This window comes from Brevundimonas sp. NPDC092305, from assembly GCF_044755415.1.
In the GTDB taxonomy this organism is placed as follows: domain Bacteria; phylum Pseudomonadota; class Alphaproteobacteria; order Caulobacterales; family Caulobacteraceae; genus Brevundimonas.
Genome location: NZ_JBIVQY010000001.1, coordinates 1,956,976 through 2,011,631, shown reverse-complemented (window position 1 = coordinate 2,011,631; position 54,656 = coordinate 1,956,976). Strand labels below are relative to the sequence as shown.

Genomic DNA, 54,656 nt, shown 5'->3' with positions numbered 1-54,656 from the left:
CGACAGACGGTCGTAGCGCGCGTCGAGATCGCGACGTTCCCACTGGCTCAGACCGCCGCGCTGGTAGCTGTACTCAAGGCGGACGAGGCTGTTCAGTTCGCCCTTCAGGCGGGTCGCCTCACGCATGCTCAGGGCCCGGCTGCGGACGCCCTGGTCGATGCGGCGATCCAAGTTGTATTTGCGCTGGTTGATTGACTGCCAGCCACCGTAGTTCTGCTGATAGGCCGGGCCGCGGTCGTGGCGATCATAGGATTGGGCTGCGGCCGGGACCGCGACGGCAGCCGCGGCCAGGGCGAGGGCGGGAAGAGCGAAGCGCTTCATCATGAGGGTCTCTCCTTGGCGTTGACGCTGCCGGGATCGGCGGCGTTGATGTGGAGAATGGCGCCCCGGGCCTGAGCCCCAACTGAACGGCCTGTGTCAGATACCGTTCATCAGCATGAAATCGTATCCACGTCCTCAAGGGGGTACGCGTAAGGAAGATGTGACGACGGGGCGGTCAAAACGGTGAAACATGTCTAGACTGCTCGTTCAGCCGTCGTTCAGAGCCGCCCGACTAGAAATCCGCCCATGACCCGGATGACCACATATCTGCTCGCCGCCCTGATCGCGGCCGCACCGCTGTCCGCGGCGGCGCAGGATCGTGGCGACCGCGATCGCCCGCGTTTCGAAAGTCAGGAACGCGCTCGCCCGGACGACCGGTCGAACCGCCCCCGCCAGGACAGCGGCCGTGACAACGGCGATCGCCCCCGCATGAGCGAATCCAGCGCCCAGCGGATCGCCCAGTCCCGCGCCGGCGACGCCCGCTTCGTGGGGTCCATGGGCATGCGCGGCGACAGCTACGTTTTTCGTTTCGAACGCGACGGCCGGATTATCGACGTCCCCGTCCGCGCCAACTGACAGGACTTCCCTATGCGCATTCTGCTGGTTGAAGACGACGTCGACCTTTCGCGTCAGCTGAAGACGGCCCTCGGCGACGCCGGCTACGCGGTCGACCACGCGCCGGATGGCGAGGAAGCGTACTTCCTTGGCGACACCGAACCCTACGACGTGATCGTGCTGGATCTCGGCCTGCCCAAGATCGACGGCGTGTCGGTGCTGGAGCGCTGGCGGCGCGAGGGCAAGACGACGCCCGTCCTGATCCTGACGGCGCGCGGCGCCTGGTCGGACAAGGTGTCGGGCTTCGACGCCGGCGCCGACGACTATCTGACCAAGCCCTTTCATACCGAAGAGCTGCTGGCCCGTCTGCGCGCGCTTCTGCGCCGCTCGGCCGGCATCGCTTCGGCGACCCTGTCCTGTGGCGGCCTGCGTCTCGACCCGCGCGCGGCCCGCGCCAGCGTCAATGGCGAGCCCCTGCGGCTGACCTCGCTGGAGTACCGCCTGCTGCACTATCTGATGATGCATCAGGGTCGGGTGATCAGCCGGACCGAGCTGGTCGAACACCTCTACGATCAGGACTTCGATCGCGACTCCAACACCATCGAGGTTTTCGTCGGCCGTCTGCGCAAGAAGATCGGGCCCGACCGGATCGAGACGGTGCGCGGGCTGGGCTATCGCCTGACCCCTCTGGCTGGCGAGGCCGACGGCGGGTGACGGACGCGGCGGGGGGCGAGGGCGCGGCGACGGAGCCGAAGACCTGGGGCCGCTGGTTTGGCCGCCCGGGCCGCAGCCTGACGCGCCGCCTGATCTGGCTGGCCTCCATCTGGATCGTCATCGCGCTTGCCCTCACGGGCTGGGTGCTGACCAGCCAATATCAGGAATCCATCCTGCGCCGGCTGGGCAACTTCCTGAATCAGACGATCGATGAGGTCGTTCTGGCCACCTCGGCCAGCCCGACCGGGATCAGCGTCGCCGAGATCAAGGATTCTCAGGCGCTGCGCCCCCTGTCCGGGAAATACTGGGCCGTGGCCGAGCTGGATGGAAAGGGCGGCGTCCGCACCCTCGTCCGCTCGCCCTCGCTTGCAGGCGAGGATCTGGCCGTTCCCGAAGACTTGTCAGGGCGTCTGCGCGAGGCCTTCGGCCAGACGATCAGCTACAACGCCACGGGTCCCATCGATCGCCCGCTGCGGATCGCCGCCAGTCTGAAGACCTTGCCCGGGCGAGACCGGCCGCTCGTCTTCATGGCGGGCGTGGACCGGACGACCATCGATGTCGACACCCGTCAGTTCTCGACCTTCACCTGGTCAGCCTTGCTGATCCTCGGCCTCGGCCTGATCATCGCCGTCTTCCTGCAGGTGCAGATCGGCCTGCGACCGCTCTACGCCCTCAGGAACGAAATTTCCGACGTCCGCAAGGGCAAGGCCGCCCGCGTTGCGGGCAGCTATCCCGTCGAGATCAGTCCGCTGGCGCAACAGGTGAACCGCCTGCTGGACCACAATCAGGAAACGGTGGAGCGCCAGCGCACCCATGTCGGCAACCTTGCTCACGCCCTGAAGACGCCCCTGTCGGTCATGCTGGCCGAGGCGGGGACGCAGAGCGGTCCGCTGCCCGACCTGGTGCGAAAGCAGACCGAGATCATGAAGGGCCAGGTCGATCACCACCTGCGCCGGGCCCGCGCCGCCGCCCGCGCCCATGTGCTGGGTGAACGCACCCCCATTGCCGAGGTGCTGGACGAGCTGGCGGTGATGCTGGAGCGGGTGTTCGAGACCAAGGGTGTCGAGATCGACTGGCGCGCGCCGGACGAACTGGGCTTCCGCGGCGAGCGGCAGGACCTGCAGGAAATCCTCGGCAACCTGATGGAAAACGCCTGCAAATGGTCGAAGCGCCGCGTGCGCATCTCCGCCGGACCGACCGGACTGGGCCAGATGGTGGTGGTCGTCGAGGATGATGGCCCGGGCTTGCCAGAAGGCCAACGAGAAGCGGCGCTTCAGCGCGGCATGCGCATGGACGAGACCACCCCCGGCTCCGGTCTGGGACTGTCCATCGTGGTCGAGCTGACCCGGGCCTACGGCGGCCGCATCACGCTGGGCGACAGCGACATGGGCGGGCTGAAGGCCATGCTGGAGCTGCCCGCCGCCGAGGCCTGATCCATTCCGTTCGCTGAACAGCGGATGTTAACCCGTAACGTGCAGGGTCCGGACGTGTCCGGTCGCGGCCGGTTGTAAGGGTGGTTTGATGGCCGGGCTTACCGTCGCCCATCGCATGGCGCTCAGCACGCTCCTGGAGCGTGCGCCCGACGCCATGCTGAACAGCCTGTCGATGGCCGTTCAGGGCCTGTCCGGCGACCGCGCCGAAGAACTCAGGATCATGCTGGCCCGCCAGCTTCTGGATCGCCGCCGCCGCGCCCTCGTGCTGGGGCCGCTCATCCCGATGTTCCGTCCCCGCGCCGATGGCGTCCGCGCCGTGACTTGGCCCGCTGGCGTACTGGGCCGACTGTGGGAAGTCGCCGGCGCCCGCGAACCCGAACTTCTGCCCAGTCTGGACGACGCGGACGGGCCTATGGTCGTCCCGGTCTCGGATCGCATCTGCCTGACCGCCGCGACCATCGTCCGCGACACGCCCGAGCTGATCTGGCCCGTGGATGATGCGCCCGAGCGTCGCCTGACCGGCCTGAACGATCTGGCGGTCAGCCTCGATCTTGTCCCCGTGCTGCGCAAGCGCATCTCCAGCCTGCAGGCCTGGGTGAAACGCCCGGATGAGGATCAGCTGGCGGAGCTGCGCCTGCTGCTGCGTGATTGCACCGCGGTTCATCCGGACGGAGCGCGGCGCGCGCTTGACGTCCTGTTCGCCCATCTGGATGACGCCGTGCTGGTGCTGCGCATCATCGCCCTGACCGCCGGCGGCGCGGGGCGCGAGCGGTTTGTACAGAGCTCGGAGATGGCGGGCTTCGTCGACGATCTTCTGGTTCAGGTTCGCGTCCGCGTCGCCCGCATCGTGGCTTTCCGGCCGGGCGAAGGTCAGGTCGACGATCTGATCGATGATCTGAAATGGTGCGCGGCGGCCCTGACCGAGGTGGACGTCACTCTCGACCCGTCGCGCGGCGGTCAGTGGGGTGAGGAATCCCGGGCGTGCCGCAAGGCGTTGGACAGCCGACTCGCCGCCCTTCTGCGTGCAACTAACCAGGCGGTGGCCAAGGGCTTCGCCATGGAGAAGGTGGCCATCACCGGCCAGATGACGCGCCCGCAACCCCTGCTGTCGGCTCCGGCCGACGGCCCCGCGCCGCGTCTTGCCGTCGACCTGCTGAAGATCGTCGGCGCCCTGCGGGGGCCCGCCGCGGTGTTCGGCGTCGAGGCCGACCGGGCGGGCGCGGTCGAGATCCTGACCATCAAGCTGACCGATTGGGCCGATCAGGCGATGTCGGAAGTGAACGACGACGGCGTCGAGGATCTGCCGAACGCCCTGAGGCTGGTTTCCATGGCCGCTGACGGGCTTGAGGCGCTGGGTCGGGGCGGGGCGGCGAGCACCGTGCGTCGCCGGGTCGCGGTCGCCCGCATGCGTCAACCGAAGGCCGAGGTCTCGTCGGAAGCGGCTTGATCGGCTACAGCGGCGCCAATGACGGTGTTCTGGATCATGACGGCGCTGCTGGCGTCCCTCGCGGGCCTGCTGGTGCTGGCCGGCGCGCGCCGCGGCGAGGACGTCACCGAGGCGGCGAATACGGCGGCCGCATCCGCTGAACTTGACGAACTGGATCGTCTCAAGGCGCGCGGCCTGCTTGATGACGCCGGCTGGACGGCGGCGCGGGCCGAAGCGGGGCGTCGCATCCTGTCCGCTGAACGCACCACGACTACGGTCGTCGCCCGGCCGTCGGACCGGTTCTGGGTTCTGGGCGCCCTCGCCCTGAGCGGGGCAGGCGGGCTGGGGCTCTACTATGCGCTCGGTACGCCCGGCCTGCCTGACCAGGCCTACGTCCAGCGCGTGAACGAATGGACCGCCCAGTCGCCCGAGACGCTCGAGGCGCCGCAACTGGCCGCCGTCGTCGCCCGCGCGGTGGCCGAGCGTCCGAACGATCATGAGGCCCTGACCATGCTCGGCGCCGCTCGCTTCCAGGCCGGCGACCCCATCGGCGCCGTTTCCGCCTTCCGCCGCGCCGTGGCGGTCCAGCCGGACGACGCCCAGAGCTGGGCCCGGCTGGGCGAGAGCCTCGTCCGCGCTGACGGCGGACGCATCGGCGGCGACGCCGAGGCCGCCTTCCGCGAGGCGGTGCAGCGTGATCCGCGCCAGCTAGGCGCCCGCTATTTCCTCGGCGAGGCCGCCCTCGTCCGCGGCGACGCGGCCGGCGTGCGCGCCATGTGGGGGCCGCTGATCGCCGCGCTGGATCCTGAGGATCCTCGCCGGGCCGATCTGGTCGCCCGCATGCCGGGAGGGAGCGCATGAGCTGGCTCCCGAAGTCGCCCAAGGCGCGCCGTCGTCTGTGGGTCGTCGCCGCAGTGACGCCGATCCTCGCTCTGGCCGTCGGCCTGTCGCTCTACGCCATGCGCGACAGCGTGACCTTCTTCTTCTCCCCGTCCGAGGCCACAGCCGAGAAGGCTCCCGCTGGTCGGGTTGTCCGTCTGGGCGGTCTGGTCGAGACCGGCAGCGTCCAGCGGGGCGGCGACGGGCAGGTGGCCTTCGTCGTCACCGACAACCTCGCCTCGACCCGCGTCGTCTATCGCGGCGACCTGCCCGACCTGTTCCGCGAAGGGCAGGGGATCGTGGCCCAGGGGGCCTTTCTTCCCGACCGCAGCTTCCGCGCCACCCAGGTTCTGGCCAAGCACGACGAGACCTATATGCCGCGTGAGGTCGCCGACCGCCTGAAAGCCAAGGGCGAGTGGCGGCCCGAGACGGGAAGTAATCCCACGTGATTGTAGAGGTCGGGGCCTTCGCCCTCATTCTATCTCTGGTGCTGGCGGCGGTTCAGACCGTGCTGGCCGTGGCCGGGCGTGTTCGCCGCAGTCCTGTGCTCGCCGGCGCCGCCGACGGCGCGGCCATCGCGTCGGCGCTGACGGTCGCCGTCGCCTTCGCCGCCCTGATCTTTGCCTTCGTCGCCTCGGACTTCTCGGTCGCCAACGTCGCGGCCAACAGCCACACCGACAAGCCGATGCTCTACAAGGTCGCCGGCGCCTGGGGCAGCCACGAAGGCTCGCTGCTGCTCTGGTGTCTGGTCATGACCGGCTTCGGCGCGGCGCTGGCCCGGGCCCGGGATTTGCCGTTCGGACTGAAGACGTGCGCGGTAGCGACGCAAGGTCTGCTCGGCACGCTGTTCCTCGCCTTCGCCGCCTTCACATCGAACCCGTTCACCCGCCTGAACCCCGCGCCATTCCAGGGCGCGTCCTTGAACCCGCTGCTGCAGGACCCCGCGCTCGCCTTCCATCCGCCGCTTCTCTATTTCGGCTACGTCGGCTTCTCGGTCTGTTTCTCGCTGGCCGTCGCCGCCCTGATCGAGGGGCGCGCCAACTCAGCATTCTGGCCGGCATGGGGCCGCTGGGTCCGGCCGTGGGCTCTGGCCAGTTGGGCCTTCCTGACCGTCGGAATCGCGCTGGGCAGTTTCTGGGCCTACTACGAGCTGGGCTGGGGCGGCTGGTGGTTCTGGGACCCCGTCGAGAACGCCAGCTTCATGCCTTGGCTGGCCGGCGCCGCCCTGCTGCATAGCGCGGTGGTGACCGAGCGGCGCGGCGCGCTGGCGGGCTGGACCACCTTCCTCGCCCTGCTGGCCTTCACCTTCTCCATGCTGGGCGCCTTCCTCGTCCGCTCGGGCGTGCTGACCAGCGTCCACGCCTTCGCCGTCGATCCCCAGCGCGGCCTGATGCTGCTGGCCATCCTCGGCGGCACGGCGGGCGCGGCCTTCGCCCTTTTCGCGTGGCGCGCACCGCAACTGAAGGCAGGCGGCATGTTCGCGCCGGTCAGCCGCGAGGGCGCGCTGGTGCTGAACAACCTGTTCCTGACCGCCGCCGCCGCGACAGTGCTGCTGGGCACCCTCTATCCGCTGATCCTCGAGGCGGCGAACGGCGCGACCATTTCGGTGGGCCCGCCCTATTTCAACCTGACCTTCGTCCCGCTGATGCTGATGGCTTGCCTGATCCTGCCGGCCGGCCCGTTCCTCGCGTGGAAGCGCGGCGATCTGGCCGGGGTGACGCAGAGGCTCGGGATCGCGGCCCTGCTGGCGGTCGTGCTGGGTCTGATCGGCTGGGCCGTTTTCGAGCCTCGCAAGGCCTTGTCGGCCGCCGGTCTGGCGATCGGCGCCTGGCTGATCCTTGGAGCTCTGGCCGAAACCGCAGAGCGCACCCGCCTGTTCCGCGCGCCTCTGGCCGAGACCTTGCGCCGCGCTGGCGGTCTGCCGCTTGCCGCGTGGGGCATGACGCTGGCCCACGCGGGGCTCGGAGTCTTCGTGCTCGGCGCCGTGGTCGAGACCGGTTACCGTGTTGAGGCCGCCCGCCCGCTGGCCATCGGCCAGAGCGTGGACGCCGGCCGCTGGACCGTCACCCTGAATGAGGTGCGCGTGGTCGAAGGGCCCAACTACCTGTCCGAACAGGGTCGGCTTCTGGTCGAGCGACGCGGCGGCGGCGACGGGCGCGAGGTCACGGCCGAGCGCCGCTTCTTCCCCGCCGGTGGTCAGACCACGACAGAGGTCGGACTGAACTTCCGCGGACTCGACGACGTCTATGTCGTGCTGGGTGAGCGCGGCCGGACCGACGCGGGCGCGCCGGCGTGGCAGGTGCGCGTCTGGTGGAACCCGTGGGCGCGGCTGATCTTCCTCGGCCCGGCGCTGATGGCGCTTGGCGGCCTGCTGTCTCTGATGGACCGGCGCCTGCGGGTCGGCGTCGGCAAGAGGCGCGCGGCATGAGGCGGCTGCTGCCCCTTGCCTTGGCCCTGACGCTCGCGACATCGGCGTGGGCGCAGGAGCCGGCTCCCGCACCGGACCGCCCTCTTCCGGACGCCGCGCAGGAGGCTCGCGCGAAGGCCTTGTTCGCCGAGGTCCGTTGCGTCGTCTGCCAGCACGAGGCCATCGCCGACAGCCCGGCCGCCGTGGCCGCCGACCTGCGCCAGCTGGTCCGAGACGAGATCGCCGAGGGTCGCACCGACGCCGAGATCCGCGCAGACCTCGTGCGCCGCTATGGCGACTTCGTTCTGTTCAAGCCGCCGGTGCGTGAGGGCACGTGGTTGCTGTGGTTCGGGCCCGGCCTGCTGGCGGTCGCGGCCCTGATCCTGCTGCTGCTGTTCTCCCGTCGTCGGCGTCCGGAAACGGCGGCGCTTTCGGCGGCGGAGGAAACCGAGCTGAACAATATTCTTGCAGCCGGCCGCAACCGCCGCGATCCTGACGCAAACGCGTCAGACGACTGACATTCGACGGGATCAACCCTTCCCGTCCGGACGTTGGCCTTGCTGACCATCGCCCTGTATCCACGGGCGACAACGCCCAACCTGAGGATTTCTGGACGTCCATGATGAAGCGCAAGGAATTCATGCTGGGGGCCATTGCCGGCCTGACCGTCGCGGCCGCCGCGACCGCGGGCGGCGTAATCGACTGGCCCGGCGCACACGCCGAGCCGATCGCCGGCGCCACGGGGCGCCTTGCGCCTACCGCCGGCGCCGCCGGTCTGGCCTTCGCCCCGCCGCAAGGGGCGCCCCTCAGCTTCGCCGACATCTTCCAGCAGGTCGCGCCCGCCGTGGTGCAGATCGACGTCAAGGCCAAGGTCGAGCGTCCGCGCGGCGGCGGCATGATCCAGATCCCCGGCCTGCCCTTCGCCATCCCCAATCCCAATGGCGGCCAGCAAGGGGAAGAGGGCGAGGATGATGAAGGCGCGACCGCGCTCGGCGCCGGCTCCGGCTTCTTCATCTCCGCTGACGGCTTCATCGTCACCAACAACCACGTCGTCGCCGACGCCGTTGAGATCAACGTCGTTCTCGCCGACGGCCGCGAGCTTGAGGCCAAGGTCATCGGGCGCGACGAGGCGACCGATCTGGCCGTCATCAAGGTCGAGGGCTCGGAGTTTCCGTTCGTGACCTTCGAGGAAGCCGCCCAGCCCCGGGTCGGTGATTGGGTCATCGCCGTCGGCAACCCCTTCGGCCTCGGCGGCACCGCCACGGCGGGCATCGTCTCGGCGCTTGGCCGCTCGGCGGCGCAGTTCGATCGCAATGACGCGGGCTATGTCGACTTCCTCCAGATTGACGCCGCCATCAACCGCGGCAACTCGGGCGGCCCGACCTTCGACATCTACGGCCGCGTCATCGGCGTGAATTCGGCGATCATCTCGCCGACCGGCAGCTCGGCCGGCATCGGCTTCGCCATCCCCGCGTCCGTCGCCAAGTCAGTGACCGACCAGCTGATGCAGAGCGGCGCTGTCCAGCGGGGTTATGTCGGCCTCGGTCTGCGCACCTTTGATGCGGATCGCTGGGAAGCGTTGGGTCAGCCTCGCGACTTCAAGGGCGCCTATATCGAGACCGTGACTCCCGGCGGGCCTTCGGATCGCGCGGGCGTCGAGGTCGGCGACATCCTGATCAGCGTCAATGGCGCCCGCATCGCCAACGGGACCGAGGCGACGCGTGCGGTCGGAGCGGCGCGACCCAATGAGGACATCAGGCTTGAGGTGATACGTGACGGCCGTAACCGCACCATCACCGTGCGGTCAGGAACCCGGCCATCTGAAACGGATCTGAGATCGGAGACCGGGGATGGTGTCATGCCGGGCGCTCCGAACGCCGTTACGCCTCAGGGTGAACCTGTCGAAGGCATTACAGCGTCGGCCATCACGCCCGCGATCCGCGAGCGGCAAAGCATCCCTGAATCCGTCAATGGACTTCTGATCACGGATGTCGCGCGTGGTTCCGCCGCCGCCGACGCCGGCTTCGCAGCCGGCATGGTCATTACCCAGGCGAACTCACGACAAATCCGGAGTCTGGATGATCTGCGGGGCGCTATCCGCGATGCGAAGGCGGCCGGCCGGCCGAGTATCCTCCTGTTCGTAGCGCAGGGCGGCCAGCGCGGTTCGCTGGTCCTCCGGTTTGCTGCCGAATGATCGTCTTCAGTCTGACAAAGGCTTAAGCTGACCAGATCGCCGCCGATGCGCTAACATCGGCGGCGATTCCGCATTTGAGGGGCTGACTATGCGAATTCTGGTGGTCGAGGATGACGCCGACGCCGCGACCGCCATGGTCCGGGGACTGAGCGAGGCCGGACATGAGGCCACCCATGCGGTGGACGGCGCCTTCGGGCTGCTGGAGGCGCAGAAGGGCGGCTACGATGTCTATGTCGTGGATCGCATGATGCCGCGTCTGGACGGCATCGGCATGGTCGAGACCCTGCGCAAGGACGGCGACCAGACGCCGGTCCTGTTCCTGTCCGCCATGGGCGAGGTCGAGGACCGGATCACGGGCCTGAAGGCCGGCGGCGACGACTATCTGGTCAAGCCCTACGCCTTCGCCGAGCTGATCGCCCGGGTCGAGGCCCTGTCGCGCCGGCGCGAGACCGGGTCCGTCGCCACCATGCTCAAGGTCGGCGATCTGGAGATGAACCTCATCGCCCGCACCGTGCACCGCGCCGGTCATGAGATCGACCTCCAGCCGCGCGAGTTCCAGCTGCTGGAGTTCCTGATGCGCCACGCCGGCCAGTCGGTCACGCGCACCATGCTGCTGGAAAAGGTCTGGGAATACCATTTCGACCCCCAGACCAACGTCATCGACGTGCACATCAGCCGCCTGCGCGCCAAGATCGACAAGGGTTTCGACAAGGCCATGCTGCAGACCGTGCGGGGTGCGGGATATCGGCTGGAGGCCTGACGCCTCTTGAAGATGCCGTCCCTCCTACGCCGCACGCCCTTTCGGCTGACGCTGCTGTTCCTCGCCCTGTTCGCGGCGGCCGCCAGCGCGATTCTGGCCTATGTCTATTTCGCCTCGGCCAATGAAGCGCGGGTCCGGGCCGAGCAGGACGTGCGCGGAGAGCTGCAGGCTTTGCGCGGCGTCTATGATGCGCGCGGGCTCGACGCCCTGAACATGTCGCTGATCGACCGGACGCTGACGCGTAGCAGCTACCTCTACCTGCTCATGGACCGGAACGGGAACCGGATCACCGGCAGTCTGACCGCCTCGCCGATCGAGAACTACGGCGGCGGCAGTCAATGGGAGACATTCCCAATGACCGACACCTTGCCCGACGGACGGGTGGTCCGTCCGCAGGTGCGCGGCGTCCAGGTTCGTCTGACGGGCGGCGAGATGCTGTTCGTCGGCCAGTCCATGGGCGACACCGAAGCCTATCTGGCGCGTCTGACACAGGCGCTCTGGGGCGCCATGGGGATCGTGCTGTTGCTCGGGCTGGCTGGCGGCTTGCTGGTCAGCCGCAATCTGGAACGCTCGATGGGGCGGCTGAACAGGGTCGTGTCCGCGGTGCAGGACGGCGACCTGAAGGCCCGGGTCCCCGTGCGAAACTCGGGCGATGAGCTGGACGAACTGGGCGGTGGGCTGAACGTCATGCTCGACCGGATGGAAGCCTCCATGGCCTCCATCCGGCACGCCGGCGACGCCATCGCCCACGACCTGCGCTCGCCCCTGACCCGCATGCGGGCCAAGCTTGAGGTCGCCCTGATCGACGCCGAGGCCGGCAAGATCGACGGGACCGAGGCGCTGGAGTTGGCCCTGTCCGAGGCCGACGACCTGCTGAAGACTTTCAACACCGTCCTCGCCATCGCCCGGCTGCAGGCCGCCGCGGGCGCGGGCCGCACGCCGGACCCGGCGCTGTTCGACGCCGCGGAGCTGGCTGGCGACATGGCCGAGCTCTACGAGCCCGCCAGCGAGGACAAGGGGCTGGACTTCTCCGCCGAGATCGAGCGCGGCCTGATGATCGAGGCCAACAGGCCGTTTCTCGCCCAAGCGCTGGCCAACATCATCGACAACGCGATCAAGTACACGCCGCCCGGCGGCGCGGTCATGCTCCGCGCCCGACGCCGTAGTTCGGGCGAGATCGAGTTTTCCGTCACCGACACCGGCCCCGGCGTGCCGGAGGAAGACCGCGACCGCGTCATCCAGCGCTTCGTCCGTCTGGACAACAGCCGCACTGAAGCCGGCTCCGGACTCGGCCTGTCGCTGGTCGGCGCGGTCATGGAAGCTCACGGCGGCCGCATCCAGCTGGACGAGGGCCCGGGGGCGTTCGACGGCTCCGGCCCGGGTTTGCGGGTGGCGCTCGTGCTGCCTGGGGCGCCGTGAGCAGCGTCATCGGCCCTCGGCTGAACGCCAGTGGCCCCGTCGTGGATATCGACGCCGCCGCCCGCGCACATGAGCGACTGGCCGAAGCCGCTGCCGATCAGGGCTGGTCCGACCTGCTCGAAGCCAATTGGCCCGGCCTCGCACCGGTGTTCGCCGCCTCGCCCTATCTGTTCGGTCTTGCCCGTCGCTGGCCGGACATGCTGCGCGACACGCTGGAGGCCGAGCCCCAAGCCCGGCTGGCCGACATACTCGCCCGCACCTTCGGCCTGATCGGCGGCGCTGACGAGATGAAGGCTCCGCTTCGTCGGCTGAAGGGCGAGCTGCACCTGCTGACCGCGTTGGCTGATCTTGGCGGCGTCTGGGATCTGGATCAGGTCACCGGCGCCCTCAGCCGCTTCGCCGACGCTTCGGCCCAGACCGCCCTGTCCGCCGTCGCCGAGGACCAGCGGCGTCGCGGCAAGCTGCTGACGGTCGCCAACGACACGCGCGGTCCCATTCCCGGTCTGTTCGGTCTGGCCATGGGCAAGCATGGCGCGGACGAGTTGAACTACTCTTCCGACATCGACATCAGCCTGTTCTGGGATCCCGAGATCCTGATCCCCGCGTTGGCCGACGACGTCGAACCCCAGCGCTTCCTCGACCGCGTCGCGCAGGCGTTCGCCACCCTGATGCAGGAGCGCACTGGCGACGGCTATGTCTTCCGGGTCGACCTGCGCCTGCGCCCGGATCCGTCCTCGACCCCGTCGGTGGTCGCCGTCCCTTTCGCGCTGAAATACTACGAGAGCGTCGGCCAGAACTGGGAGCGCGCCGCTTTCATCAAGGCCCGCCCGGCGGTGGGGGATCTGACGGCGGGGCGGGACTTTGGCGACGCGCTGAGACCCTTCATCTGGCGGCGCAGCCTCGACTATCCGGCTGTGCTCGACATCCAGTCGATCAAGCGACAGATCCACGTGCACAAGACCGGCGAGGGCATGCAGGCGGCGGGTGCGAACCTGAAGCTGGGCCGGGGCGGCATCCGCGAGATCGAGTTCTTCGCCCAGACCCAGCAACTGATCATGGGCGGCCGCGACCCCGCCCTGCGCGCGCCCCGCACCGTCGATGCGCTGGCCGCCCTGTGCGCCGCCGGACATGTGACGGAGGAGGTCCGCGACGACCTGACCAGCGCCTATGTCGAGCTGCGCGGACTGGAACACCGGGTCCAGATGCTGGACGACGAGCAGACCCACATCTTGCCGATCGATCCTTCCAGACGCGCCGCCGTCGCCGCGCTGGCGGGGGAGGGCGATCTCGCCGCGTTCGACAGCCACGTCGAAGCGCTTCTGGTGGGCGTGAACCGCCGCTATGGCGAGCTGTTCGAGGGCGGCGAGGAACTGTCTTCGCCCTACGGCTCGCTGGTCTTCACCGGCGTGGAGAACGACCCCGAGACGCTGGCGACCCTCGACCGTATGGGCTTCTCCGAGCCGGGACAGATCGCCGACACCATCCGCGCCTGGCATCACGGCCGCATCCCCGCGACCCGCACCGAGAGAGGGCGGGAGCTGTTCACCCGACTGGCGCCGCAACTGCTCACCGCGCTCGCGGAGACCGGCGCCTCTGACGCCGCCTTCCGCCGGTTCGCCGTCTTCTTTTCCGGCCTCAGCGGCGGTGTTCAGGTTCAGGCCCTGTTCCTCGCCCAGCCGCGCCTGTTCGAGCTGATCGTCGGCGTCATGGCCTTTGCCCCGCGTCTGGCCCGCACGCTGGGCCGCTATCCGGCAGCGCTGGACAGCATGCTGGACGCCCGCTTCCAGACCCAGCTTGGCGTCAACACCGGCCTGTTCGACCAGATGGCGCAGGAGGCCGCCGCCGCCGCCGACTTCGAGGCGGCGATGAACGCCGTGCGACGCCTGCACCGCGAGCAGATGTTCCGCATCGGCGTCCAAACCCTCACCGGCCGCATCGACGCCCTTGAAACCGGCCGCGCGCTGACCGCCCTTGCCGATGGCGTCATAGGCGCCCTCGCGCCCGCAGCCCTGTCCGAAACGGTGCGACAGGGCGGGGCGTTGCCGGGCGGTTCGATCGCTGTCGTCGCCCTTGGCAAGGCCGGGTCCGGCGAGATGACGGCCAGCTCCGATCTGGACCTGATGACGGTCTATGACGGCCCTTCCGACGCAGTCTCGGACGACAAGGGCTGGGCGCCCGGGGTCTTCTGGTCCCGCTTCACCCAGCGCCTGATCGCCGCCCTGTCGGCGCACACGGCGGAGGGCGGGCTCTACGAAGTCGACATGCGGCTGCGCCCCGGCGCGGCCAAGGGGCCGGTGTCGCTGAAGCTGTCTGCGGTCGAGGACTATTATGCGACCGAGGCGGACACGTGGGAATTCATGGCCTTGACCCGCGCCCGTGTGGTCTGGAGCAGCGACCCCGCTTTCGCGGCGCAGGTGTCGGCCGCGCTTGAGGGCATCCTGCGTCGCCCACGACCCGGCGTCGACATCGCCGCGGACGCCCGCCGCATGCGCGACCTGATGGCCCGCGAACGGTCGGCGCAGGGCGAGTGGGATCTCAAACTCTCGGCCGGCGGACAGGTAGACGCCGAGTTCGTGGCCCAGACGATCCAGCTCATGGGCGCGGCCTCCGGCGGTCCGCTCACCGTCTCCACCCTCGCGGCTCTGGCGACAGAGCCCGATCTGGCCGAGGCGTGGCGGCTGCAGCAGGCCATGAACCAGAGCCTCTCCGCCGCCTTCGACGAAAAGCCTGACCCGGAACAGGAGCCGGAACGGTTCCGGGCGGCGCTGGCTCGCAGGGTGGGGTTCGACGACTTCGCGGCGCTAAAGGCCGGCCTCAAGGCCGCCCGCATGGCCGCCCGCGCGGCCTTCGAGCGGGTTTTGCCGCCGGTCGCGACGGAGAGCTGATCGATCCGCGTTTGACCTCTCGACAGGGTTGAACGAGGCCGCCTCGACGCGGCGCGGAGATACATCATGAGAACGAACATCATCGGCGGCCTGACCGTCGTCGTCCTGGCCGCCGTCGCCGGCGTCGCCACCGCCCAGCAGCCCGCCCCGGCGCGTGCCGTTGAGCCTGTCGCGCGAGAGGCTTTCGTCGCCCACCGCGTCGACCGCCTGACATCCGCGGACGCCAACGGCGACGGCTCGGTGTCAGCTGACGAACTGCGCGCAGTTCGTCAGGCGCGGCGAGCTGAAAAGACCGGCTCCGCCTTCGATCGTCTGGATACGGACCGCGACGGCATGATCAGCCGAGCCGAGTTCGACGCCCGCGCCACGGCTCGCGCCGAACGCGGCCCCCGCGCCCACCGTGGCGACCACGCCCGCCCGGCCCGCGCGGAACGCGCGGCTCGCGGTCCCGTCGACATCGCCGAGGCACGCGCCAAGGCGACCGAGCAGTTCGACCGGCTCGACACCGATCGCGACGGCGTCCTGAGCGCCGCCGAGCGTCAGGCCGGGCGTGAGGCCATGCGCGAGCATCGCCGCGACCGCATGGAGCGCCGCGCCGCGCGTGCGTCGGAACAGTCGCCTCAAGCCCCCGCTTCGGAGTAAGCAGATGACGGGTGCGGCGGTCCTGCTCGACCGATCGGCCTTCTTCACAGCCGAACGAGGCCGGATGGCGACTTTCGCCGACCCCGACGAAGATCTGGTGCGCCGCGTGGGTCAGGGCGACCCCGCGGCCATCCAGGCTTTGGTCGCGCGCAAGCTGCCGCGCATGCTGGCGCTCGCTTACCGGATGCTGAACGACGCGTCCGAGGCCGAGGATGTTGCGCAGGAGGCGATGCTGCGGGCGTGGAAACAGGCGCCGCGCTGGCAATCCGGCATGGCTCGGTTCGATACCTGGCTGCACCGGGTGGGACTGAACCTCTGCTACGACCGCCTGCGTCGGCGTCGCGAGGTGCCGACTGAGGCCGTGCCCGAACGGCCGGACGAGGGGCCTGCCCCTGATCGCGGCCTGATGGCGGCCGATGTCGGCGTTCGCGTCGACGCGGCGTTGGCCCGGTTGCCCGATCGCCAGCGCGAGGCCATCGTGCTGTGCCACTATCAGGAGCTGACCAACATCGAGGCTGCTAGCCTGATGGAAATCAGTGTGGAAGCCTTGGAGAGCCTGCTGTCGCGGGGTCGCCGGGCGTTGAGGCAGGCGCTGGCCGATATCCGGCCCGGCGCCGAAGGAGCGTGAGTGTGATGACGGCGGAACGGTTCCTCGAACTGGTTCGGGCATGGGGCGCGGACAGGCGTCGCTGGCCCGAGGCCGAGCGGGTCGCGGCCGAAGCCTTTGCGGCGGCCCATCCCGATATCGCTGACCCGGCTCTGGCTGAGGCGGATCAGATCGACGCCCTGCTCTTCGCCTCGGCGACGCCGCGGGTATCGACCGATCTGCGTGACCGTGTGATCGCCGCCGCTGCTGCGTCCGGTCGTACCGGTCGTCGCTGGATGGACCGTCTGACGTTGGCGTTCGGAGCCGGGTGGGCGGCCGCCGCCTGCGCCGGCGTCGTGGCGGGCATCGCCCTGACCAGCCATCTAACCGCCGACGCCCGCGCCGATGCAGTCTTCTATCAGGCCACGCTGACCGGCGTGGATGATGCGGAGGTTCTGGGTTGAGCCCGCGTACGCTCAAGATCGCGCTCGCCGTGTCGGTCGCGCTGAACCTGTTCGCCGTCACCGCCGTGACCACGGCCATGGTCACCCGCGCCCAGGTCGAACGGCGGATCGACGATGATCGCCGCGCGCCCCGCGAGAACTCGGCCTTCGCCATCGTCCGGCAACTGGACCCGCAGGTCCGTCAGCGCGTGCGCGAAAGCCTGCGCGCCTCCGCCCTAGCCGCCCGTCCGGACTTTGAGCAGGCCAAGGCGCATCGGCGCGAGGCCGTCGCGATGGCCGCCTCTTCAACCTATGATGCTGCGCGCGTTACGGCCTTGCTGGAGCAATCCCGCGCCGCCGAACTTCGCGGCCGCGCGCGGCTTGAGGCTGACGCCGCGACCCTGCTCGGCACTCTTGAACCCGCAGACCGCACGGCTTTGTCTCAGATTCTGACGCGTCGTGGGCGTGGCGCCGCCCGCGGGGATGGCGATCAGGCCGGCAAACGGCCCGACAAGAGCTGATCCGTCAGGCCGCCTGCGCTGCCTGCGGCTGTTCCTCGGGCTGTCCCGGACGCCGGATCGGCAGGCTGAAGCTGACGGTCGTGCCCCGACCCGGCTCGCTTTCCAGATGAAGCGCGCCGCCGTGCAGTTCGATCAGCGACTTGGTCAGGGCGAGCCCCAGACCCGTGCCCTGCGTCGTCTTGGAGTGCTGGCCCTCGACCTGTTCGAACGGCCGCGCCAGACGCACCAGATCCTCCGGCGCGATGCCGATACCGGTGTCGGTGACCGCCACGCGAATGCGCTCGTCATCCTCGCGGGACAGGGCGACGACGATGTCGCCGCCTTCAGGCGTGAACTTCACGGCGTTTGAGATCAGGTTGAGCAGGACCTGCTTCAGGCCGCGGTGGTCCGCCTCGATGACCGGCATGTCCGGCGCGTCGACGACGAGGTTGAGCCCTGCCTCCTGAACCTTGCCGCGCATCAGCCGGGTCGCGTCCTCGACAATCTCCTTCAGCGACACCGCTTCATAGTGCAGCGTCAGCTTGCCGGCCTCGATCTTTGCCATGTCGAGGATGTCGTTGATCAGGCTCAGCAGATGCTGGCCTGACTGCAGGATGTCGTTGGCGTAGCCCTTGTATTTGGCGTCCCCCAATGGGCCGAACATCTCGCCGGCCATGATCTCCGAGAAGCCGTTGATGGCGTTCAGGGGGGTGCGCAGCTCGTGGCTCATGTTGGCGAGGAATTCCGACTTCGCCTGATTGGCCGCCTCGGCGCGGGTCATGGCGACCTCGTATTTGCGGGCCAGCAGTGACAGGGCCTCTTCGCGGTCCTCCAGCGCGGCGATCGTTTCGTGGAGGCTGTCGGTCGCCTTCTGGCGCTCGGCTTCCTTCTGCTTGATCGCCGTGATGTCCGCCGCCGTGACGACCGAGCCGCCGTCGGAGGTGAAGCGTTCGACCAGCTGCAGCCAGCGACCGTCGCGCAGCTCGACCTCGCGGGCGCCGGCGCGACCGCCCGTCGCCGGCTTGTCCGACTTGATCGCCAGAGCCGCGATCTGGTTCAGATCCTGCTTGAACGCTCCCTTGCGAACCACGCCCGGTTCGAACCCGAAAGCGTCCTGAAAGGCCTGGTTCGACAGGATCAGTCGCCCATGCTTGTCGAACAGAACAAAGGCGTCCGACACGCTCTCGATGCCGTCGCGCAAACGACTCTCGGCCGCCTGCGCCTTCGACTTGGCGCGTCGCGCCTCCGTGGTGTCCAGCGCGATGCCCAGCACCGAGCTGAACTGCCGCTCCTCGCGCTCGCCGCGCGCCTGACCCCGGGCGTCGATCCAGCGGATGCCGCCGTCGCCGTCCGCGACGGGGAAGTTGACCTCGAAGGTCCCGAACGTCTGCGCCTGTTGCAGGGCGTGCTCGACGGTCGCGTGATATTTCGGGTGGATGCAGGCCATGACGTCGGCGGCCGGCACGACGCCGCTGCGCTCCAGCCCGATCAGGGACGCCATGTATTCCGAGACGGTGACCTCGCCGGCGTCCACGTCCCAGTCCCAAACGCCGCAGCGCGCAGCTTCCACCGCGCCGCGGAATCGACGTTCGGAGGCTTCCCATTCCTTGCTGATGTTGGCCTGGCGACGTTCCGACCAGACGGCCATCCCCATCGCCGCTCCAAACACGGCCAGCAGCACCCAGAAGATCCAGAGCTGCGTTCCCCTGTTTGCGAGCATGGAGCCCTGCCAGAAGAAGAGCACGTAAACGCCGAGCACGAGCACGAGAGCAGGCGCGCCGATGCGCAGCCAGTTGGAAGGGCCCTTGCTCTTGTCGCCGGCGCGCCGCCCTTGCGGTGTGACGCGGCGCTCAGTGCCCCGCAAAGCGCTCTCCCCAGTCGATTCGACGTACGGGGAGGAATCTAGGCTGCGTCGCGGATTCGTGTCGAGGCGCTGAGGGCGTCTATCGACCGATCACGCCGCCTTCGGCTTGGGGTGAGTCCGGGAAGCCTCACCTACCTCACCCGGAACCGCCATGATTTCCGAGATCGACTTGATGATGTCCTTGGCCTCGCGGGCCATCTCACGCATGACCGGAGGGGCGTCGTCAGAGGCCGTATCGACCTCCTTGATGATCCGTTCGGCCAGCGCCAGCAGGCGGGGAGAGCTTGCGATCAGACGGGCCTGAAACTCGATGTGTTCGGGGTCGCGGTCATACTCCGCGCCCGGTACGCGCCAGCCGCCCCAGTCCGCCCGGTCTGTCACGATCACCGGATAGGTGCCGGGATAGGGGTGATGCAGGCTCTCTTCCGGCGTCTGCCACTTGTTTCGCGCGCGCATCAGCCGCCAGTTCCGGCCGGCGGCGAGCATCGCGGGGTTGGACACCGGCGACATCAGCTCGTGGGCCTGAAACTCGCGTCCCAGACCCACGTCGTAGGTCACGCGAACGGGTTCATTGAACCCCTGCGCCCAGACAGGCTGAACGCTCTCGACCTGGGCCCATGCGCCGACGCTTTCAACCCAGACCTTCTGGCCCTTCTGGAACTGTGCGCGCGCCATGAATCCCTCCGGTGGAGGTGGCCATCATGTCCGTCTGGTCTGAAGAACCCGTTTGGCGAGAGGGTTAACCTACCGGCGGTCAGCTGCGCGAAATGCCTTCCAGCGCCTCGCCCGCGTACTTCTCCTTCACCCGGGTGGACAGATCGCCCAGCGAGACGACGCCCACCAGCCGGCTGTTCTTGTCCAGAACCGGCAGGCGGCGGATCTGGCGACTGCTCATGGTGTCGAGCACCGACTGCAGGTCGTCGTCTGCCCACGCGCTTTGAGCGTCGCGGGTCAGGAACTCCGAGATGGAGGACGACGGATCGGCGCCCGCCGCCAGTGCGCGCACCGTCAGGTCGCGGTCGGTGATCGTGCCGACCAGCCGCTCCTCGTCGGCCACCGGCATGAAGCCGAAGCCGCCGTCGCGCATGCGTCGGGCCACGTCCTGAATGCTGTCGCCGGGGCGGGCGATCTGCACATCCTTGCTCATCACGTCGCGAACTCGCATCGGAGCCTCCTTGGAAAACGGGTCGCGGAAAGAACCCCTCTCCACGGCCACGGTTCCGCTGGTGACCCGCCTCCGCTAGAGGATCGCCAGCAACGGAGGACGGCATGACGGCGGCGAACGAGGCGAAGGCGATTCTGGACCGGCTGGGCGTGCCCGTTTCCGTCTGGGCGCAGGGCCTGCCGACCCGTTCGCCCATCGACGACTCTGGCGTCGGCGACGTTGCCGCGACCGGCGAGCTCGATGCGCTGGTCGCCCGGTCGGTCAAAGCCTTCGCGCCTTGGCGTCGCGTACCCGCTCCCCGCCGTGGCGAACTGGTCCGTCTATTCGGCGAGGAACTGCGCGCGGCCAAGGGCGACCTCGCCCGTCTGGTCACACTCGAAGCCGGAAAGATCGTCTCCGAAGGCCTCGGCGAGGTGCAGGAGATGATCGACATCTGCGACTTCGCCGTCGGCCTGTCGCGCCAGCTTTACGGCCTGACTCTCGCCAGCGAGCGCCCCGGCCATCACATGCGCGAGACGTGGCAGCCGCTGGGGCCCGTGCTGGTCATCTCGGCCTTCAACTTCCCTGTCGCTGTCTGGGCGTGGAACGCCTGTCTGGCGCTGGTCTGCGGCGATCCGGTAATCTGGAAACCGTCCGAGAAGACGCCCCTGACCGCGCTGGCGACGCAGGCTGTGTTCGAGCGCGCCCTAGTCCGTTTCGGCGACGCGCCCGACGGCCTGTCGCAGGTCGTCATCGGCGGCCGGGAGGCCGGAGAGGCGCTGGCCGCCGACGCCCGCATTCCTTTGGTCTCCGCCACCGGCTCGACCCGGATGGGCAAGGCCGTGGCCCAAACTGTCGCCGGGCGGCTCGGCCGGTCGCTGCTGGAGCTGGGCGGCAACAACGCCATGATCGTCACGCCCTCGGCGGACCTCGAGATGGCCGTTCGCGCCATCGCCTTCTCCGCCGTCGGCACCGCCGGCCAGCGCTGCACCACCCTGCGCCGCCTGCTGGTTCACGAGAGCATCGCCGACGCCCTGATCGCGCGCCTCAAGGCCGCTTACGAGACCCTGCCCATCGGCGATCCGCGCAAGGAGGGCGTGCTCGTCGGTCCGCTGATCGATGCAAACGCGGTGCGCGGTTTCACGACGGCGCTTGAACAGGCAGTGGAGCAGGGTGGTGAGATCGTCACCGGGGGCGGGGTGGAAAACGCGGCCTACGTCCGCCCCGCCATCGTCCGCATGCCGGCCCAGACCGCGGTGGTCGAGCACGAGACCTTTGCCCCCATCCTCTACGTCCTGACGTGGTCAGACTTCGATCAGGCGGTAGAGCTCCAGAACGCCGTGCCGCAGGGCCTCAGCTCTTGCGTCTTCACCGACAGTGTCCGCGAGGCCGAGCAGTTCCTGTCTGCATGGGGCTCTGACTGCGGCATCGCCAACGTCAACATCGGCCCCTCGGGCGCCGAGATCGGCGGAGCCTTCGGCGGCGAAAAGGACACCGGCGGCGGCCGTGAGTCCGGCTCTGACGCCTGGAAGGCCTACATGCGCCGCCAGACGCAGACGGTGAACTTCAGCCGCGAGCTCCCGCTGGCGCAGGGCGTGAAGTTCGACGTCTAGCGCGCCCGCGTATCCACCCGCGCGACCACGGACAGGCCGGGACGCAGACGGTCCAGACCGTCCTGCCCCGGATCGAGCGCAATCCGCACCGGCACCCGCTGGGCCACCTTGGTGAAGTTGCCGGTGGCGTTGTCCGGGCGGATGACGCTGAACTCCGATCCCGTCGCGGGGGCGATCTGCTCGACCTTGCCGGTCAAAGTCCGCCCGCCCAGCGCGTCGACCGACAGCTCGACCGGCTGGCCGACGCGGATGTCGCGCAGCTGGTTCTCCTTGTAGTTCGCCGTCACCCAGATCCGGTCCGGAACCAGCGCCATCAGCTGCGTGCCGACGGCGACCTGCTGGCCCTGCCGCACGCTGATCTCGCCCAGTCGCCCGTCGCGGGGTGCGATGATCCGTGTGTTCGCCAGATCGATCTCGGCCAGATGCACCAGGGCCTGCGCGTTCTCGACCGCCGCCTCAAGCGAGCCCCGGCCGACCACGGCGGAGGTGACCCCAGTCTCGGCGATGCCGGTCGCGGCCTGCGCCGCCGCCAGCTGCGCCTGTGCGGCCTGCAGCGCCGTGCGGGTCACGTCGACCTGCGCCTGAGCGACCCAGCCGCCTTCGAACAGGGTGCGGGCGCGGGTGTGGTCGGCCTGCGCCTTGGCGACGTTGGCCCGCGCCGCGGCGATCGAGGCGTTGCTCTGGGCCACTGCGCCCCGCGCTGAAGTCTGGGTCTGGGTCGAGTTTGCGAGCGCCGCCTGCGCCGCGTGGAGCTGGGCCTGCGCCTGTTCCAGCTTCTGGCGGTAGATGCGGTCGTCGATGGTGGCCAATACCTGACCGGCCTTCACGGTCTGGAAGTCCTGCACCTCGACCGAGGTCACATAGCCGGTCACCTGGGGCGCAATCACCGTCACCTGCCCGCGCACATAGGCGTTGTCGGTGTGCTGAACGCCCGAGGTGAACGGCGGCAGCCGCCACGCCCACAGGATCAGCACCACTCCGACGACGGCGGCCAGAACCAGCAGGACGCTGAACAGCATGTTCTTCTTCGGCGGCGCGGCGACGGGCGGCGGCGGAGAAGGCGGCGCGGCAGGCGCGGCCGGTTCGGTGACGGCGGCTGCGGGCGGAGGGGCGGCTGTATCGGTCATGGTCTTTATGCGGATCGCAAGGGGAAAGGGCTCAGTCGACGGCGGCGACCGCCGCAGCGGCGTCGGCGTCGGACGCCTGTCGCGCGGCGCGGCGCGCTTCGAAGCGGGGTCTCAGATGGTGGAACGTCACCCACAGACAGCCGATGGCGGCGAAAGCCGAGATCAGCAGGAAGACGTCGTTGTAGGCCAGCACATGGGCCTGCTGGGTGATCTGCTGCTGCAGCAGGACCTGCCCTTCGGCGGCCCTCAGCGTCGGGTCGCCGATGACGCGAGCGTAGGCGCCGGACAGCTGTTGCAGGCGCAGGACGACGTCCGGATCGCCCAAGCTGATCTGTTCGGACAGCTGGCTGGAGTGGAACTTCTCGCGGACGGTCTCCAGCGTGCCGATCAGGGCCGAGCCCAGCAGGCCGCCGACGTTCTGGCCGATGCCGAAGATGACGATGAAGCTGACGAGGTTCTGCGCGCCCTTCTGCAGCACCTGCACGATGCCCTGCATCATGGCCGGGCCGATGAAGAAGGCGGCCGAGAAGGCCAGCATGGCCTGACTGACATACAGCTGCGCCGGGCGGGTCAGGGTCGTCGAGTGGGCGTCGATGAAGGCGCCGACGGCGATGAGGCCCAGTGCGATGGCGATCGGCTTGTTCAGCTTGGCCATGTTCAGGGTGAAGGCGCTGGTCAGGGTGCCCGCCGCCGTGGCGATCAGGATCAGCAGAAACAGGCCGTGCATCTGATCCTGCCCGACGCCCAGCTGGGTCATAAGGCCGACCGCGCCGGCCGTCTGCTCAGACAACACGATGCGCACCCCGACGATGGCCAGCGCCAGCCGGACGATGTCCGGGCCGGATATCCACTTCAGATTTATCAGCGGCGTCTCGCGATTGTACTCGACGATCAGGGCGGCGGTCAGCAGCACGATCGAGCCGATCAGCGCCCAGCCGATCCAAGCCGCCTCGGTCCACCAGACGATCCGGCCCAGTCCCAGCACGGCGCACAGCAGGGCGATGCCCGGCGCGAACAGGGCGAAGGTGACGAAGTCGAGCCTGACGAAGACCTTGAACTTCTCCGAGGGCGGCAGGCGCAGCGCGAACACCGCCGCCAGCGACAGCAGCGACAGGCCCAGTTCGAACACATGGAAGCCGCGCCACTCCGACAGTTCGACAAGGTTGGTGGTGAACAACCGGACCGCAGGAATGGCCATGCTGGAGGCCCCGATCCCGATGATCAGTCCTTTCAGCCGGTGCGCCGGGGGAAAGGCCTGGATCAGATAGAGGATGCCCAATGACGACATCGCCGCCGACGCCATCCCGGCGAAGGCGCGCACGATCAGGGTCGACTGGTAGTCTTCGAAGAACAGGTTGCCGACGCCGATCAGGGCGTAGGCGATCAGGAAAATCTGGGCGAACAGGCGCAGCCCGTACTGCTGCCGGAACTTGATCAGCAGCAGGTTCATGCAGGCGTTCGTCATTACAAACACGGTCGGCAGCCATGCCGCCTCGACGACCGAGGCCCCGAGCGCACCGGCCAGTTGCTGGGTGTTGGCGGTGACCATCGCCGATCCGATCGAACCGGTCGCCGTCACCAGCAGGCCCACCCCGGCGTAGGCCAGTCTGAACGGCGTCGTATGCGCCGGGGTCGCCGCGGAGCCCGGCAGCATCGGCATCTCGTGCGGCTGCAGCGTCTTGACGTATTCAGCCCACGGCAGGTGATAGTTGCGGCGGCTCATGCGCGCGCCCTCACGGAGTCCAGCACAAGCTCCAGCGTCCGGCGCGCGATGGCGTTCCGTTCGCCGGGCGCCGCGTTATGCAAGGCTGCGCCCAGCATGGCCGAGACGATGCGAACATCTGTCGGCTTCAGGTCGGTCCGGACGACTCCCGCGACCTGCGAGACCTTGAGAGCTGGCGTCGCCGCCTTGACCAGCGCCGTACGCAACGGCGTCAGGATTTCGGGGGAGGGGGCGGCGCGCACCACTCCGCCGAACGCCGTGTTGCGCGTCAGCGTCTCCGAAAGGGCCGTAACGAAGTCGAGGAAAGCCTGCGGTTCTGTCGGGCTCGCGAACCGCCGGCCGAGCACGTCCACCTCGTCCAGCAGCACGGCCAGTGCGATCTCGGTGCGGCTGGCGAAGTTCCTGTACAGGGTCGCGCGGCCCACGCCCGCCCGTTCGGCGATGCGGTCCAGCGGTGTGTCGATGCCCTCCTCGGCGAACACCTTGCGCGCGGCCGCCAGCAGAGCCTCGCGGCGTTCGGCGGCGTCCTTTCTGAGCGGCTTTTCCATCGCGCCGTGTAAGTGGACACGCGTGTCCACTTCGTCAATGGCTCCGACCCGAATTCACAGCGCGTCGTTTAATGCGCCTGCCAGATCACCCTTGCCGACCACCTCGACGCCCTCCAGCCCCAGCCAGGCGGCCATGAGCTTCAGCTCCAGGGCCAGCCCCGCTGCGGTGTCATTCGTCGCCTCCGGCTCACGCCACGCCGCCTGCACCAGCAACCGCCCGCCCTGCCGATCCGACTTCAGATCGACCCGCGCCGTGATCGCCTCGTCCTCAAGAAACGGCAGCACATAATAGCCGTGCGCCCGCTTGTGCGCCGGAGTGTAGATCTCCAGCCGCACCCGCACGCCGAACAGCCTCTCGGTCCGGTCCCGCGCCCAGATCAGGTTGTCGAACGGCGACAGCAGCGCCGCGCCGTGCACCTTGCGCGGACGCCGTGCGCCGGGGCTCAGATACGCGGCCTGCCGCCACCCCCGCACCGCGACCTCGATGAGCTCGCCCGCCTCGACAAGCTCCGCCACCCGCGCCTTCGCATCCGCCAGAGGCAGCCGGAAATAGTCCCGCAGGTCCGCCATCGTCGCCACGCCCATCGCCCGCCCGGCGATCCGCACCAGCTCCCGCTGGGCGTCCGGCTCGTCCGGCGTCGGCAGGTCGATGATCCTCGCCGGCAGCGCCCGCTCGGTCAGGTCATAGACGCGCTCGAATCCACGCCGCGTCTTCGTCGTGATCAGCCCGGCCCAGAACAGCCATTCCAGCGCCCGCTTGCCGTCCGACCATGACCACCAGCCCGGCTGCCCGCGCGGGCCCTCGGCGAAGTCCCCGCCGGTGACCGGCCCGCGTCGCTCGATCTCGGCCAGCACGCCGTCGATATAGTCCCGTCGCTCGCGCCCGAACCGCGCCAGACCGGTCCACATCGCCCCGTCGCGTGCCCGCTCCATCCGCCAGCGCAACAGCGGCTGCATCTCCAGCGGCAGCATCGACGCCTCGTGGCCCCAGTATTCGAACAGGCTGCGTCTCTTCCCCCACGCCTCCGCCTCCAGCGCCTCTCGCGGATAGTCCCCCAGTCGTGAGAAGGCCGGCAGATAGTGGGTGCGCGTCACCACATTGACGCTGTCGATCTGCACCACGCCCAGCTTGCGGACGAGGTCGCGGACGTGGCGCGCGCCGGGCGCAGTGGGGCGAGGCCGGCCGAAACCCTGGGCGGAAAGCGCGATGCGTCGGGTGAGGGCGGGGGAGAGCGTTTCGGTCACGGGCTCAACCTAGCCGAAGACAGCAAGCGCGCCACATTCACTCCGTCATCCTCGGGCTTGACCCGAGGATCAGGCGTTGATGCGAACTGGATGTCTGCAACTTGCCCCGATTGAGGGCACATTCCTGAAACACCCAGCACCGGACGGTCTGGCCCTCGGGTCGAGCCCGAGGGTGACGACTGCAACTATCATCCTGTCCTACGGCGCAGCCCTTGCCGGCAGGCCCTGCGCCGCCCGGACCAGCTGCACGAACTCCGCCCGGTCGCCGTACGGATCATCCCCACGCGCACCCTGCGCCTGCTCCAGAACATCATTCCAGCCATAGCTCTCCGACATCCACGGATCCCGCCGCAGCTTCTGCCCGAAGGCCGCGACCGCCAGCGCCCAGCGGGTGCTCTCTGGCGGCTGGGCGGAGACCGGGCCGCCCGCGTCGCGGTTCGACACCACCTGCTGCATCAGCCGCGAGTTCGCCTGTCCCGGCAGCTTGTAGCGCACCTGCACGAAGCCGATCTCGCCGTCCGGATCGCCACCCCCGACCGACAGATTGCGGTTGGCCGGATAGCGCTGCTCGTCCAGCTGGACCGGGCCGCCGACCGGCGTGATCTCGTACAGGGCCGTCACCGACGCGCCCGACCCGACCTCGCCCGCATCGACGCGATCGTTGTTGAAGTCTTCCTCGTTCAACAGGCGGGTCTCGTAACCGATCAGCCGGTACTCGGCGACGCGGGCCGGGTTGAACTCGACCTGTATCTTCACATCGTCCGCGATCGGGAAAGCGCCCTTGTCGAACTGCGCGCCGAACAGGCGCCTCGCCTCGTTCAGGTCGTCGACATAGGCCGCCGTGCCGTTGCCGGCCTGCGCGATCGCCTGCATCCGCGCGTCCTGATAGTTACCGCGCCCGAAGCCGTAGACCGACAGATAGATGCCCGTGCCCCGCTTCTCGGCGACATAGTCCTCCAGCCGCTTGTCGTCCGTGACGCCGACGTTGAAGTCGCCGTCGGTGAACATCAGGATCCGGTTGACCTTGTCCCGCCCGAAGGCGGCCTCGGCCTGCTGATAGGCGTTGACCATGCCCTGCGCCCCGGCCGTGGACCCGCCCGAGTTCAGCGCGGCCACCGCGCAGCGCAGCTTCAGCTTCTGATCGCCCGGCGTCGGGCCGACCGCGGTGCCGACGTCAGAGGCGTAGTAGGTCACGGCCACCCGATCCTCGGGCCGTAGCCGGTCGATGATCAGGTTCATCGCCTTCTGCGCCAGCCCCAGCTTGTCGGGCGACGACATCGAACCCGACACATCGACCATGAATGTCAGGTTCAACGGCTTCCGCTCGCCGGCCGGCAGCTCATAGCCCTGAAGGCCGATGTGCACGATCTGGCGACCCTGCGCCCAAGGCGCGGCGGCCACCGCCGTCGTCACCGCAAAGGGCTCATTGGCCGACGCCGGCCGCGCGTAGCCATAGTCGAAATAATTCACCAGCTCCTCGACCCGCACCGCGTCCTGCGGCGGCGCCCGGCCTTCGTCGACGAACCGGCGAACGTTGGAATAGCTGGCCGTGTCCACATCGATCGAGAAGGTCGAGACCGGCTCCTCCGACACCCGCTTGATCGGGTTCGGCGTGGCGTCCGGGTACCGCTCGGTGTCCGCCTGGCGCGGCCGGGGCATTACTTCGTGCCCGACCACGGCGGGGCGCGATGGGGGAGGCGGCGCGGGAAGGTTGTGCGGCGTGGGAGCCGGAACCCGGAGCTGAAGTTGCGGCGGAGCCATCGGGCGGGGAGGCGGCGGCGGGGGAGGTGGCGGAGGCGGTGGTGCTGGCGGCGGAGGACCGGTCACCCGGCTTCCCGTCACCACCACGTCCTGAACCGCGCCACTGCCGCCCGGCGCCCGGCTGGCGTAGCGGTCGTCCGTCCGCGACTCGGGCAGGTTGATCCCGACCGCGCGGCAGGCGGCCGGCGACACAACTCCGTCGGACGCCTTGTCCCGGTCGCGGTCCTGCACGGGCACGCTGACCGTGCCCGCGGGCGTTCCCAGCGACACGGCCATCAGGGCGGCGACGCAGACATTCATCGGACGACTCATCATCCCGGTTCTCCCCTTCGAGGTTCGTACCGCCATGTCCGGCCCGAGGTCAGGCGGAAATGGGGCGGGCCATCCTGACGAAGCCTGACGATACGGGGTGGCGCGGCGCCGCTTGCGACCCCAATATGGAGCGGGGACTGAGAAGGGCGCGAAATGGCTGAACCATCAACCGGACTGGAACTAGGCCATATCGCCGTTCTGCTGGGCGCCGGCGTGGTGGCTGTGCCCCTGTTCCGCAGGCTGCAGCTGGGCTCCGTGCTCGGCTATCTGGCCGCCGGTCTGGCCATCGGCCCGTTCGGTCTGGCCGTGTTCCGCGAGCCCGAGGTCATCCTGCACGTCGCCGAGTTCGGGGTCGTCATCTTCCTCTTCATCATCGGTCTGGAGATGCGGCCCAGCCGGCTGTGGAGTCTGCGCAAGGACATCTTCGGCCTCGGCGCGGCCCAGGTGCTCGGCGCCGGCCTGCTGCTGACCCTGACCGGAATGGGCGCGGGCCTGTCGATGCCGGTCGCTTTCATCGTGGCCATGGGCTTCGTGCTCAGCTCCACCGCCGTGATCATGCAGATGCTGGACGAGCGCGGAGAACTGCAGGCGCCGCAAGGCCAGCGCGCGGTCTCCATCCTGCTGCTGGAAGACCTCGCCATCGTACCGCTGCTGGCCATCGTCGCCGTCATCGCCTCGGCCACCGGCGTCGCCGCCGAGACCGCACCGCCGTTGTGGCGCACCGTCGGTCTGGCCATCGGCGCCATCGCGGTGGTCTTCCTCGCCGGGCGCTTCCTGATGAACCCGGTCTTCCGCATGCTGGCCCGATACGGCGGGCGCGAGGTCATGACCGCCGCCGCCCTGCTGGTCGTCGTCGGCGCCGCCTGGCTGATGGACGCGGGCGGCCTGTCCATGGCCATGGGCGCCTTCCTCGCCGGCGTTCTGCTGTCCGAGTCGACCTTCCGGCATCAGCTCGAGGCGGACGTGGAGCCCTTCCGCGCGATCTTGCTGGGCCTGTTCTTCCTCAGCGTCGGCATGTCGCTCGACCTCGGCGTCGTTCTCGCGGACTGGCAGATGGTCATCGGCGGCGTGATCGCCTTCATGGCCGTGAAGGCCGTCGCCATCTACGCCGTCGCCCGCGTCTTCAAGGCCAGCGAGCGCGAGGCCATCGAGCGCGCGGTGCTGTTCGCCCAGGGCGGCGAGTTCGCCTTCGTCCTCTACGCCGCCGCCCTGACCGCCGGCGTGTTCGACCCGCGCATCTCGGCCGCCGCCACCGCCATCGTCATCCTGTCCATGGTGCTGACGCCGCTGACCACCCTGATCGCAGGCCGCCTGCTGCCGACGGAGGAGCTCGACCCCGACGCCGCCGACGGCGTCGATCGCGCGAAGAACCTGCGCGAGCGGGTGCTGATCATCGGCTTCGGCCGGTTCGCCCAGGTCGTGTCCCAGCCCCTGCTGGCCCGCGACGTCGACGTGTCGATCATCGACATGGATGTCGAGATGATCCAGGCCGCAGGCAACTTCGGCTTCAAGGTCTACTACGGCGACGGCTCCCGCCTCGACGTGCTGCGCGCGTCGGGCGCCGAAAAGGCCGAGACCATCCTCGTCTGCGTCGACAAGCCCGAGATCGCCGACCGCATCGTAGAACTGGTGAAGGCCGAGTTCCCGCTGACCAAGCTGTTCGTCCGCGCCTACGACCGCGGCCACGCCATCCGTCTGGTGCAGGCCGGCGTCGAGTATCAACTGCGCGAGACCTTCGAGAGCGCGCTGGTCTTCGGCTATCAGGTCCTCATCGATCTGGGCTTCACCCACGAGGAGGCCGAGGAAACGATCACCGACGTCCGGCGCCGGGACGAGCAGCGTCTGGAGATCCAGATGGTCGAGGGCATCACCGCCGGCCGTTCGCTGATGCGCGGCAACATCCGCACCACGAAACCGGAGCCCTACATGAAGCCCCGTCGCGAGGGGCAGGCCCTCAACGAGGAGGCGGCCGAGGCGCTGGAAGAGGATGACGCCCGCGAGCGCACGGACGCCTGACGTGGCCTTGCGCCGCCGTTTCGTGTAGAGCGCCCGCCCGATGGACCGCCGCCTCTCGATCGCGCCGATGATGGACTGGACCGACCGGCACTGCCGGGCGTTCCACCGTGCGCTGACGTCCAGGGCCTTGCTCTACACCGAGATGGTCACCGCTCCGGCCGTTATCCATGGCGACCGCGAGCGCCTGCTGGCCTTCGACGCCATTGAGCATCCGGTGGCCCTGCAGCTCGGAGGCTCCGACCCGACTCAGCTGGCCGAGGCCGCTCGTATCGGCGAGGGCTATGGCTATGACGAGATCAATCTGAACGTCGGCTGCCCCTCCGACCGCGTCCAGTCCGGCCGCTTCGGCGCCTGTCTGATGACGGAGCCGGAGCTCGTCGCCGACTGCATGGCGGCCATCAAGGGCGCCGTCTCCGTGCCCGCCACGGTCAAATGCCGCATCGGCGTCGACGATCAGGACGCCGCCACCTCCCTGTTCGCCACAGTCGACGCCTGCGCCGCCGTGGGCATTGAGGTCTTCATCGTCCATGCCCGCAAGGCCTGGCTGAAGGGCCTCTCGCCGAAGGAGAACCGGGATGTGCCGCCGCTCGATTACGCGCTGGTCCGCCGCCTGAAGCGCGAGCGGCCGCATCTCTCGATCTCCATCAACGGCGGCATCGCCTCGCTGGATGAGGCCGAGGCCCATCTCGACGACGCGGACGGGATACAGCTGGACGGCGTCATGCTGGGTCGCGCCGCCTACCACGAGCCGGCCATTCTCGGTCAGGCCGACCGCCGCCTGTTCGGCGCCCCGACGCCCGACGTCGACGCCTTCGAAGCGATCGAACGCTACCGCCCCTATATGGCCGCCCGTCTGGCCGAGGGCGTGCATCTGCCCGCCATGACGCGCCACATGCTGGGGCTGATGCATGGCCGCTCCGGCGCACGCGCCTTCCGCCGCATCCTGACGGTCGAAAGCATCCGGCCAGACGCCGGTCTGGAGGTCATCGACCGGGCCGTCGACGCCGTGCGCGAGGCCGAGGCCCGCATCGCCGCCTGATGCAATCCGGATACAGATCGGCGTCCTTCGAAACCTTGGCCGTTCCTTAACCCCGCTGTCAGCTTCGGTTCACGCAGGGTTGTGTTACGCTCGACTCATGTCCGAGCAGACCCCCAAACCTGATCTGCGTCTCATCCAGGCCGAGGCCGAGGTTTACGACCTGATGAAGGCCCCGGAGACTACCGCCGAGCGCGTCAAGCGTCTCCAGATGGAGGCGCGCTCGCTCGCCGTAGAACAGGTCGAGGCGCTGGAGAAGGTGCTGATGGACGCCACCGCGATGGCGCGTGAGATTGCGGAAGGCGGCGACGCCTATCCCGTCGGCGCCCGCGAACTGGCTGGCCGTCTGGCCCAGGACCTGCCGGCCAAGGCCGAAACCCTCAAGGCCATCGTCCTCAAGACCCCGCACTGAGGTCCACGGCGGGCTTCGTCGAATCCTTGTCGCCGATCATGAGTCGGCGAGAACCGGCCGCCCTATAGCGTCATCCGATCCCAACTCTTTCGGAAGACATCTCCATGCGTCACCTGATCACCTTGGCAGCGGCAACCGCGACCTTGGCCGTCGCCTCCTGCTCCAACCCGGCGACTGAAACGGCGGACGCCGCCGAGACCGCTGCACCGGCCGCCGATGTCGGCGCCGTGCTGACCGTGGCGGATCTGCCGAAGCTCCGTCCGGGCGTGTGGCGAAACACTGTGACTGACGGGGATGGCGAGGTTGAAGTGATCCGTCAGTGCGTCGGACCTAACGAGCCCTTCGAACTCACGGGCTCATCCGACTGCGTGCCGACACTCCGTCGTACGGCGACCGGCATCAGCGTCAGCGGGCAATGTGCCAAGGACGGCCTGACGACCGAAATCAATGGAACCATCACGGGCGACTATCAGGCTCGTGGATCCATGGACATTCGCCTGAAGGTGGCCCGCAACGGCGAGCCGCTTGCGGACATGCGTATGCGCAACGACAGCGTCTACGAAGGGCCGTGCCCCGCGGGTCATGAACCCGGCCTGATCCAGGACGGCGAGTAACGCTTGGTTCGGCGGCCGTTCGCGGCCGCCGGCCCTTGTCTTCGGAACCTTCGCCAGCCCGCCCGGCTTCCCCTTTCCGAAGGAGACAGCCCCATGGACGACCGCAAGACTTTCGAACCCGCCGCCGAACAGACCGCCGATGATGAGCGGAAGATTCAGGCCGGCATCGACGCGAAGGACGCCGGGTCTGACGGAGAGGCGAAGGAGAAGCCGGTGCAGGCGGGCGCCCGTAAATACCCTGAACCGCCCTTCCCGAAGCAGCACCAGAAGAAGCCCGGCGAGGAGTTCAGGCTCGACCCAGCCCCCATGTACGACGCGCCCTTCTGGAAGGGATCGGGCAAGCTGGAGGGAATGGCGGCGATCATCACCGGCGGCGACTCCGGCATCGGCCGTGCGGTCGCCGTGCTGTTCGCCCGCGAAGGCTGCGACGTCGCCATCTGCCATCTGGACGAGGACAAGGACGCCGGCGACGCCAAGGCCGCGGTCGAGGCCGAGGGCCGCAAAGCCATCGTTCTGAAGGGCGATGTCGCCGATCCCGCCTTCTCCGAAACTGCTGTGAAGGCCACGCTGGAAGCCTTCGGTCGGCTGGATGTGGTCGTGCCAAATGCCGCGTTTCAGGAGCATGTCGAAAAGCTGGAGGACCTCACCTTCGAGCATTTCGACCGGACGCTGAAGACCAATCTCTACGGCTACTTCAACCTCGTGAAGGCCGCAGTTCCACACCTCAAGGCCGGTGCGTCGATCGTCATGACCGGCTCGGTCACGGGCATCATGGGCAACGAGGACCTGCTTGACTACTCGATGACCAAGGGCGGCATCCACGCCTTCGCCCGGTCGCTCGGAACGCATCTAAGCCAGCGCGGCATCCGCGTGAACGTCGTCGCGCCCGGGCCTGTGTGGACGCCGTTGAATCCCGCCGACAAGGACGCGGAGGCGACGTCGAAGTTCGGCGCGGACACCGTGATGAAGCGCCCCGCCCAGCCGGAAGAGATCGCGCCCGCCTACGTCTTCCTCGCCTCACCCCAGATGTCGAGCTACATCACCGGCGAGATCCTGCCGATCATCGGCGGGTACGGCGGCGGCTGATCAGGCGACGACGTCGTCGAACTCCGGGTGCCGCTTCAGCCAGGCCACGGCGTAGCTGCACCTCGGAGCCAGCTTCAGCTTCTCGGCGCGCGCGTGCTCGGCCAGCGCTTGCATGAACCGGCCGGCCGCGCCCGAGCCGCGCAGATTCGGGTCGGCCTCGACGTGCAGGATCACTCGCGTGTCGCCCTGTACGGCATAGTCGGCGAACACGGCCAACGTCTCGCCGCCCGGGCCCGCGAAGCCCTGTTCAAAACGGTTCTCTGAACGAACATCCCGGAGATCAGTCATGGCGCAGAACCTCTACTGTGTCGGTCATCGGACACAACGTCCAACACACGACCCGTCGCGCCGTTCCGTATCTTTCTGAAAAGGCGGATGTTCCCGCCGCGACCGTGTCTACGGCGCCCGGTCGCCCATCAGGGCGATCAGACCCAGCACGCTCTTCACCGTGAACCAGATGTGCAGCAGCAACAGCGCCAGACCGCAGATGATCAGGGTGACGATACCCACAAGCACGATCGCCAGCGGGATGCTGATCGCAATCCCGACCCACAGGGCCACAGTCCACCAGAAGACCGACCAGAACAGCCGGATCTGCTCATCCAGGTGCGCTCTCGCCACGCCGGTCGCCGACCTGCGGCTGGCGTAGGCGACGATCAGGCCGACGATCACCAGCAGGTTCGCGCTGGGGATCGAGAGGATGTACAGCAGCCACGCGATCGCGGCGGGGGCCTTGCCCTCCGAGGCGTGGCCGGCTTCCAGTCGGGGCTGGCGGGGGGCGTCTGTCATAGCGGTCCTCTCGGCGTCAGATCCACCAGCCGCGCGGGTGAGCGATCGCGCGGCCGGCCTTCAGGGCCAAAACGCCCCAAGCCCCCCGAAGGATCAACCACAGCGCCGTCAGGAAGAGGATCGGCACGCCGAGGGCGTAGGGCACGGCCATCAGCACCACGCCGACCACGGCTGCGATGACCCCGGCCATCAGGGTCCGTCTCTGGAAGACGAAGTGCGAACGGGCCAGCGCGTTCGCCGGCTCCGGTCGCTTCCACATGGCCAGCAGCGCGACCACGCCGGCGACGCCGACGGTCGGTACGGTGAACAGGATCAGGGCGTAGATGACGTACAGCCCGACCACGCCCGGGGTTTCTTCCGGCTCGCGCGGCGGCGCATGGCGGGCGGCTTCCCGGGCGGTGAATTCGGCCGAGGGTTCGAAGATGGAGGCTTGCACGGGGTTTGAGCGCGGCGGCGCGGGCGACGGTTCCGCCGCGGCCGCTCGACGCTCGCCCTGCAGGGACCGCTGGCTGGAGAATCCGACCAGATCGTCGGGGTCGTGACCGCTGTCTTTGTCGCCGGGACCGGGCATCGAAACTCCTTGGAGACGCCAGCTATTACCGCTCGGTTGCGTCGGTGCAACCGTCCTCAGGCGTCATGCCGGGCGAGGATGACCTCGCAGCCCGGCGCCGCCGCGCCCTGCAGGGCGCCCGGCTTCTCGATCCGCACCACGGCGCGGCGCACCCGCACGTCTTCCAGACAGGTCGTCGCCAGCCGTTCGGCGAAGGTCTCCACCAGCCCGACATGTCCGCTGCCCGCGATCAGGCGCGCCGCCGTCGCGACGGTCTCGTAGTTCACCGTGTCGGCCAGCTTTTCGACCCCGTGCGGGTCCAGCGTCAGGGTCACGTCGATCACCAGCCGCTGCAGCCTGCCGTGCTCGTGATCATAGACACCGATCCCGGCCTCGATCTCCAGTCCGCGCACGAACACGGTCAGGCCCTCGCGGCGCAGATCGCCGCCCGACGCAGGGAAGGGCAGGGGGGATGCGGTCACGCGGCTACTCCAGAATGTCCGGGGTCTTCCAGGCCAGATGCTGGCCCCCGTCGACGGCGATCATCTGGCCTGTGACCAGTTCCGCGTCCACCAGCCAGCGCACGGCGGCGGCGACGGCTTCGGGGCTTCCGGCCCGCGCCAGCGGCACGCCGGCGGCCTCGGCCTCGAAATCCGCCTGCGTCTGATGGACCGACGGCAGGGTCGGTCCCGGCCCGACGCCGTTCACGCGGATATGCGGCGCCAGAGCCTGCGCGAGCGTCCGCGTCGCCCACCACAGGCCGTTGCGCGACAGGGCATAGGAGAAGAAGCGCGGATCGGGTTTCAGGACCCGCTGGTCCAGCAGGTTGACGATCGCCGACCCCTTGGGCGCCTGCGCCGCGAACGCCTCGGCCAGCACGATGGGCGCGCGAAGATTGGTCTCGATATGCCGGTCCCAGCTTTCGCGCTCCAGCGACCCGACCCGGTCGTCCTCGAACACCGAGGCATTGTTGACCAGCACCGCCAGCGGCCCGACGGCCTCCACGGCGGCGGGGATCAGCGCGCGGACCTGCGTCTCATCCGAAAGATCGGCCTGCACGATCGCCGCGTGCCGTCCCAGCGCGCGCACTTCGTCGGCCACGGCCTCAGCCGCATCCTTTGACTTTCCATAGTGGATGACGATGCCGAAGCCAGCCTTCGCCAGCTCCAGCACGATGGCGCGCCCGATCCGCTTGCCGCCGCCGGTGACCAGCGCGGCGCCGCGACGGGCGACCGGATCAGTCAACCCGGCCGAACTCGATGAAGTTGATGACGCCGAGAACGACGACGAAACCGACGATGATGTAGAGGGCCAGCATTCGGGTGCTCCTTGGACCGGCTGGCAATACGGCCTGAACGGATTCAGTTCAAGGACGCGCGACGGAACAGACAGGCTTCCTCGTGCAATGACCGACAGGGGACGTCGGGAGATCATCATGCGCGACCTGTCTCGCCGGACCGCTGTGCTTGCAGCCCTGACCCTGTCTTTCGCATCGTCAGCCGCCTTCGCCCAAAGCCGGCCCCGGGGTCGGCGGGGGCGCCGTGATGGTGAGGGGGCCGGTCGTTCCGCGTCGCCGCACGAAACGATCCCGACCGGCCCCGATCCCTTGCAGGCCTATGATCTCTATTCGGCCGACGCGACGGACGGCCCGATTCTCGCCTTCGTGCACGGCGGCGGCTGGTCCCGTGGCGACAAGTCCATGGTCCACGATCTGCCGGCCTATGCCGAACGTCACGGCCTCACACTGGCCTCCATCGGCTATCGGCTGGTCCCGGCTGTCACGCCCCGCGAGCAGGCCAGCGATGTGGCCGCCGCTCTCGCCGATCTGATCCGGACCCATCCGGGCCGGCCTGTCTTCGTCATGGGCCATTCCGCCGGCGCTCATCTGGCCGCACTGGTCGGCGTCGATCCGTCGTATCTCGTGGAAGAGGGGGTCCAGCCCGCTGATCTTGGCGGGGTCATGCTGCTGGACGGCGCGGGCTACGATGCGACGGGAGATCGCGGCGATGGCTTCGCCGGCCGCATGCTGGGCCAGATGTACGCACAGGCGTTTGGCGACCAAGCGGCGGCCCTGTCGCCCACCCTGCGTGTTCGGGGTAGACAGACCTACCCGCCCTTCCTGATCTTCCACATCGCCAGCCGAGCTGATTCCCGCGCCCAGAGCGAGGCGCTCGCCGTCGCTCTCCGGAATGCCGGTGGTCAGGCCGAGGTCATATCCGCGCCGAACGACAGCCACCGTGACATCAACCTCGGCTTCGGCGTCGCGGGCGATCCGGAAGGCGAACGGGCGGCGCGGTTTATTTCCGCACCACGCTGACCGGTGCGCGCCCGGCGTTCAGGTGCTAGCCAAGGCATATGAATCCGAACGTCTTCTCTATCGTGCTCATCGTCCTCGCTGGCGGCGCGACCGCCTTGCAGGCGCCGACAAACGCCAGACTGATGACCGCCGTCGGTTCGCCGGTGAACGCGGCATTCGTCTCGTTCGCGGTCGGCACGGCGGCTCTGGGTCTGCTGGCGCTGCTGTTCCAGACCAGGCCGGACATGGCCGCCGCCCGAACCCTGCCGTGGTACGCATGGATCGGAGGCCTCTATGGCGTGGTCTTCGTGATTGCGGCCACATGGGGCGTGCCGCGTCTCGGTGTGGCCCTGACCATCACCCTGATGGTCGCCGGCCAGCTGCTTATCAGCCTGATCCTGGACCACTTCGGCGCGTTCGGCGTTCCCCGCGCCCCGATCAACCTCGGCCGGCTGGCGGGCGTCGCGCTGGTGGTGGGCGGCGTGATCATGGTGCGGCGCTTCTAGTCAGCAGTCGTCGGCAGATGCATCGCGCAAACGCCGCGCCCGGCCTATATCTGGGACAATGTCCGCGCCCGATTCCATAGAGGCCAGCACCGCCTCCGCCCTGAAGGCCGCCGACCTGATCCGCGACGAGGCGCGCCGCGCGCCCGACAAGCCCGGCGTCTATCGCATGTATGGCGAGGACGGCGCCTGCCTGTATGTGGGCAAGGCGCGGTCCATCAAGAAGCGCATACTCCAGTACGCACAGGGCCGGTTCCACACCCAGCGCATCGCCCACATGGTCTCGCTGACCCGGTCGATGGAGCTGGTGGTCACGGCGTCCGAGACCGAGGCGCTGCTGCTCGAATCCAACTTCATCAAGAAGCTGAAGCCACGCTTCAACGTGGTGCTGCGCGACGATAAGTCGTTCGCCGAGCTGATGATCCGCCGCGACCACCGCGCGCCGCAGGTTCGCAAGCATCGCGGGGCGCATACGACAAAGGGCGACTATTTCGGCCCGTTCGCCTCGACCTGGGCGGTCAACCGGACCTTGACCACGCTGCAGAAGGCCTTCCTGCTGCGGTCCTGCTCGGACAGCGTCTACGAAACCCGCACCCGCCCCTGCATGCTGCACCAGATCAAACGCTGCTCTGCGCCCTGCACCGGTCTGATCTCGCTGGAGGACTATGGCGGGCTGGTCGACGAGGCCGAGGCATTCCTGCGCGGCAAGTCGCGCGCTGTCATCAGCCGGCTGTCGAAGGAGATGCAGGCCGCCTCGGACGACATGGATTTCGAGACCGCCGCCCGCGTGCGCGACCGTATCCGGGCCCTGTCCGCCATTTCGATGGAGAACAGCGTCTCCGCCGAGGGCGTGGCCGAGGCCGACGTTTTCGCCCTGCATTCCGACGGCGGACAGGCCTGCGTACAGGTCTTCTTCTATCGCGGCGGCCAGAACTGGGGCGGCCGCGCCTACTTCCCGCGCGTGGACCGCAGCGACACCGACCCCGAAATCCTCGCCGCCTTCCTCGGCCAGTTCTACGAGGACAAGCCGGTGCCCCGGCAGATCCTGACCAACGTCCTGCCGCACGAGAAGGAGCTTCTGGAGGAAGCCTTCTCAATGATGGCGAAACAGAACGATGGCCGCCGCGTGGTGTCGATCGAGCTACCCCGTCGCGGCGACCGGAAGGCTCTCGTCGACCACGCCCTGACCAATGCGCGCGAGGCGCTGGGCCGGCGCATGGCCGAGAGCTCGGCGCAGTCGAAGATCCTCGACGAGGTCTGCGAGGCCTTCGGTCTGGAGAGCCGGCCTGAGCGGATCGAGGTCTACGACAACGCCCACATCCAAGGGACCAACGCCGTCGGCGGCATGATCGTCGCCGGACCCGAAGGCTTTCGCAAGAACCAGTACCGCAAGTTCAACATCCGCGGCGAAGACCTGACCCCCGGCGACGACTACGGCATGATGCGAGAGGTCATGCGTCGCCGCTTCACCCGTCTGGTCAAGGAAGAGGAGGAGGGGGAGGGCGCCGACCGTCCTGACCTTCTGCTGATCGACGGCGGCGCCGGCCAGCTGGCCGAGGTGCAGGCCGTGCTGGCCGATCTGGGGCTGGATGACATCCTGGCCGTCGGCGTGGCCAAGGGCCCTGACCGCGACGCGGGCAAGGAGCATTTCTTCATCCCCGGCAAGCCGCCCTTCATGCTGCCGCTGAAGTCGCCGGCTCTCTATTACATCCAGCGTCTGCGCGACGAGGCCCACCGCTTCGCCAACGGCGCCCACGCCACGCGCCGATCGATGGACATCAAGAGGAATCCGCTGGACGAGATCGAAGGCGTCGGCCCCGGCCGCAAGAAGGCCCTGCTGCACGCCTTCGGCTCCGCCAAGGGCGTCGGGCGGGCCTCGGTCGTCGACCTCGAAAAGGTCGAGGGCATCAACCGCGCCCTGGCCGAACGCATCCACGGCTTCTTCCGCAAAGCCTGATCACGGATTAGAACGCGGCCATGTCCGATCATTCCGCCAACTCCCTGCTGACAGGCTACCGTCGCTTCCGCGAGAACCGCTGGCCCGAGGCGCGGGCTGAATATGAGGCGCTGGCCGCAGGCCAGAAACCGCACACGCTTATCGTCGCGTGCTCCGACAGCCGCGCCGACCCGGCCCTGATCTTCGATGCCGCTCCGGGCGAGCTGTTCGTCGTGCGCAACGTCGCCAATCTGGTGCCGCCTTATCAACCGGACGGCCAGTTACACGGCGTCTCGGCGGCGCTGGAGTTCGGGGTCAAGGTGCTGGAAGTGTCCCGCATCGTCGTCATGGGCCACGCCTACTGCGGCGGGGTGAACGCCATGCTGAACGGCACGCCGGAAAGCTGCGCCGACTTCGTGGCGCCCTGGGTCGCGCAGGCCGCGCCGGTGGTGCGAATGATCTGCGAAAGCTTCCCGGCAGAGGAGACCGGTCGGCTGGCGGAAGAAACGGTGGTCCGTCTGTCGATCGAAAACCTGCGAACCTTCCCGTGGATCGCGGAACGCGAAAGGGCCGGCGTCCTGACGCTCACCGGCCTGCATTTCGGCATCGCCGACGGCATCCTGAGCGCGTTGGAGGGGCCCGGTCGTTTCGAGCCGCTCGGCTGAGCGCTCGCCTCACGCATCGAAGCGTGGCAGATCGGCGTTGAGGTTTCAGGAGCCCCGCATGACCCCCAATCCGCACGCCAATCCGATTCCGAACATCCTGACCGGCCTGCGGCTGTTCGCCGGGGTGATCATGTTCCTGATCCTGGCCGGCGCGGCGCCGCAGGGCATCCCGGTGCTGTCGGAATATCTGTCGCCGGACGACCAGTTCATGCTGGGGCGCAACGCCTTCATCATCTTCGTCATCGCCGCCTCGACCGACTGGGTCGACGGCTTCCTCGCACGGCGCTGGCACGCGACGACGCGCTGGGGCGCCATCCTCGACCCGATCGCCGACAAGGTGCTGGTCACGGGCGCGATCCTCGGCGTTCTGGCCTGGGGTTCCGTGCCGCAGGCCGCGATTCCCTGCGGTCTGATCCTGTTCAGAGAGTTCGCCGTCTCGGCCCTGCGCGAGACCGTGGCGGGCAAGGTCAAGCTGCCGGTCACCCTGCTGGCCAAGTGGAAGACGACGCTGCAGATGGTGGCGCTGGGTGCGCTGCAGCTGGTGCTTTTGTGGGACGGCTTCGGCCTGCCGCTGGAATGGCAGCCGCACTTCCAGACCTTTGCTTATGTCCTGCTCTGGGTGGCGGCCATCATCACCGTCTGGACCGGCTGGCAGTATTTCGCCAAGGCCCGTGACAAGATGAGCCACATCTAGGGCCGGAGGACACAGCCATGAAGAACAAGGAAGCCGCCTTCCTGCCCATCGGCATCGGCGTGGGACTCAGTATGGGCGTCGCCTTGGGCACGGCCATGGACAACCTTGCGCTGGGCCTGTCGCTGGGCGTCGCCATTGGCGCCGGGCTTGGCGTGGCCTTCATGGGCGCGGCCAAGGCGAAGGCGAAGAAGGACGAGGCGGACAAGGGCGGCGGCGAGGGCTGACCCCGCCGCCTCCGGGCCTTACCGGCCGCCCAGTTCCGCGACCAGCCGTTCCATGCCATAGACATCCCGCAGCGCGGTCGTCACCGCGCCTGTTGTGACAATGACCGAGCGATTGACGTTGCGGTCATAGCCATAGGCGTTGCGCTGGGTCAGGACCGTCGAGTCGAAGTTGGCGCCCAGGATCTCGCCCTCGGCGTTGACCACCGGCGAGCCTGACGATCCGCCGATCGTGTCCGACGACAGGGTCATGTTCATCACCGTATCGGCCGGAATACGGTCCTTCGCGGCCAGCAGCTTCGGCGCAACGTCGAACGGCGCCGCGCCGGTCGCGCGGTCCCACAGGCCGTCGAAGGTCGTGAACGGACCCCAGCGCTGGCCGGGCACGTCCGATCCCTCGATCTTGCCGTAGGTCAGGCGCAGCGTCCCGGTCGCGTCCGGATAGACGCTGTCGCCATAGGCGGCGAAGCGGGCCGCGGCGAGCCGTTCCGAGGCCTGATCGGTCGGCGCCTGAACCCGGCTTTCCCAGTCGGCGCGGATCGCCCGGGTCGGCTCCTGAATCGACAGCAGATACCGGATCAACGGATCGTCCGAGGCCTGGACCGCCTGAAGGCCGCCTTCCCACAGGGCGCGGCGCACCGCCGGATCGGCCAGCTTCGTCCCCTCGACCAGACGCGCGGACAGACCTTCCGGCGACTCGCGGCCCAGCAGGGCGCGGACGTCGGGGTTGTCGACGGTCAGCCACTCCCGAGTCTTGGACAGCCACCACTCCAGCCGCACCTGCTCCAGCTCCGGATAGACCGGCCGCTCGGCGAACAGACCGCTCTGGACACCCGCCAGTCGGCTGTCGGCGTATTCGGGCAGACGCTCGGCCGACGCCTTCTCCCGCTCCTGCGCGCCGCGCACGAGGGTGCGGGCCCAGAGAAACAGCTGCGATCCGCCGGCCACCGGCGTGGTGCCCACACCCGTGCCGCCTTCCAGCAGGGCCATGGCCGGATACAGCTCGCGCTGGATCGGCTGCACCGCTTCCAGCGCACCCCACGGGTCCGGTCCATCGCCATTCGCGGCGGCGTAGCGCTGCATGAAGTCCACTTCCGCGGCCGCCTTCATGTCCATGAACTGCGGATCAGTCAGCGCCCGCATCCGGCCCAGCCCGCGCTTGTAGGTGTTCTCCAGCCCGACGATCGGATCCATCGCCTCGAACGCCTGCCGCTCGCCTTCCTCGGAATAGCGGATCAGTCGCCCGCGCAGCTCCGACGCGATCAACTGGTCGAGCGGCAGGACCACGTCCCGCACGGTCATCAGTTGGTCCATGGTCAACAGGCGCTGCGTCGCGCCCGGGCTGCCCGCCACGAACACCGGCGTGCCCTCGACGGGCTTGGCGGGGTTCCACTTGAAGTGCGTCGGCGTCTGCGCCGGCGCGTCATTCTCGTATAGCCGGATGAAGGCCGCATCGATGGCGAAGCGCGGGAAGCTGAAGTTGTCCAGATCACCGCCGAACGTCGCTGCCCGGTCCTCGGGTGCGAAGGCCAGCCGGACGTCCGAGTATTTCTTGTAGGTGTAAAGTTTGAACTGGCCGCCTCGATACAATGTCACCACCTGACACCGCTTGTCGGCTGCACCGCCACAGGCTTCCTGCTCGATCCGGCCCGCCTCGGCGTCGCGTGCCTGTGTGAAGGCCTGACCTTCAAGACCCGCGCCCGCCGCCTGCATGCGTTCGGTCACATCGCTGATGTCGGTCAGCACCTCGGCCGTGCCGCCCGGGCATTTGACCTCTTCCTCACGGGCGCGCGGGGTGAAGCCGGTCTCGGCGTAGTTGACCGCCTGCGTCGAGATGTTGGCCACGCAGGTCGCCACGCAGTGATTGTTGGTCATCACCAGACCCTCGCCCGACACGATGCCCGCCGAGCAGCCGCCGAACTTGACCGAGCTCAGCCGCACCCGGTCCAGCCACGCCTGATCGATGCTGGTGCCCAGAGTCTGGTTGGCCCGCGCGATCGGGAAGTTGTCGAACGTCCACATGCCTTCCTCCGCCTTCGCGGCCGAACCGGCGGCGAGGGTTAGAAGGGCGGCGGCCCAGATGGCGTGACGGGCAGGGGTTAGGTGGCGCATGAGGACTCCAAAAACGTCTCCTTCTCCACTTGGGGGAGAAGGTGGGCCCGAAGGGCTCGGATGAGGGGGCTCTGGCCATATCCAGACCGGAAAAAGGGGGCCGGCGTCAACCAGCCCCCTCATCCGTCTCGCTCCGCGCGCCACCTTCTCCCCCGAGTGGAGAAGGTCAGTGAAGTTACCGAACCCCCAGCTCTCCGAGGATGCGCGGGTTCGGGTAGACGTTGCGCAGCGCTTCCGTGATCGCCGCTGTCGACACCGACACGGTCCGGTTCAGCTCTCCGTCGTAACCGAACGAGCCGCCCAGCGAGTGGATGTTGCCGTCGAACGCCGCGCCGATGACTTCGCCGGCGGCGTTGATCACCGGCGAGCCGGAGTTGCCGCCGATGATGTCGTTGGTGGAGGAGAAGTCATAGACCGTCTCCTTGTTCACCTTCGCCTCGTTGTCGGCGAAAGCCTGCGCCAGGTTGAACGGCTCCGAGCCCGTGGCCCGCTCGTACAGGCCGCCCATGTAGGTGAACGGCGGTACGGTCACACCGCGATAGCTCCAGCCCTGCACAGTCCCGTACGACAGACGCAGCGAGAAGGTGGCGTCCGGATACTGGTTGGTGCCGTACGCGGCGAACCGCGCCTGGGCGACCTTCTCGGCCGCACGGGCGGTTGGCGCGGTCACCTCGGCGGCCCAGCGATCGCCGATGGCCTTCGCCGCGTCATCGTTGGCCGCCACGAAGGCCAGCAGCGGATCGGCCGCAGTCAGTTGCTCCAGCGTCATGCCCGCCGCCTCGCGACGGAAGGCGGCGTCGCCCAGCTTCGTGCCGGTGATCAGGCGATCGGCCAGCGCTTCCGGGCTCTCACGGCCCAGCATCGCCTTCACCTGCGGATTGTCGACGGTCAGATACTCGCGCGTCTTGGACAGCCAGTAGCGCAGGCGGATTTCTTCCATGTCCGCATAGATCGGCGTCTCCTCGCCCATGGTCGCGGCCAGTCGCGCGCGTTGCTCGGGCGTGGCCTCGGTGTTCTTCGCCGCCCGCACCAGCGCCTTGGCCATCTGGTACAGGGTCGAACCGCCGCCCGCGGCCTGATCCAGCTGGCGGAAGGGCAGGTACAGATCGCGCGCGGTCGCCTGCACCCGCTCCAGATCGGCCCACGGATCGCCGATCTGCTGGACCAGCGCCGGATCGGCCGCCACGCGTTGACGCAGCTCGGTCTCCTGATCCCGCTTCACCTGCATGAAGGCCGGATCGGTCAGGGCGCCCTGCTGGCCGTAATAGACCTTGAAGCTGTTCTCCAGACCGAAGACCGGATCGAAGGACACCCGCTTGGCCTCGTCCCCGGTCAGCGAATACTCCAGCAGGCGGCCGCGCAGTTCCGAGTTCTGGATCAGGGTGACCGGCAGCTGCTGGTCGCGCAGCCGCTCCAGCTGGCTGATCGTCAGCAGGCGCTGGGTCGTGCCGGGGTTGCCGGCCACGAAGGTCACGTCGCCCTCGGCCGGAGCGTTGGCGTTCCATTTCAGATGGTTCGGCGTCTCGACCGGCTTGCCGTCCTCATAGGCGCGCAGGAATCCGGCATCGAGGGCGTAGCGCGGGAAGTTGAAGTTGTCGGGATCGCCGCCGAAGAAGGCCGCCTGGTTCTCCGGCGCGAACACCAGCCGCACGTCGTCGTACTTGCGGAACTTGTACAGCGAGAACCGGCCGCCCCGGTAGAAGTCGATGACCTGACAGTTGAACTTCGCGTCGCCCCCGCAGGCCTCCTGCTGGATGCGACCGATCTCGGCCCGTCGGGCGGCGTTGAAGGCGGCGCCTTCCAGTCCCTGACCGGCGCCCAGCACGCGATCGGTGACATCGGTGATTTCCGTCAGCACCTCGGCGGTCTGGCCCGGGCACTTCTTCTCCTCCTCGCGGGTGGCGGGCAGGAAGCCGTTCTTGACGTAGTCGTGCTCCGGCGTGGACAGCTCCTGAGCGCAGCCGACGACGCAGTGCCAGTTGGTCAGGATCAGCCCCTCATCCGAGACGAACGAGGCCGAGCAACCCTGAATCCGCACCGAGGCGTTGCGTACCCGGTCCAGCCACGCCTGATCGATGCGGGTCCCGTATTTCTGGTTCACCGCCTGGATCGGGAAGTTGTCGAAAGTCCACATCCCCTCCTCGGCGCGGGCTTCGGTCGGCGTCGCAGTCAGGGCGATCGCGCCGCCGACGGCGACGAGAGAGGCGGTCGCCGCGAATGCGGCGCGCAGGGAACGGAACGACATCAGGCGGTCTCCATCGATACCAAGGGTCGTTAACTCCTAGACCCGCGGCCCCACGCCCGTCCACGGCTGGATCGTCGCAACTCTCTGTTACCCCGATTTAACTCGACGGGGTCCCGACTGCCGGTCAGATAAACCCCAAGTCAGGGGACCGAACCGCGCATGTCGCTCGCGCTATCCACATTGCTGTACGAATGGCGTCGCTACATGGCGGCCGTCATGGCGCTGGCCCTTTCGGGTCTGCTGGTCATGGCCATGACCGGCGTCTTCATCGGCATCGGAAAGGGCTTCACCGCCCAGATCGAGCGCTCGCGCGCCGATGTCATCGTGATGCAGCCCGGAGCCAAGAGCCTGTTCGGCGGCCCCTCCGGTGTGCCGCGCCGGTTCCAGCCGCTGGTCTACAACCACCCAGATGTCGCCGAGGTCCAGCCGTTCGACATGGCCGGCGGCAGCTTCCAGTCGGTCAAGGACGTCGACCCGACCATGTCGCAGGCCGAGCGGGCCCGTCAGGGCGCGGCCAAGATGAACTTCGTCCAGGCCCAGATCATCGACACCACCCCGGACGCCGTGACCATCCCGGTCGACTATTCGCAGGAACTCGTCGACGCCCTGCGCCAGCCCTATACGGTCGCCATCGACGAGACGAGCCTGCCCAAGCTCGGCGTCAAGCTGGGCGACAAGGCGCTGTACAACGGTCAGACCGTGACGGTGGTCGGCGTTCTGCGCGGCTATCCGAACATGATGCAGCCCTCCATAGTCATGTCGCGCGACACCCTGCGCATGGTGGGGCAGGCCGACACCGGCCCCCGCGTCGGCCCGCTGATGGTCAAGCTGAAGAACCCCGCGCGGGCCGAGGCCGTCGCCGCCCAATTGAACGCCATGGGCGACGGCCAGTGGAAGGCCTGGACCCGCCAGCAGCTCGCCGACGCCAACGCAGGCGCCATGTTCGAGGAAGGCATCCTGCTGATCATCATCGCCGGCTGCGTGGTGCTCGGGACCATCATCGGCGTGGCCATCACCTGGCAGACCCTGCGCGGCGCCATCATGGCCAACATCAAGGAGTTCGCCTCGCTGCGCGCCCTTGGCGTCGGCATGGGCTCGCTCCGTCGTATCGTCATGGAGCTGAGCTTCTGGGTCGGGGTCGTCGGAACCGGCGCCGCCGTTCTGCTGACTTGGCTGCTGTCGCTGCTGGCGGCGGCGGGCGCGGTCATCATCGCCCTGCCTCCGATCCTGATCATCGTCGTCGGCGGCGGTCTTGTGATCATCGCCATGCTGTCGGGCCTGCTCTCGATGGGCATCCTCAAGAACAGCCAACCGGCGGACCTGCTGCGATGAACGCCCACACTCAGCTGCACGGCCGCCACGGCGAGGCCGCCATCGAGGCCACCGGCCTGATCAAACGCTTCAAGTCGGGCAAGTCGTTTGTCGAGGTGCTGAAAGGCGTGAACTTCGACGCCCGCCATGGCGACCTGACCATGGTCATGGGCCCGTCCGGCTCCGGCAAGTCGACCCTGATCGCCGCCCTGTCCGGCCTGCTGAAGCCCGAGCAGGGGCGGGTGGACGCCCTCGACATCGACAATCTGTGGAAGCTGTCCTCGGGTCGCATCGACAAGTTCCGGCTCGACCACTGCGGCTTCATCTTTCAGGGCTTCAACCTGTTCCCGGCGCTCAGCGCCCTGCAGCAGGTGACCACGGTGCTGAAGTTCCAGGGCCTGTCGCCGGATCAGGCGCGCAAGCGCGCCACCCTGGCGCTGGAAGAGGTCGGCCTCGGCCACCGTTTGCACCAGCGGCCCTCGGCGCTTTCGGGCGGCGAGAAGCAGCGCGTCGCCATCGCCCGCGCGCTGGCCAAGGACCCCAAGATCCTGTTCGCCGACGAACCCACTTCGGCGCTGGACGGCGAGAACGGTCAGGTGGTCATCCGCCTGCTGCGCCGCGCCGCCACCGAACACGGCGCCGCCGTCATCTGCGTGACCCACGATCCCCGCCTCGAGGCCTGGGCCGACCGTGTCATCCACATCGAGGATGGCGTCATCACCAGCGACGAGCGCCGCACCCCCAACCCCGACGCCACCCTGGCCTCGCACTGACCGATCCCAAGGACTGACCCAATGCCCGCTTTTCTGAAGAACAAATGGCTCTGGATCGGCCTGGTGCTGATCGTGCTGCTCGTCGTCGGCTTCACGACCATGCAGGGCGCCGCCAAGGCCAGGAAGGCCGAGGAAGAGCGCCAAAACGCCCAGAAGGTCGTGACCCCCTACGCCGCCATCGCCAACGGCAAGGTGGATATCGAGGGCGGCATCATCCAGATCGCGGCCCGCCGCGGCGGCGTGGTGCGTCAGGTGCTGGTGCAGGAAGGCGACCGCGTCGAGGCCGGCCAGATCCTCGCCCGTCAGGAAGACGACGAGCCCCGTCTGGCCCTTCAGACCGCCAATGCCGACCTCGCCTCGGCCCAGTCCCAGCTTCGCGCAATCCAGGTCGACATCAACACCGCCCAGCGCGAGTACGAGCGGCTGGAGAAACTGGTCGCCACCAACTTCGTCGCCGCGGCCCGCATGGATCAGGCCCGCGACGCCATCGAGACCGCCCGCGCCCGCCTTGGCTCGCAGCAGGCTGCCGTCGACACGGCCCGCGCCCGTCGCGATCAGGCCGCCTACAACGTCGAGCTGACCGTGATCCGCGCGCCGCAGTCGGGCCGCATCGTCCGTCGCTACGCCAACCCCGGCGCCGGCGCCTCGACGCTCAACGTCTCCAACATGTTCGACCTCGAGCCCGACGCCCCGCGCATCGCCCGCGCCGAGATCGTCGAGTCCGACATCCCCAACATCATCGTCGGTCAGGCCGTCGAGATCACGCCCGAGGGTGATCCGTCCAAGGTCTATATCGGCTCGGTCCTGCGCCGCGCGGCCGTCTTCGGCGCCCGCAAGCTGGCCTCCGACGATCCCTCGCAGCGGTCGGACGAGCGCGTGGTCGAGGTCGTCGTCTCGGCCGGCGACGCCCCGCTGCTGATCGGCCAGCGCGTGCTGGTCAAGTTCATGAAGCCCGGCGAGACCGCCGGCGCCGCCCGCGCCACAACCCCCGGCGTCCCCGCCGACCGCGCCATGGCCCGACCCGCTCAAGCCAAGGCGGACTGACGACTAGCGGCCTTCGAATCGCGGCGCTCGCTTCTCGAGCGCCGCCGCCGCGCCCTCGGCATGGTCTTCGGTCAAGTGGGCCAGAGCCTGCATGGCGGCGGTCATTTCGAGAATCTGATCGAAGGTCGCGTCACGGCCCTGCCGCAACAGGGCCTTGGTCATGCGCAGGGCGTGGGGCGCCTGACCGGCGATGACGCCCGCGGTCTCCAGCGCCTCGTCCATCAGCCTGTCCGCCGTCACGACCCTGTTGATCAGCCCCCAGTCCAGCGCCGTCGCCGCGTCCAGCGTGCGGCTGGTGAACAACAGCTCGGCGGCCCGCGCATAGCCGACATTGCGCGGCATCAGCCACGCCCCGCCGTCGCCGGGCAGGATGCCCAGCTTCAGGAACGGCACGCCGAAGCTGGCCGCCTCGGACGCAATCCGGATGTCCGACAGTCCGGCGATGTCGCACCCGAGGCCCATGGCCGGCCCGTTCACCGCCGCCACCAGCGGAACCTCCAGCCCATAGAGCGATCGCACGATCCGGTGGACGACACGGCGATAACGGTCGCGGATTTCCGCGCCCGTTCCCTCGAACAGGTCCCGCCGGTCCCGCATGGCCTTCAGATCGCCACCCGCCGAGAAGGCCCGTCCTGCGCCGGTCAGCACCACGCACCTCACGTCCATGTCCGCGTTCACGGCGGCGCAAGCGTTAGTGAAGGCATCGCCATCCTGCAGATCGGGCAGGGCGTTCAGCCGCTCGGGCCGGTTCAGTGTCCAGACCTCTATGGGGCCGAGGCGTTCGATATTGATCAGGTCAGTCATACAGCAAGCCTATCAGGCAAGCCGCATCCGCGCTCAAGCCGAGGGGCGAGACCCGCCGAGCGCTGGCTGGCTCCATCCACGCTCAAGCAGCGAGCCGCCGCGCGGCGAGCGATGGCGCCCTTCAAGAACGACAAAGCCCCGGCCTTTCGACCGGGGCTCTGGCGATGCGCTCGAACCGGCTTAGCGGCGCGGGCGGTCGATCTTGATGGGTACGAAGTTGGACGGGTGGCTGACCACGCGGTCGCCTGCGCCGTTGGTGTTCTTCGTGTTCACCAGCATGCCGCCCCAGAGCGCAAAGCTCATCATGGCGTGCTGGAGGTTCCGGTCTCTATCGTTCATTGTGATGTCTCCTTTCGAGGAACGATGAAAAGAGACACGTCGTGCTCGCAGGGGTTTTCACCCTCTCAGTCGTTTCGCGTCAGGAGTAACATGACAGGTCTGTGACGTTTTTCAAGTTTTTACTCCGCTAGCGGACCATATTTCTCGCTTATGTCATCTAATGTGTCGCCACCGCCACGCTCGATCGCCACGCCCTGCGTCAAGGTTTGCTTGGTCGACGGAGCGTCCAGCCTGTGCCTCGGCTGCTACCGGACCCTGTCCGAAATCGGCGGCTGGAGCGCGCTGACCGATGACCAGCGGGCGGCCATCATGGAAGACCTGCCGGCTCGCAAGAACCGTGTCGACTCCGCCTTCTGGTGACCGCGCCGGTTAATCCGCCGTCCACCACGCCTCTTCACGGCATCCCAAACCTGTTTTGCGACAACACCGCCAAGCCGCAAGAAAGCGGCGTCGATGGCGTGGGTCCGTATGCGTTTCGATTCTTCCTCGATGGGCGTGATGGCCATGGCGGTCGTCTGCGCGCTCGGCGCCGCCTGGGGTGCGGATCGCTTCACCGATTCCGGTCGGGCTGAAGCCGCGGTCCTGCCCGTCGTCGCGGAAACGCCCGTCCGGTCCGCCGCCGCGACCGGTCCGGCCCAGCTTCGCAAATCTCCCGACGGCCACTACTGGGCCGACGCCGTGATCGACGGCCGCGCGGTCCGCGTGATGGTCGACACCGGCGCCAGCGTCGTCGCCCTGACCCGCAACGACGCCCTGCGTCTGGGCCTGAAGCTCCAGCCCGAGGACTTCACCGGAACCGTCGTCACCGCCTCCGGTCACGTTCGAGCCGCCCCGGTCCAATTGTCCACCGTCGCCGTCGGCGGCGCCCGGGTGGACGAGGTCGAGGCCCTCGTGGTCGAGGAAGGCCTTGAGCACAGCCTGTTGGGCATGAGCTACCTAGGCCGCCTTTCGACCTTCACCGCCACGCCCACGGCGCTGACGCTCAGGGTCTAGAGCGCCTGAGCACTTCCAGGCGTAAGAACCAGCCGAGAATGGCCGGCCCCTCGATTAGATAACGGCGGAACATTCGACGCGGCTGGCTGAGCAGGCGATGCAGCCACTCAAGCGATAGTTGCTGGAACAGGCGTGGCGCGCGTTGCTGGCGACCGGTGAGGAAATCCACCGATGCGCCGACACACAGGGCGACGCCATCCTGCCGACCTGCTGCCTTCAGCGCGTGAGCGAACAATTCCTGCTTTGGAAAGGACACACAGGCCAGCAGCACGTTCCACTCCGCCGCCGCAGCCGAACCAACCGCTGCATCCCATCCCCGCGTGCCCGGCGTCAGCATCGGCGCTTCAACGAACCTCAGGCGGCGCTCGGGATACCGTGCCGCCAGATCGTCAAAGGCCTCGCGGTCAGGGCCGAAGACACCGAAGGTCAGATCCGTCTCGGCCTCAAGTAAAGCCGCGGTCAGGTCCGACCCCGGGAGCACCGACAACCGCTTGCCCCGCAGGCGCGCCAGATGCGCCAGAATGCGGCTGTCGCAGATCATCAGGTCCGCGCCGCGATAGACTTCCTCGTCCACCCGCCCGTCCACCAGCTTGATCACATGGTCAACGTTGGGCGTAACGACATATCCGTAGGGTCCGCACGCCATCGCCTTGACACGGCCAAGCAGGGTCGCGCGGTCGCCGTCGGCGAAATCCAGGGTCATGAAGCGCGTCATGACCAAAGCCTATCGCGGCCCGGTCAACGCCCGGTTACGATCCCCCGCATGAAATGTTTTCCCGCCCTTGCCGTCGCCCTGATCCTGGCCACCTCGGCTTCAGCCCAGTCCGTTCGGGAGCATGAAGGCGAGCATCATCTGGTCCTGACCGGCGTTGGCCGGTTCGTGTTCTTCGCCGATACAGTCTCGCTGGAACGCGATGCTGAGGGTGTGAAAATGCGCGCCTTTCAGGTTGCCGAAGATGATTTCGAGGTGGCCGGGCAGGCCTATTGGGGCGGCTGGTCGTGGTGGCGATTCGATTGCACCGCCCACACTGCCGACCGGCTGGACTTCGTCGCGGTGAAGGCCGGCGGCGCCGAGGGGCCGTCGACGCCGGATACTGCTCCGGTCTATGACGCCGCGCCGGGTGGAGACGCCGCCGAGTTGCTGGCCGTGGCCTGCGCTCCGGGCGACGCGACCCGCGCGGTTGCGGACACGCTGGATGAGGCCGTCAGGCTGGGGCGGGCGGCGCTGTCGGAGTCGGATGAGGCGTCCAACCTCGCCATCCTGACCGCCGAAGGCGCACCGGAATGAGCGTCGCCGATCGCGTTCGGGTGCGCGAGATCAAGGTGCTGTCCGACAACTGGTACGTCCTGCGCAAGGCGACGTTTGACTGGCGGCGGAATGATGGGAGCTGGCAGACGCAGGCGCGCGAAGCCTATGACCGGGGCAACGGCGTCGCCCTGTTGCCCTATAATACGGCGGCCCGGACGGTGATCCTGACGCAGCAGTTCCGCTATCCGGCGTTTTCGAACGGTCATAACGACCTGCTGACCGAGGTTCCGGCCGGTCTGCTGGACGACGCCGATCCGGAGGCCCGCATCCGCGCGGAGGTCGAGGAAGAGATCGGCTATCGGCTGGGCGATGTCCGGCTGGTGTTCGACTGCTTCATGAGCCCGGGCTCGGTGACCGAGCGGCTGTCGCTGTTCATCGCCGAGTACGATGCGTCGATGCGGATCGGCGACGGTGGAGGACTGGAAGGCGAGGGCGAGGAGATCGAGGTTCTGGAGATCGGCTTCGATGAAGCCATGGCGCAGATCGCCGACGGTCGCATCCGGGACGCCAAGACGATTATCCTGCTGCAGCACGCGGCGCTGACGGTGTTCGCCTAGAGCTGCGTCTGCCGCAGTCCTTCCCACAGTGCGATGCCGGCGCTGACCGACAGGTTCAGCGAGCGGGTTTCGGGCCGGATGGGAATGAAGACGCGCGCGTCGGCCGCCTCATGCACATGATCGGGGGCGCCGGAGGGTTCGCTGCCGAACAGCAGGGTGTCGTCCGGCTGGAACCGGAACCCGGTCATCGATGTCGCACCCTTCGTCGTCAGCAGGACGAGCCGGCCGGGACCGCGGTCGCGCTGGAAGCCGTCCCAGTCCGCATGACGGGTCAGATGGCCCAAGGGGCCGTAATCCAGCGCCGCGCGCTTCATGGCGCGGTCGTCCAGACGGAAGCCCGTGGGCTCGATCACATGCAATTCCACGCCGAAACATGCGCTCAATCGGATGCAGGCGCCGACGTTCTGAGGAATGGCTGGTTGAAAAAGGGCGAGACGCATTCTAAGGCCCTCATACGCGCGGCCCGGGGGCTTGTCGCGGCCTGAATTGCGACCGTTTCGCAAGAAGCGTCAGCAACTTGCGGACTTCCGCCGCAAAGACGGGCCGGGCGAGCCGAAAGGGATTTCGCTAAGGATTTCGAGCCGGTCGAACCGCGCCCTCTCCGGTGCGGTCGTGGCGTATGAGGAGCATGACGTGGCCGAATCGGTCGTACCGGAAGGCGAGGGCGGCGAAGCCACCCGTCGGGACTTCATCCACATCGCGGCAGCCGCCGGCGCCGCCGGCGCCGGGGTCATGCTTGTCTGGCCGCTGGTGAATTCGATGAACCCCGCCGCCGACACCCTGGCGCTGTCGACCATCGAGTTCGACATGACCAAGGTCCAGCAGGGTCAGCAGGTGGTCATCAAGTGGCAGGGCAAGCCGGTGTTCGTGCGCTATCGCAGCCCGGCCGAGGTTCAGAAGGCTGTCGCTGACGATCACGCGGGCAACCTGAAGGAGCCCCAGACGGACGCCGAGCGCACCAAGCCGGGCCACGAGCCCTATCTGGTCGTACTGGGCAACTGTACGCACCTTGGCTGTATCCCGACCTTCGGGGCGGGCGACTACGGCGGCTGGTTCTGCCCGTGTCACGGTTCGCACTACGACGTCTCGGGCCGCATCCGTAAGGGACCGGCGCCGAAGAACCTTGTCGTGCCCGAATACGAATTCCTGTCCGATACGCGCATCAAGATCGGCTGAGGACGGACGAGAGACCCATGAGCGATCACGAGAGCACCTACGTCCCCAAGACCGGCATCGAGAAGTGGCTGGACAGCCGCCTGCCGATCGTCCGCTTCGGCGCCGACTACATGTCGCTGCCGACCCCGAAGAACCTGAACTACTGGTGGACCTTCGGGGGCATTCTGGCCCTGTGCCTAGTCACCCAGATCGCCACCGGCATCTTTCTGGCGATGAACTATGTGCCCCACACGGCCATGGCCTTCGAGTCGGTCGAGCGCATCATGCGCGACGTGAACGGCGGCGACCTGATCCGCTACGTCCACGCAAATGGCGCCTCGATGTTCTTCATCGCGGTCTATCTACACATGCTGCGGGGGCTGTATTACGGGTCCTACAAGGCGCCGCGCGAGATGATCTGGATCGTCGGCTGCGTGATCTTCTTCCTCATGATCGCCACCGCCTTCCTCGGCTACGTGCTGCCGTGGGGCCAGATGTCCTACTGGGGCGCCGAGGTCATCACCAACCTGATCGGGGCTATTCCGGTCATCGGCGAGCCGATCCTGATCTGGCTGCGCGGCGGCCCGGCGATCGACAACGCGACGCTGAACCGCTTCTTCTCGCTGCACTATCTGCTGCCATTCGTCATCGCCGGCTGCGTGGTGCTGCACCTGTGGGCCCTGCACCACGCCGGC

Annotated in this window: 57 protein-coding genes (2 of these 57 only partly in view); 37 read left to right on the top strand and 20 right to left on the bottom strand. The window is 68.2% G+C overall.

Going from position 1 to position 54,656, the window contains the following annotated elements; all coding sequences use genetic code 11:
- Positions 1 to 324, bottom strand: the 5' portion of a protein-coding gene (locus tag ACIQC9_RS09965) for a hypothetical protein (protein WP_400615069.1). 48 nt of this gene lie to the left of the window's left edge; the window shows 324 of its 372 coding nt (coding positions 1-324); the start codon lies at positions 322 to 324; its stop codon lies off the left edge, out of view.
- Between the two features lie 243 nt (positions 325 to 567).
- On the opposite strand from ACIQC9_RS09965, the gene ACIQC9_RS09960 reads away from it, so the two are divergent.
- From ACIQC9_RS09960 to ACIQC9_RS09885, 16 genes are all read left to right on the top strand, one after another.
- A complete protein-coding gene (locus tag ACIQC9_RS09960; RefSeq protein WP_400615068.1) occupies positions 568 to 897 on the top strand; it encodes a hypothetical protein in 330 nt (109 codons plus the stop codon).
- Between the two features lie 12 nt (positions 898 to 909).
- Positions 910 to 1,590, top strand: coding sequence for a response regulator transcription factor (locus tag ACIQC9_RS09955; protein WP_400615065.1), 681 nt, complete (start codon positions 910 to 912; stop codon positions 1,588 to 1,590).
- Entirely contained in the window at positions 1,587 to 3,023 is a 1,437-nt protein-coding gene (locus ACIQC9_RS09950; RefSeq protein WP_400615063.1) for a sensor histidine kinase, read from the top strand. The genes ACIQC9_RS09955 and ACIQC9_RS09950 overlap by 4 nt, the downstream gene beginning before the upstream one ends.
- An 88-nt stretch (positions 3,024 to 3,111) precedes the next feature.
- Positions 3,112 to 4,470, top strand: a complete 1,359-nt coding sequence (locus ACIQC9_RS09945) for a hypothetical protein (protein ID WP_400615060.1) — start codon at positions 3,112 to 3,114, stop codon at positions 4,468 to 4,470.
- 18 nt (positions 4,471 to 4,488) lie between these two features.
- A complete protein-coding gene (gene ccmI / locus ACIQC9_RS09940) occupies positions 4,489 to 5,310 on the top strand; it encodes a c-type cytochrome biogenesis protein CcmI (RefSeq protein WP_400615058.1) in 822 nt (273 codons plus the stop codon).
- On the top strand, positions 5,307 to 5,777 hold the full coding sequence (gene ccmE / locus ACIQC9_RS09935) for a cytochrome c maturation protein CcmE (protein ID WP_400615055.1): 471 nt from the start codon (positions 5,307 to 5,309) through the stop codon (positions 5,775 to 5,777). The genes ccmI and ccmE overlap by 4 nt, the downstream gene beginning before the upstream one ends.
- The gene (locus tag ACIQC9_RS09930; RefSeq protein ID WP_400615053.1) at positions 5,774 to 7,756 is read left to right on the top strand and encodes a heme lyase CcmF/NrfE family subunit; all 1,983 of its coding nucleotides are present in this window, start codon (positions 5,774 to 5,776) and stop codon (positions 7,754 to 7,756) included. The genes ccmE and ACIQC9_RS09930 overlap by 4 nt, the downstream gene beginning before the upstream one ends.
- Entirely contained in the window at positions 7,753 to 8,253 is a 501-nt protein-coding gene (locus tag ACIQC9_RS09925; protein WP_400615050.1) for a cytochrome c-type biogenesis protein, read from the top strand. The genes ACIQC9_RS09930 and ACIQC9_RS09925 overlap by 4 nt, the downstream gene beginning before the upstream one ends.
- A gap of 104 nt (positions 8,254 to 8,357) precedes the next feature.
- Positions 8,358 to 9,929: a trypsin-like peptidase domain-containing protein gene (locus ACIQC9_RS09920; protein ID WP_400615047.1), complete on the top strand. Its 1,572-nt coding sequence runs from the start codon at positions 8,358 to 8,360 to the stop codon at positions 9,927 to 9,929.
- A gap of 88 nt (positions 9,930 to 10,017) precedes the next feature.
- Complete coding sequence (locus tag ACIQC9_RS09915; RefSeq protein ID WP_400615044.1) at positions 10,018 to 10,689, top strand: response regulator transcription factor; 672 nt, start codon at positions 10,018 to 10,020, stop codon at positions 10,687 to 10,689.
- 6 nt (positions 10,690 to 10,695) lie between these two features.
- Complete coding sequence (locus ACIQC9_RS09910; protein WP_400615041.1) at positions 10,696 to 12,108, top strand: ATP-binding protein; 1,413 nt, start codon at positions 10,696 to 10,698, stop codon at positions 12,106 to 12,108.
- A complete protein-coding gene (locus tag ACIQC9_RS09905) occupies positions 12,105 to 14,993 on the top strand; it encodes a bifunctional [glutamine synthetase] adenylyltransferase/[glutamine synthetase]-adenylyl-L-tyrosine phosphorylase (RefSeq protein WP_400615038.1) in 2,889 nt (962 codons plus the stop codon). The genes ACIQC9_RS09910 and ACIQC9_RS09905 overlap by 4 nt, the downstream gene beginning before the upstream one ends.
- Positions 14,994 to 15,059: 66 nt before the next feature.
- Entirely contained in the window at positions 15,060 to 15,635 is a 576-nt protein-coding gene (locus tag ACIQC9_RS09900; RefSeq protein ID WP_400615037.1) for an EF-hand domain-containing protein, read from the top strand.
- 64 nt (positions 15,636 to 15,699) lie between these two features.
- Positions 15,700 to 16,263 (top strand): RNA polymerase sigma factor, encoded by a 564-nt coding sequence (locus ACIQC9_RS09895; protein ID WP_400615459.1) that lies wholly within the window; start codon positions 15,700 to 15,702, stop codon positions 16,261 to 16,263.
- 5 nt (positions 16,264 to 16,268) lie between these two features.
- Entirely contained in the window at positions 16,269 to 16,685 is a 417-nt protein-coding gene (locus tag ACIQC9_RS09890; protein ID WP_400615457.1) for a hypothetical protein, read from the top strand.
- Positions 16,682 to 17,185 (top strand): periplasmic heavy metal sensor, encoded by a 504-nt coding sequence (locus tag ACIQC9_RS09885; protein ID WP_400615034.1) that lies wholly within the window; start codon positions 16,682 to 16,684, stop codon positions 17,183 to 17,185. The genes ACIQC9_RS09890 and ACIQC9_RS09885 overlap by 4 nt, the downstream gene beginning before the upstream one ends.
- A gap of 4 nt (positions 17,186 to 17,189) precedes the next feature.
- On the opposite strand, the gene ACIQC9_RS09880 is transcribed toward ACIQC9_RS09885, so the two are convergent.
- The 3 genes from ACIQC9_RS09880 to ACIQC9_RS09870 form a co-directional block, all read right to left on the bottom strand.
- A complete protein-coding gene (locus ACIQC9_RS09880) occupies positions 17,190 to 19,028 on the bottom strand; it encodes a PAS domain-containing sensor histidine kinase (protein WP_400615031.1) in 1,839 nt (612 codons plus the stop codon).
- A 90-nt stretch (positions 19,029 to 19,118) separates the two neighbouring features.
- Positions 19,119 to 19,703, bottom strand: a complete 585-nt coding sequence (locus ACIQC9_RS09875) for a hypothetical protein (RefSeq protein WP_400615028.1) — start codon at positions 19,701 to 19,703, stop codon at positions 19,119 to 19,121.
- A gap of 79 nt (positions 19,704 to 19,782) precedes the next feature.
- Positions 19,783 to 20,193, bottom strand: a complete 411-nt coding sequence (locus ACIQC9_RS09870) for a CBS domain-containing protein (RefSeq protein ID WP_400615026.1) — start codon at positions 20,191 to 20,193, stop codon at positions 19,783 to 19,785.
- A gap of 104 nt (positions 20,194 to 20,297) precedes the next feature.
- Here ACIQC9_RS09870 and ACIQC9_RS09865 point away from each other — a divergent pair, with 104 nt between their 5' ends.
- Positions 20,298 to 21,785 carry an aldehyde dehydrogenase family protein gene (locus tag ACIQC9_RS09865; protein ID WP_400615023.1) on the top strand — a complete coding sequence of 496 codons (1,488 nt, stop codon included), beginning with the start codon at positions 20,298 to 20,300 and terminating at the stop codon, positions 21,783 to 21,785.
- Here ACIQC9_RS09865 and ACIQC9_RS09860 read toward each other — a convergent pair.
- From ACIQC9_RS09860 to ACIQC9_RS09840, 5 genes are all read right to left on the bottom strand, one after another.
- Positions 21,782 to 22,912 (bottom strand): HlyD family secretion protein, encoded by a 1,131-nt coding sequence (locus ACIQC9_RS09860; RefSeq protein WP_400615021.1) that lies wholly within the window; start codon positions 22,910 to 22,912, stop codon positions 21,782 to 21,784. The two genes, ACIQC9_RS09865 and ACIQC9_RS09860, sit on opposite strands and share 4 nt — an antisense overlap.
- 31 nt (positions 22,913 to 22,943) lie before the next feature.
- Positions 22,944 to 24,635 carry an MFS transporter gene (locus tag ACIQC9_RS09855; protein WP_400615018.1) on the bottom strand — a complete coding sequence of 564 codons (1,692 nt, stop codon included), beginning with the start codon at positions 24,633 to 24,635 and terminating at the stop codon, positions 22,944 to 22,946.
- Positions 24,632 to 25,213, bottom strand: a complete 582-nt coding sequence (locus ACIQC9_RS09850; RefSeq protein ID WP_400615016.1) for a TetR/AcrR family transcriptional regulator — start codon at positions 25,211 to 25,213, stop codon at positions 24,632 to 24,634. The genes ACIQC9_RS09855 and ACIQC9_RS09850 overlap by 4 nt, the downstream gene beginning before the upstream one ends.
- Before the next feature lie 24 nt (positions 25,214 to 25,237).
- Positions 25,238 to 26,428: a winged helix-turn-helix domain-containing protein gene (locus tag ACIQC9_RS09845; RefSeq protein ID WP_400615014.1), complete on the bottom strand. Its 1,191-nt coding sequence runs from the start codon at positions 26,426 to 26,428 to the stop codon at positions 25,238 to 25,240.
- 198 nt (positions 26,429 to 26,626) lie between these two features.
- Positions 26,627 to 28,501 carry a von Willebrand factor type A domain-containing protein gene (locus tag ACIQC9_RS09840; protein ID WP_400615012.1) on the bottom strand — a complete coding sequence of 625 codons (1,875 nt, stop codon included), beginning with the start codon at positions 28,499 to 28,501 and terminating at the stop codon, positions 26,627 to 26,629.
- A 153-nt stretch (positions 28,502 to 28,654) separates the two neighbouring features.
- Between ACIQC9_RS09840 and ACIQC9_RS09835 the strand changes: the two genes are divergently transcribed.
- From ACIQC9_RS09835 to ACIQC9_RS09815, 5 genes are all read left to right on the top strand, one after another.
- Positions 28,655 to 30,517 carry a monovalent cation:proton antiporter-2 (CPA2) family protein gene (locus tag ACIQC9_RS09835; RefSeq protein ID WP_400615010.1) on the top strand — a complete coding sequence of 621 codons (1,863 nt, stop codon included), beginning with the start codon at positions 28,655 to 28,657 and terminating at the stop codon, positions 30,515 to 30,517.
- A gap of 40 nt (positions 30,518 to 30,557) precedes the next feature.
- On the top strand, positions 30,558 to 31,556 hold the full coding sequence (gene dusA, locus ACIQC9_RS09830) for a tRNA dihydrouridine(20/20a) synthase DusA (protein WP_400615007.1): 999 nt from the start codon (positions 30,558 to 30,560) through the stop codon (positions 31,554 to 31,556).
- A gap of 97 nt (positions 31,557 to 31,653) precedes the next feature.
- Positions 31,654 to 31,965 (top strand): hypothetical protein, encoded by a 312-nt coding sequence (locus ACIQC9_RS09825; RefSeq protein ID WP_400615005.1) that lies wholly within the window; start codon positions 31,654 to 31,656, stop codon positions 31,963 to 31,965.
- Between the two features lie 104 nt (positions 31,966 to 32,069).
- Positions 32,070 to 32,579, top strand: a complete 510-nt coding sequence (locus ACIQC9_RS09820) for a DUF3617 domain-containing protein (protein WP_400615003.1) — start codon at positions 32,070 to 32,072, stop codon at positions 32,577 to 32,579.
- 93 nt (positions 32,580 to 32,672) lie between these two features.
- The gene (locus ACIQC9_RS09815; protein ID WP_400615001.1) at positions 32,673 to 33,665 is read left to right on the top strand and encodes an SDR family oxidoreductase; all 993 of its coding nucleotides are present in this window, start codon (positions 32,673 to 32,675) and stop codon (positions 33,663 to 33,665) included.
- Here ACIQC9_RS09815 and ACIQC9_RS09810 read toward each other — a convergent pair whose 3' ends face one another.
- The 5 genes from ACIQC9_RS09810 to ACIQC9_RS09790 all read right to left on the bottom strand — a co-directional run bounded on the left by ACIQC9_RS09810 (position 33,666) and on the right by ACIQC9_RS09790 (position 36,249).
- Positions 33,666 to 33,953 (bottom strand): GNAT family N-acetyltransferase, encoded by a 288-nt coding sequence (locus tag ACIQC9_RS09810; protein WP_400614998.1) that lies wholly within the window; start codon positions 33,951 to 33,953, stop codon positions 33,666 to 33,668. It lies immediately after the preceding gene.
- 108 nt (positions 33,954 to 34,061) lie between these two features.
- Complete coding sequence (locus ACIQC9_RS09805) at positions 34,062 to 34,454, bottom strand: hypothetical protein (protein WP_400614995.1); 393 nt, start codon at positions 34,452 to 34,454, stop codon at positions 34,062 to 34,064.
- Between the two features lie 16 nt (positions 34,455 to 34,470).
- The gene (locus tag ACIQC9_RS09800; RefSeq protein ID WP_400614993.1) at positions 34,471 to 35,025 is read right to left on the bottom strand and encodes a hypothetical protein; all 555 of its coding nucleotides are present in this window, start codon (positions 35,023 to 35,025) and stop codon (positions 34,471 to 34,473) included.
- Positions 35,026 to 35,081: 56 nt separating this feature from the next.
- Entirely contained in the window at positions 35,082 to 35,486 is a 405-nt protein-coding gene (gene folB, locus ACIQC9_RS09795; protein ID WP_400614990.1) for a dihydroneopterin aldolase, read from the bottom strand.
- A gap of 4 nt (positions 35,487 to 35,490) precedes the next feature.
- The gene (locus ACIQC9_RS09790) at positions 35,491 to 36,249 is read right to left on the bottom strand and encodes an SDR family oxidoreductase (RefSeq protein WP_400614988.1); all 759 of its coding nucleotides are present in this window, start codon (positions 36,247 to 36,249) and stop codon (positions 35,491 to 35,493) included.
- A 190-nt stretch (positions 36,250 to 36,439) separates the two neighbouring features.
- On the opposite strand from ACIQC9_RS09790, the gene ACIQC9_RS09785 reads away from it, so the two are divergent.
- Genes ACIQC9_RS09785 through ACIQC9_RS09760 form a run of 6 tightly spaced genes read left to right on the top strand, consistent with a single transcriptional unit; the run spans position 36,440 to position 41,322 of the window.
- Complete coding sequence (locus ACIQC9_RS09785; protein WP_400614987.1) at positions 36,440 to 37,321, top strand: alpha/beta hydrolase; 882 nt, start codon at positions 36,440 to 36,442, stop codon at positions 37,319 to 37,321.
- A gap of 38 nt (positions 37,322 to 37,359) precedes the next feature.
- Positions 37,360 to 37,806 carry a DMT family transporter gene (locus ACIQC9_RS09780; RefSeq protein WP_400614985.1) on the top strand — a complete coding sequence of 149 codons (447 nt, stop codon included), beginning with the start codon at positions 37,360 to 37,362 and terminating at the stop codon, positions 37,804 to 37,806.
- 46 nt (positions 37,807 to 37,852) lie between these two features.
- The gene (gene uvrC / locus ACIQC9_RS09775) at positions 37,853 to 39,760 is read left to right on the top strand and encodes an excinuclease ABC subunit UvrC (protein WP_400615455.1); all 1,908 of its coding nucleotides are present in this window, start codon (positions 37,853 to 37,855) and stop codon (positions 39,758 to 39,760) included.
- Between the two features lie 20 nt (positions 39,761 to 39,780).
- Entirely contained in the window at positions 39,781 to 40,404 is a 624-nt protein-coding gene (locus ACIQC9_RS09770; RefSeq protein ID WP_400614983.1) for a carbonic anhydrase, read from the top strand.
- 58 nt (positions 40,405 to 40,462) lie between these two features.
- Positions 40,463 to 41,098, top strand: a complete 636-nt coding sequence (gene pgsA, locus ACIQC9_RS09765; protein ID WP_400614980.1) for a CDP-diacylglycerol--glycerol-3-phosphate 3-phosphatidyltransferase — start codon at positions 40,463 to 40,465, stop codon at positions 41,096 to 41,098.
- A gap of 17 nt (positions 41,099 to 41,115) precedes the next feature.
- The gene (locus ACIQC9_RS09760; RefSeq protein ID WP_400614977.1) at positions 41,116 to 41,322 is read left to right on the top strand and encodes a hypothetical protein; all 207 of its coding nucleotides are present in this window, start codon (positions 41,116 to 41,118) and stop codon (positions 41,320 to 41,322) included.
- Between the two features lie 18 nt (positions 41,323 to 41,340).
- On the opposite strand, the gene ACIQC9_RS09755 is transcribed toward ACIQC9_RS09760, so the two are convergent.
- Both ACIQC9_RS09755 and ACIQC9_RS09750 read right to left on the bottom strand, forming a co-directional pair.
- Complete coding sequence (locus ACIQC9_RS09755; RefSeq protein WP_400614975.1) at positions 41,341 to 43,431, bottom strand: S46 family peptidase; 2,091 nt, start codon at positions 43,429 to 43,431, stop codon at positions 41,341 to 41,343.
- A gap of 175 nt (positions 43,432 to 43,606) precedes the next feature.
- The gene (locus ACIQC9_RS09750) at positions 43,607 to 45,676 is read right to left on the bottom strand and encodes a S46 family peptidase (RefSeq protein WP_400614973.1); all 2,070 of its coding nucleotides are present in this window, start codon (positions 45,674 to 45,676) and stop codon (positions 43,607 to 43,609) included.
- A gap of 159 nt (positions 45,677 to 45,835) precedes the next feature.
- On the opposite strand from ACIQC9_RS09750, the gene ACIQC9_RS09745 reads away from it, so the two are divergent.
- From ACIQC9_RS09745 to ACIQC9_RS09735, 3 genes are read left to right on the top strand one after another with little or no spacing between them, the layout of a single operon-like run.
- A complete protein-coding gene (locus tag ACIQC9_RS09745; protein ID WP_400614970.1) occupies positions 45,836 to 47,008 on the top strand; it encodes an ABC transporter permease in 1,173 nt (390 codons plus the stop codon).
- Positions 47,005 to 47,760 (top strand): ABC transporter ATP-binding protein, encoded by a 756-nt coding sequence (locus tag ACIQC9_RS09740; RefSeq protein WP_400614968.1) that lies wholly within the window; start codon positions 47,005 to 47,007, stop codon positions 47,758 to 47,760. Before ACIQC9_RS09745 ends, ACIQC9_RS09740 begins: the two co-directional genes overlap by 4 nt.
- Before the next feature lie 21 nt (positions 47,761 to 47,781).
- Positions 47,782 to 48,804: an HlyD family secretion protein gene (locus tag ACIQC9_RS09735; protein WP_400614966.1), complete on the top strand. Its 1,023-nt coding sequence runs from the start codon at positions 47,782 to 47,784 to the stop codon at positions 48,802 to 48,804.
- Between the two features lie 3 nt (positions 48,805 to 48,807).
- On the opposite strand, the gene ACIQC9_RS09730 is transcribed toward ACIQC9_RS09735, so the two are convergent.
- A complete protein-coding gene (locus ACIQC9_RS09730) occupies positions 48,808 to 49,608 on the bottom strand; it encodes a crotonase/enoyl-CoA hydratase family protein (protein WP_400614963.1) in 801 nt (266 codons plus the stop codon).
- A 180-nt stretch (positions 49,609 to 49,788) separates the two neighbouring features.
- Positions 49,789 to 49,947, bottom strand: a complete 159-nt coding sequence (locus ACIQC9_RS09725; RefSeq protein ID WP_400614960.1) for a hypothetical protein — start codon at positions 49,945 to 49,947, stop codon at positions 49,789 to 49,791.
- Between the two features lie 150 nt (positions 49,948 to 50,097).
- On the opposite strand from ACIQC9_RS09725, the gene ACIQC9_RS09720 reads away from it, so the two are divergent.
- The gene (locus ACIQC9_RS09720; protein ID WP_400614958.1) at positions 50,098 to 50,307 is read left to right on the top strand and encodes a DUF1289 domain-containing protein; all 210 of its coding nucleotides are present in this window, start codon (positions 50,098 to 50,100) and stop codon (positions 50,305 to 50,307) included.
- A 108-nt stretch (positions 50,308 to 50,415) separates the two neighbouring features.
- Positions 50,416 to 50,940: a TIGR02281 family clan AA aspartic protease gene (locus ACIQC9_RS09715; RefSeq protein WP_400614956.1), complete on the top strand. Its 525-nt coding sequence runs from the start codon at positions 50,416 to 50,418 to the stop codon at positions 50,938 to 50,940.
- Here the strand turns inward: ACIQC9_RS09715 and ACIQC9_RS09710 are convergent.
- Entirely contained in the window at positions 50,930 to 51,655 is a 726-nt protein-coding gene (locus ACIQC9_RS09710; protein ID WP_400614954.1) for a WecB/TagA/CpsF family glycosyltransferase, read from the bottom strand. The genes ACIQC9_RS09715 and ACIQC9_RS09710 overlap by 11 nt on opposite strands.
- 48 nt (positions 51,656 to 51,703) lie before the next feature.
- On the opposite strand from ACIQC9_RS09710, the gene ACIQC9_RS09705 reads away from it, so the two are divergent.
- A complete protein-coding gene (locus ACIQC9_RS09705; protein WP_400614952.1) occupies positions 51,704 to 52,228 on the top strand; it encodes a hypothetical protein in 525 nt (174 codons plus the stop codon).
- Positions 52,225 to 52,806 (top strand): NUDIX domain-containing protein, encoded by a 582-nt coding sequence (locus ACIQC9_RS09700; RefSeq protein WP_400614950.1) that lies wholly within the window; start codon positions 52,225 to 52,227, stop codon positions 52,804 to 52,806. Before ACIQC9_RS09705 ends, ACIQC9_RS09700 begins: the two co-directional genes overlap by 4 nt.
- Here the strand turns inward: ACIQC9_RS09700 and ACIQC9_RS09695 are convergent.
- Positions 52,803 to 53,246: a tRNA (cytidine(34)-2'-O)-methyltransferase gene (locus ACIQC9_RS09695; RefSeq protein WP_400614948.1), complete on the bottom strand. Its 444-nt coding sequence runs from the start codon at positions 53,244 to 53,246 to the stop codon at positions 52,803 to 52,805. The genes ACIQC9_RS09700 and ACIQC9_RS09695 overlap by 4 nt on opposite strands.
- Positions 53,247 to 53,439: 193 nt before the next feature.
- Between ACIQC9_RS09695 and petA the strand changes: the two genes are divergently transcribed.
- Complete coding sequence (petA, locus tag ACIQC9_RS09690; protein ID WP_400614946.1) at positions 53,440 to 53,982, top strand: ubiquinol-cytochrome c reductase iron-sulfur subunit; 543 nt, start codon at positions 53,440 to 53,442, stop codon at positions 53,980 to 53,982.
- A 17-nt stretch (positions 53,983 to 53,999) separates the two neighbouring features.
- On the top strand, positions 54,000 to 54,656 hold the 5' end (the start) of the coding sequence (locus ACIQC9_RS09685) for a cytochrome bc complex cytochrome b subunit (protein WP_400614943.1). 672 nt of this gene lie beyond the right edge of the window; 657 of the gene's 1,329 nt are visible here — the first part of the coding sequence; the start codon lies at positions 54,000 to 54,002; the stop codon falls past the right edge of the window.

Coding starts and splice junctions, on each gene's coding strand:
- ACIQC9_RS09960 (WP_400615068.1), top strand. CDS start 568: ATGACCCGGATGACCACATATCTGCTCGCCGCCCTGATCGCGGCCGCA.
- ACIQC9_RS09955 (WP_400615065.1), top strand. CDS start 910: ATGCGCATTCTGCTGGTTGAAGACGACGTCGACCTTTCGCGTCAGCTG.
- ACIQC9_RS09945 (WP_400615060.1), top strand. CDS start 3,112: ATGGCCGGGCTTACCGTCGCCCATCGCATGGCGCTCAGCACGCTCCTG.
- ccmI (WP_400615058.1), top strand. CDS start 4,489: ATGACGGTGTTCTGGATCATGACGGCGCTGCTGGCGTCCCTCGCGGGC.
- ccmE (WP_400615055.1), top strand. CDS start 5,307: ATGAGCTGGCTCCCGAAGTCGCCCAAGGCGCGCCGTCGTCTGTGGGTC.
- ACIQC9_RS09925 (WP_400615050.1), top strand. CDS start 7,753: ATGAGGCGGCTGCTGCCCCTTGCCTTGGCCCTGACGCTCGCGACATCG.
- ACIQC9_RS09920 (WP_400615047.1), top strand. CDS start 8,358: ATGAAGCGCAAGGAATTCATGCTGGGGGCCATTGCCGGCCTGACCGTC.
- ACIQC9_RS09915 (WP_400615044.1), top strand. CDS start 10,018: ATGCGAATTCTGGTGGTCGAGGATGACGCCGACGCCGCGACCGCCATG.
- ACIQC9_RS09900 (WP_400615037.1), top strand. CDS start 15,060: ATGAGAACGAACATCATCGGCGGCCTGACCGTCGTCGTCCTGGCCGCC.
- ACIQC9_RS09895 (WP_400615459.1), top strand. CDS start 15,700: ATGGCGACTTTCGCCGACCCCGACGAAGATCTGGTGCGCCGCGTGGGT.
- ACIQC9_RS09890 (WP_400615457.1), top strand. CDS start 16,269: ATGACGGCGGAACGGTTCCTCGAACTGGTTCGGGCATGGGGCGCGGAC.
- ACIQC9_RS09875 (WP_400615028.1), bottom strand. CDS start 19,703: ATGGCGCGCGCACAGTTCCAGAAGGGCCAGAAGGTCTGGGTTGAAAGC.
- ACIQC9_RS09870 (WP_400615026.1), bottom strand. CDS start 20,193: ATGCGAGTTCGCGACGTGATGAGCAAGGATGTGCAGATCGCCCGCCCC.
- ACIQC9_RS09865 (WP_400615023.1), top strand. CDS start 20,298: ATGACGGCGGCGAACGAGGCGAAGGCGATTCTGGACCGGCTGGGCGTG.
- ACIQC9_RS09860 (WP_400615021.1), bottom strand. CDS start 22,912: ATGACCGATACAGCCGCCCCTCCGCCCGCAGCCGCCGTCACCGAACCG.
- ACIQC9_RS09855 (WP_400615018.1), bottom strand. CDS start 24,635: ATGAGCCGCCGCAACTATCACCTGCCGTGGGCTGAATACGTCAAGACG.
- ACIQC9_RS09840 (WP_400615012.1), bottom strand. CDS start 28,501: ATGAGTCGTCCGATGAATGTCTGCGTCGCCGCCCTGATGGCCGTGTCG.
- ACIQC9_RS09835 (WP_400615010.1), top strand. CDS start 28,655: ATGGCTGAACCATCAACCGGACTGGAACTAGGCCATATCGCCGTTCTG.
- dusA (WP_400615007.1), top strand. CDS start 30,558: ATGGACCGCCGCCTCTCGATCGCGCCGATGATGGACTGGACCGACCGG.
- ACIQC9_RS09825 (WP_400615005.1), top strand. CDS start 31,654: ATGTCCGAGCAGACCCCCAAACCTGATCTGCGTCTCATCCAGGCCGAG.
- ACIQC9_RS09820 (WP_400615003.1), top strand. CDS start 32,070: ATGCGTCACCTGATCACCTTGGCAGCGGCAACCGCGACCTTGGCCGTC.
- ACIQC9_RS09815 (WP_400615001.1), top strand. CDS start 32,673: ATGGACGACCGCAAGACTTTCGAACCCGCCGCCGAACAGACCGCCGAT.
- ACIQC9_RS09810 (WP_400614998.1), bottom strand. CDS start 33,953: ATGACTGATCTCCGGGATGTTCGTTCAGAGAACCGTTTTGAACAGGGC.
- ACIQC9_RS09805 (WP_400614995.1), bottom strand. CDS start 34,454: ATGACAGACGCCCCCCGCCAGCCCCGACTGGAAGCCGGCCACGCCTCG.
- ACIQC9_RS09800 (WP_400614993.1), bottom strand. CDS start 35,025: ATGCCCGGTCCCGGCGACAAAGACAGCGGTCACGACCCCGACGATCTG.
- ACIQC9_RS09785 (WP_400614987.1), top strand. CDS start 36,440: ATGCGCGACCTGTCTCGCCGGACCGCTGTGCTTGCAGCCCTGACCCTG.
- ACIQC9_RS09780 (WP_400614985.1), top strand. CDS start 37,360: ATGAATCCGAACGTCTTCTCTATCGTGCTCATCGTCCTCGCTGGCGGC.
- ACIQC9_RS09770 (WP_400614983.1), top strand. CDS start 39,781: ATGTCCGATCATTCCGCCAACTCCCTGCTGACAGGCTACCGTCGCTTC.
- pgsA (WP_400614980.1), top strand. CDS start 40,463: ATGACCCCCAATCCGCACGCCAATCCGATTCCGAACATCCTGACCGGC.
- ACIQC9_RS09760 (WP_400614977.1), top strand. CDS start 41,116: ATGAAGAACAAGGAAGCCGCCTTCCTGCCCATCGGCATCGGCGTGGGA.
- ACIQC9_RS09755 (WP_400614975.1), bottom strand. CDS start 43,431: ATGCGCCACCTAACCCCTGCCCGTCACGCCATCTGGGCCGCCGCCCTT.
- ACIQC9_RS09750 (WP_400614973.1), bottom strand. CDS start 45,676: ATGTCGTTCCGTTCCCTGCGCGCCGCATTCGCGGCGACCGCCTCTCTC.
- ACIQC9_RS09745 (WP_400614970.1), top strand. CDS start 45,836: ATGTCGCTCGCGCTATCCACATTGCTGTACGAATGGCGTCGCTACATG.
- ACIQC9_RS09740 (WP_400614968.1), top strand. CDS start 47,005: ATGAACGCCCACACTCAGCTGCACGGCCGCCACGGCGAGGCCGCCATC.
- ACIQC9_RS09735 (WP_400614966.1), top strand. CDS start 47,782: ATGCCCGCTTTTCTGAAGAACAAATGGCTCTGGATCGGCCTGGTGCTG.
- ACIQC9_RS09730 (WP_400614963.1), bottom strand. CDS start 49,608: ATGACTGACCTGATCAATATCGAACGCCTCGGCCCCATAGAGGTCTGG.
- ACIQC9_RS09725 (WP_400614960.1), bottom strand. CDS start 49,947: ATGAACGATAGAGACCGGAACCTCCAGCACGCCATGATGAGCTTTGCG.
- ACIQC9_RS09720 (WP_400614958.1), top strand. CDS start 50,098: ATGTCATCTAATGTGTCGCCACCGCCACGCTCGATCGCCACGCCCTGC.
- ACIQC9_RS09715 (WP_400614956.1), top strand. CDS start 50,416: ATGCGTTTCGATTCTTCCTCGATGGGCGTGATGGCCATGGCGGTCGTC.
- ACIQC9_RS09710 (WP_400614954.1), bottom strand. CDS start 51,655: ATGACGCGCTTCATGACCCTGGATTTCGCCGACGGCGACCGCGCGACC.
- ACIQC9_RS09705 (WP_400614952.1), top strand. CDS start 51,704: ATGAAATGTTTTCCCGCCCTTGCCGTCGCCCTGATCCTGGCCACCTCG.
- ACIQC9_RS09700 (WP_400614950.1), top strand. CDS start 52,225: ATGAGCGTCGCCGATCGCGTTCGGGTGCGCGAGATCAAGGTGCTGTCC.
- ACIQC9_RS09695 (WP_400614948.1), bottom strand. CDS start 53,246: ATGCGTCTCGCCCTTTTTCAACCAGCCATTCCTCAGAACGTCGGCGCC.